Source organism: Paraglaciecola sp. (genome assembly GCF_039942875.1).
Lineage (GTDB): Bacteria > Pseudomonadota > Gammaproteobacteria > Enterobacterales > Alteromonadaceae > Paraglaciecola.
On sequence record NZ_JBDVBQ010000004.1, the window covers coordinates 1 to 57,671 of the forward strand.

The window sequence follows — 57,671 nt, forward strand, 5'->3', positions numbered from 1 at the left end:
AGTATTAGGGGGGGAAAGCATCGCCGAATTTGCATCTTTGGTTATCGATGAGATGGGCGTGAGTGGCATAGTTGCAGCCTTAATACTTGCGGCTTTGCTGGCATGAGCGAATACGTTATATTGTGGACATCTCATCGTAAAAAAGAATACGGCATAGCTTTAGCAAATGCATTTGGGGGTATTGCCCAATTACTGTATCTAACAGTGCCATTTACCTTCTTAGCGATTGCTTATTATCAAAGCTTTGTGGATCCCAACCATGCCGACTTCCCTCTGTTATTCTCGGTGCCGAATATACTTTTGTTGATTTTTCTTTTTCCTACTATGCACACTTTGGCATCTTTACTAGAAAAAGATCACACTATGGATGTTTTGGATACCACTATTATGGTTGCCTTAGTGGGGTTGTTACTTATTTTGTTGGTTGCTTATGGCGCGGTGCCAACTTAAACCTAGCTTTAGTTTGGTTATGCATACTGGTGTTTTCTAAGATAAAAAAAGCCCCTAATAACCAGAATTAGGGGCTTTGTATTTATCAAAACTAGTATTTTAAAAGTAAGGCTTGCTTACACAAACCGTGTTGTACTGAACGGTTAACCGTTGCTTACATCTTCAAAATCAGCATCGATTATATCGTCGTTAGCACTGTTGCTGGCAGGCGCGTCTTGCTGCTGACTTGTTTGCCCTTGTTGTTGAGTCTGTGCCTGCTGAGCTTGCATTATGCTAGCGTAAGCTTCTTGCAATGCTTTTTGGCGCATTTCAATGGCTGACTTATCATCACCGTTAACTGCCATTTTAAGCTGTTCAACTAAGGTTTTAAGCTCAGTTTGCTGTGCTTCAGGCAAACTTGTCATTGATGTTTGCACCGTATGTATCAGTTGATCGGCTTGATTACGTTGCTCAACTAACTCTCGTTTTCGCTTGTCTTCGCCCGCATGTTGTTCGGCATCTTTCACTAAGCGATTGATTTCATCCTCAGTTAAACCACCCGAAGCGGTAATCTCAATGCTTTGCTCTTTACCTGTGGCCTTGTCTTTGGCTGATACATTTAAAATTCCGTTTGCATCAATATCAAAGGTGACCTCAATTTGTACCGAACCTCCCGGCCCTGGGCTAATGTCACTTAGGTTAAATTGCCCCAGTGATTTATTATCCGCAGCCATTTCACGCTGACCTTGTAACACATGTACAGTTACCGCTGCTTGGTTGTCTTCAGCTGTAGAGAATACTTCAGATGCCCGTGTAGGTATGGTGGCGTTTTTCTCTATCAGCTTAGTCATTACGCCGCCTAGGGTTTCGATACCAAGTGATAATGGCGTTACATCTAACAACAATACATCGTCAACTTCACCAGATAACACACCAGATTGAATGGTTGCACCAAGTGCTACTGCTTCGTCTGGGTTAACATCTTTACGTGGCTCTTTACCAAAGAAGTCTTTAACGGCTTCTTGTACTTTTGGCATACGTGTTTGACCACCTACCAAAATCACCTCGCTTATTTCGCTGATACTCACACCTGCATCTTTTAATGCTTGCTCACACGGGGCAATGGTGCTTTTAACTAGGTCATCTACTAGCGACTCTAGTTTGGCTCGTGTTACCTTCACATTTAAGTGTTTAGGGCCACTTGCATCAGCTGTTATGTACGGCAAGTTCACTTCGGTTTGTAATGCGGATGACAACTCGATTTTTGCTTTTTCAGCCCCTTCTTTAATACGCTGTAACGCTAAAGAGTCTTGTTGTACATCAATGCCACTTTCCTTTTTGAACTCATCTGCTAAGTAGTTAATTAGGCGTAAGTCAAAGTCTTCACCACCTAAAAAGGTATCGCCGTTTGTGGCGAGTACTTCAAATTGTTTCTCACCATCTACATTCGACATTTCGATAATGGACACATCAAAGGTTCCTCCACCTAAATCGTATACTGCTACTTTTTGGTCGGCTTGACTGTTTTTGTCTACGCCGTAGGCCAGTGCTGCAGCTGTAGGCTCGTTAATAATACGTTTCACGTTAAGTCCTGCAATTTTACCTGCATCTTTAGTGGCTTGACGCTGTGAATCATTAAAGTAAGCCGGTACCGTAATGACTGCATCTGTGACGGTTTCACCTAGGTAGGCTTCAGCGTCTTTTTTTAGTTTACGTAAAATCTGAGCAGATACTTCTTGTGGTGACAAGGCTTTACCATTGACTTCAACCCATGCATCGCCGTTATCAGCTTTTACAATTTTATAGGGTGCTAACTTAATGTCTTTTTGTACTTCTTTGTCGTCGAATTTGCGACCAATTAAACGCTTAATGGCGAATAATGTATTCGTTGAGTTGGTCACCGCTTGTCTTTTAGCGGGTTGACCCGTTAATGTTTCGTTGTTTGCATAAGCAACAATTGATGGTGTGGTGCGGCTACCTTCGGCATTTTCAATAATTTTTGCCTTGCCTGCTTCCATCACTGCTAAACATGAATTGGTTGTTCCTAAATCAATACCTATAATCTTTGTCATAATAATCACCTAATATTTAGTTGGTTTAATCTAATGCTTATGGTGTTGACCAAGTAAGCAGTTTGACCACATAAACACCTTGATATTGACTAGCTAACTTTGCCGCTAACACTCAAGATGTTTGGTTAGTGGGGCTATAATACGCAGGCTCAAAAAATGCCGATGTCACAATTGTGACAGTTATTGAAAGTTTGTTATTTTGTTGTGGCTTGGGTATATACCCACAACAGGGTAGAATGACTTTACTTATTTACAGTACTGCTTAAATCTAATTTTTTATGCACCCAGACGTTTCTCATTTACCGCAAAAAGCCAGCCCAGTATTGGTGAAACAAGCAAACATGTTTGCGGGATTGCCGGCTACGTTAATAGAAGACTTTCAACAAGAGTTTCTATTGAACGAATGGCACAAAGGTGAATACTTTGATCCTAAATTACTTACCGAACGATTTTTTGTGGTGTTAGACGGCCAAGTAGAAATCAAACAATGTAATCCAGAGACAGGTCGAGAAACCACCTTAGATATGCTGTACGCCGGTGACTGTTTTGATTTGATTGTGCTGTTAGATGATCAGCCCCACGATGTCATAGTGTCGCCTTTGAGCACGGTTAAGTTACTGTCGGTTAAACTGGATACCATGCGTAATTGGTTGTGGACCTACCCAGAGTTCAATAAACAGTTTATGCCTTATCTTGCTCAAAAAATGCGCGAGAAAGAAGAGCAAGCCAGTAGTGTGATTTTGCACAATGTCACCACACGTTTAAGTCGTATCATTTTAAAACATATTAAGAAAATTAAGTTTTATACCGGCCGCAAAGAAGAAGAGCATCAGCACCATTTAGTCAACGGCTTAAACGACGACACTCTAGCCAGAATGTCTGGCACAGTGCGGCAAATAGTCAATAAACAGCTACAGCTTTGGAAGAAAGACGGCACCATAGATAAAAAACGTAATCAGCTGATAGTAAAAGATTTAGAAGCCTTAGAAAAAGAAGCTAAATACACAGATACCTTGCCGAATACGCGGTTACTTGAAGCGCCAAATAAAAAACGTTAAAGGTTTTATTCTTTAGGGGAGTATTGTTGAGCTGTCATCCGCCTTTAGTGTTTTAACGTAAATTAATGGGAAATAATTTAATGGATTATGATGGTGAGTTTAAAAAACTTAATGAGTTTAAACATAAACAAAATGAACAGAAAAAACGAGGCTTAAATAATTACAATATATTAACCGCAGTATTAAACGAACACGATGAAGTCCGTTTACATTCCAATATGTTGTTTTCTTTTCTTGACCCAAAAGGCGAACACTTTCAGGACACGCTATTTCTTGACAAGTTTATTGATGTAATCAAGGCTGAGTCGCTAGGGTTTGAAGTTAACATTCAGAATTGCTCAGTTTATAAAGAATATAGAAACATTGACCTTTATATCACTGACGGTGATAAGCATATTATTATTGAAAATAAAATTTATGCCTCAGATCAAGAGAATCAAGTAGTTCGATATTTAAAGATAATTCAAGAAGAAAATTCAAAAGCAAGTGTTATGGATATTTTGCTTGTTTATTTGAGTTTAGACAGAAGAAAACCAAGTCAATATAGCTTAAATGAATTCACTATTAATGGCGATTATGTAGAGTCGCTAAGTGGTAAGAAACAAGCTTTGTATAAATCAATAAGTTACCAAAAAGAAATTATTGATTGGTTAGATTCTTGCCAGCATGAAGTGCAAAACATTACCAACTTAAATGCGGCTTTAGGCGACTATAAAAATGTAATCGATAAATTAAACAATAATTATCAGGAAAAAGTAATGTCTTTATCAGAGTATATTCTTAAAGATAAATCCAGCTATGAGCTAGCGGTTGAGTTGAAAAATAATTTACCAAAAGCTCAAGAAAAAATCGCTAATGATTTTTTTGAAAGCTTAAGGAAAGCATTATTTGATGAGCTTAAACGCGTGCAAAAAGATGATTGGGTAATCGATGAAATTCCACACAATATAATTACAGGAAAAGGGGCGTCTTATCCGATTATCATTAATAAAAAAAGTTGGAAATCGACAAATAACACCAACCACTTTAGTGTTTACTTTGCAATTGAAGGAACTAGTTATTTTATTGGAATATCTTGTGACTCGCCAGAGCAGTTGGATATTCAAAACGATATAATTGAAAAATATAAACATTTACTCGAACCTGAAAGCTTGTCAAATGCAAACTCAAATAAATGGTGGGTATGTTATCGATTTGTTGATGTGTTAAGGAAAAAAGATCAGGATGCCTTTATTCATTACTTACATACTGAAGACAAAGCTGTTGAAACAATTAAATTTCAAATGATGAAAATGATCAACGACTTTGAGATCAACTCTGGATTTTTGAGTGCAGTAAATAGTCGAGACAAAAATTTATAACCTACTTCAAATGTCATTCATCTTTTGCATCAGCTAGCGTTTTTTTTTTTAAGCGCTGATATTCAATCTCATCTAATAAAAATGTAAATTCTTCTATATCGAGTAGGTCGGACTTGTTTAATATGTTACAGAGTTGAGTTAGCCAAGAGTGTTGTTTATTCTCGTTTCAAAAGAATCAAAGAGCCGAGAAGGTGATCACACTAGAATTTAGATAGCGCCAATTACTTGGAAATTTAATTTGGTAAAAAAAGTGCAGATACATTGAATTTAGTAGCTAAAATCAAACAAGCTGATAGTAAGCTGGCCTTGTGAATTAGTCTGTGTCCAATGGTACTTAAGAGTCATAATGTCGTGTTCAACTATATATGCGCATTGATGATGTCTCCACTTATTCATTGATACGATTTAAAGCGCTTATTAAGAAAAGCTTTACGTTTCATTTGAGGGGGGGGAAGTGATGATGTCAGTGTCAAGTATGCATGTTTTTTGTACTATGAGCGTAAATTTGGTATCATTTGAGACTATAGGTTGTATATCAATATGACCTAATCAAAACAGACTCAGCGCTTCTCTTGGGTGTTGAGTTGCTGTTTAACAAGGAGGGCGGTATGAGCATTAAAGTTAATCATTATGCGGCAAAAACGATAGAGCCTAGTTACTATTTGAACTTCGAAGCTTTAGTTATTGAGTTCTCTGTGGCTGTTATATTAGGCGTTATGGCTATCGGTGGTTATAACACCGGACTTTGGGTGGTGTGGGTGCCTTGTGGTGCAATCTCGGCCTGTTGTGTTGTTTTGGTTTTGTACTCACTTTACAATTATGTGTCTGACAAACTGACTCGTAAAACGGTTGATACTACCGATAATAAATAGTTCTGCTAAGTATGTTTATATAACTGTTCAATGTGGTAGCTTCGCTTATGTTGATTTAGCTTGGTTACTACGTTTTTTAAAACTATATCCTAAGTCGATTCTCGATTTTTTAAATCATTGACAAGATAAGCTAAAAACTGATGTATGGTATTTAAGCTCAATTCTGCATCTTTCATGTGCTGTTCTAAATGTTCAATCGCACTTTCTTGTTTCAGCAACTCCCGTCTGTCTAATTCTATTCTGAGTTGTTTAAGTGTATTTTCGGTATCTACAATCAAAGAGTGCAGGCGTTCGGTACTTAGTAAGTTGATATTTGCCATAGAATTAACTCATTACTGAAATTGGTTGGAAATAAGAATACACAAACTTGGTATGACGAAGAACACTCCTAAGATATACCCTAAAGCTATCATCTTGTTTTCTGAAGCACGGCGGCCCATCCATTCGGCGCATTGCACTGGGATATAGCGTAATAATGGCAGCCCATAAATTAGTATTACGCCTAAAATATTGTAAGTTAGATGAATAAAGGCTATTTGAAGAGCCGCTTCGCTATTACCCGTTACTGCGGTAGCTGCTAACACTGCCGTGATACATGTACCAACATTTGCCCCTAGGGTGAATGGATAAATCTGCTTTAAGCTAAATGATCCTGTCCCCGCTAAGGGCACCATCAACGAGGTGGTGGTGGACGAAGATTGCACTAATACAGTTACCAGTGTGCCAGAAAAAATTCCTGATATTGGACTGCGCCCAATGGCTGAGTGCATTATTTGCCGCGCTTTACCCACCATGAGTTTTTTGAGTAGTTTTCCAACCAAAGTGATGGATACAAAAATCAGTATGATGCCAATTACAATTAAAACAATTCCGCCCGTTTGGTCTCCCAATGATTGCAAAGCATATTTAACATTGCTGACAACTGGTGAGGTGGCAGCTTTCACAAAATTGAAGCTATGCATTGAAACTTCGCTGCCACCATAAAATAATTGAGCAAGCAAAGAGCCTAACTTTTCAAGTAATCCAAAGGAAATTTCTACCGGTAAAAATATCAGTACTGAAAGCAGATTGAAAAAGTCATGTACTGTGGCTGCAGAAAAGGCACGAGAAAATTCTTCTTTAGCTTTTACATGACCTAAAGACACTATGGTATTGGTAATAGAGGTGCCAATATTTGCCCCCATCACCATAGGAACCGCCACCGAAACTGGCAAGCCGCCAGCTACTAGGCCTACTATAATGGCGGTAACCGTCGAAGAAGACTGGATTAAAGCTGTCGCTACTGTACCTATTACCAAACCTGCAAAAGGGTTACTTGCAAAGGCAAATAGCTCTTCAGCATGGCTTCCAGCAGCCATTTTAAAACCGCCCCCAATAATGCTTACTGCACAAATAAGCAGATAAACAAGTAGGGCAACAAAAAGCCATTGAGATAAGTGGTTCGAAGTACGCTCTGGGTTGTGGGTTGAAAGGGTGCTAGTGAGTTCACTCATTCTTACTATCCAATAATATTGACTAGCTTAGTGTACGAATGAAATGCGTCAGTGTTATGACAGTGGTCAATTTGCGCAGTTAACTCTTGGTTAAATCAGGTTTTACTCTCAAAAAAACGGCGAAACGGGGAATGCCTTTTGCGGTGTATCCATAATATTTGAAGGTGACTGTTGTGCCTATTTGAGGTGGGTTTCGTCTTTGTAGGTCGCTAAAACCGGAGCCTATCTTAAATTGTAGACCGCTATCTAGCTCTACCAATATTGCTCCTAACATACCTAGATATTTACCTTTCCCTGGCAAATGGGCAACCACAGTAGCTTCGCTGTCTTGGTGTTTTTTTAACTTAAGCAAGTTTGCACTTCGACCATTCTGATAGGTAGCTCTTTGATGATGCAACATTAATCCTTCAGCACCTTGGGCTACCAACTCATCTAGCTTGGCCATTAATTGAGCTTTAGTGTTTAACTTGAAATGGGGAATAACGAACATATAGGGACTGGTACAGTCATCTACTATCGTTTCTAAATCATTAAGCCTACGGGTAAAATCTTCCTTATGTTGGGGTAAATCAAACAACATATATTTGATATGCTTCCAGTCATTTGTGGGAGTATCTCGTAATACAATTGAGGCAGTTTTTTCAAAACTATTACGTGCTAACCATAACTCACCATCTAATACTTGTTTACCGAAGCCTTTTACAAACCAGCTTGGTGCATGAATTCTATTGCCATTGCGGGTGATAAGTTCTGAGCCTGTCCAGCGGGCACGGATACCGTCTAGCTTCTCGCTTATCCAATATTCTTTAACCTTTATATCGTCTTGGTAAACTTGCGCAAGTTGTTGTGGCTGACTGGGTTTATATTGCTCTGTCTCCTTGGCCATACATAAATTAACAGTCGTAAATAAGAGGCTTGAGGTAAGTAGAGCATAAAGGTGTGTTGAAAAGCGCATATTCAGTACAGTCCGTGTTGGTGAATAAAATTAAGCCTAGCTTACAAATGTAAAATTGTTAGCTAAGGGGCAGTGAGTTATGATTATAAATGGCTGTTTATAATGTATTTGAGTGGAATAACTATGCTAAACACACACATTCGAAAACTGAAAGTTTTCATCATAGCGGTTTTGATTCTGTCGGGTTGTGCGACTATCGCTAACTTGGATTTGAATAAGCTTTATGGTGATGAAAACTCAGAAAACCGAGCTTCTGCAAATATAGAACAAGCCTCATCCCCTAGCTCTGCAAGTCAATTCTTCGAAGATGATGTTGCCCCTATTATCGAACAACGGTGCGTGGTTTGTCATGCTTGTTATGATGCTCCTTGCCAATTGAAAATGAGTTCTCCAGAAGGCATTGAGCGTGGTGCAAATAAAGAAAAGGTGTATCACGGTGATCGTCTTTTAGCCACCACACCTAATCGTTTGTTTATGGATGCTTTAAATCCTATAGCGTGGCGTGAGCGTGGCTTTTATCCGGTACTTAATGAGCGGCAACAAAACCCAGTAGCTAATACTCAAGCCTCTGTTTTAGCGAAGATGCTGCAATTAAAGCAACAACATCCACTACCTAAAGATAAGTTGCTTGATGACCGTTTTGACGTGTCCATAGATAGAAGTCAAGAGTGCCCAACTATACAAGAGTTTAGTGCTTACGCTGATAGTCAGCCTTTTGCAGGAATGCCCTATGCTCTTCCCGAGCTGACTAGTGACGAGCATAATACGTTAATGACTTGGATTGAGCAGGGGGCTTATATGCCTAATCGAGCGCCTATTTCAGCAGAGCAACAGCAAGCGGTAGATAATTTAGAAGGCTTCTTAAATGTTGACTCATTGAATATGCAATTAAGCGCTCGGTATATATACGAGCATCTGTTCACCACTCATTTATATTTTAAAGAATTAGTTGAACCTCACACTCAACCACAATTTTATAATTTAGTGCGTTCAAGAACGCCTATTGGTGAGCCTATTGATATTATTGCTAGTCGCCGTCCTTTTGATAAGCCTGATGTATCTCGTGTGTATTATCGATTACAGCCTGTTGTCTCAACCATAGTCACCAAAACCCATCAGCCCTATGCCATAGATACGTCTTTGTTAGATAAATGGCAATCATGGTTTGTGGATGCTGAGTATAACGTCATCTCTATGCCAAGTTATGAACCAGAAGTTGCCGCTAATCCCTTAACCGCATTTGCACAGTTACCCGTAAATGCTCGTTATCGTTTTATGTTAGAGCGTGCCCAAAATACCATTATGGGTTACATCAAAGGTCCTGTTTGCCGAGGACAGGTGGCCCTTAACGTGATCAACGATCATTTTTGGGTGTATTTTGTAAAACCTGAAGTGGCAACATCCCCAGAGCTGAATGCTTTTTATGAATCGCAACGTGATAACTTGCGTTTACCTGCTGAACAAGAAAGTACTGCTTTGGCAGTGAATTGGGTTGAGTATGCAAAACGTCAAGGTGACTATGTACGTGCTCGGCACAAGTTTATGAATTCGGCGGTAGAAGGTGGCCAACAGTTGTCTATAGATGATATTTGGAATGGTGATGGCAATAACGATAACGCTAGCCTTACCATATTTAGGCATTTCGATAATGCCAGTGTAATCAAGGGGCTGGTTGGCGCGCCACCAAAAACCGCTTGGGTAATAGATTATCCATTACTTGAGCGTATTCATTATTTGTTGGTAGCTGGTTTTGATGTGTATGGTAATTACGGTCATCAATTATTAACCCGTTTATATATGGACTTTTTACGGCTAGAAGGAGAGGCAAACTTTTTGGCATTTTTACCCCCCCAAAGTCGTAGTGAAGTACATAAGTCTTGGTATCAAAAAGCAGGGCCAGAGTTAACTTCTTTTATGCAAGGTAAAGTTAATAAGTTTGACCAACCAAGTGGCATAGAATTCACCACTAAAAATTATAAAGAAGAACTGTTTGATATGTTTGCTGAACACCTTAAATCAGTGCAACCCAACGAATACAAAATTAAAGACAGTAAGTTGAGCCATAACAACAAGGCGTTACTTGCAGAGCTAAATAAGTTGCAAGGGTTTAGTGCCTCAATCTTGCCTGAGCTGAGTATGATAATGGTTGAACTAGAAAACAGTGATACCCCAGAAATTTTCACGTTAGTACGCAACAGTGCTCATTACAATGTAAATAGCTTGTTTTTTGAGGAAGACAATCGTGATTTTCAAAATGATAACGTGACCTTAGTGCACGGCTTGTTAGGAAGTTATCCAGATGTATTTTGGCATGTAAAAGAAGCCGATATTGCAAAATTAGTAGCTAAGGCTCAGGAAATTAAAACACAGAAAGACTACGAGTCATTTTTAGATTTTTTTGCGGTACGCCGCTCTTCTGCAGATTTTTGGGCATTCAGTGATAGGTTAAATCAAACTTTCATGGCTCATAAACCAATCGAGGGGGGGCTGTTAGATTACAACCGCTTGGAAAATCGTTAGCTGCACTTTGTTTTTACGCGATGATAATACCAAGCTAACCATAGGATAACATTAACGCTTATTGCACTATAGATTGCAGGGGCAGGGTTATCTAATGAGCTAATTGAGCCTGCATAGGTACAAATTAATACATAGGGAGTGATACTCAGCAGCCATGCTCCTATGAATCTATTAAAGGGCATGTTAGTCATACCTGCCATACAAGCTGATATCTCTGGCAACATAGGAATGGCTCTTGAAAAAAGTATCATCACGTAGCCGTGCTTTGTAAAGTTTTGCCGTGCATCTAAACGCTGTTCACTTGTTGGTAAAATACGTTTTTCGATTTTTTCACCATGGTAAAGACTCACCATATATCCCATTAAGCCCACTAGCATCAAACCTATTAGGCTGGCTATGGCACCATAAGTATGACCTAAAAAATATCCACTTAGGGTAACGGTAGCAAGAGTAGGGATAGACAACAGCAGGTCAGACAAGAGGATAACAATGACAATCAACATGAGTGTTACCACCCCAGTGTTTTTTGCCATTAATAGCCAATTTTCAACTTTTTCAATAGTAATGAAACCTGTGAATTTCATCACTATAAAAATACTAATGAACACCAAAGTTAATGAAAAAATGAGTTTTAGTAGTGATTTCACTGTTGCTCTTTTTAATTGAGGTCTATCTGATTTGGATTTTCCATAGTAGTTAGTTTATCAAGTTTACCCAATTACTCGTTTAAAATCTTTAGATGAAATCAGGGATATTTGCCCATTGCATTTAAAATACACAATGTTTAGTATTTTTATATAGGTTAAGGGTGGCTGTATCTGATTTATTAGGTCATGCTATTGACGCTTAACGTTACAGGTAGTGATACGTTGATATTTAACTTAACTATCTAAAATATAATAATAAAAAACAACTTCTTCGACATTTCTTATCCAGAACTGAGGTTAGTTATTTTACTCCGTAAAATACGTCTAATGCTAACTAACTTCAGTTTTTGAATACGCTATCACTTCGACGGTTGCCATTAATCAGTTAAGGAAGGAATACATGTCGATACCTGTCATTCAGTTTAATCACGATCCAAATCCTGGCCAAGCCATTCACGATAGTTTGAGTGACTTAGGTTTTATGCAAATCAGTGATTTCGGTATTGATACTGAACTGCTTAAAAAAGTATATGACCAGAGTCGAGCTTTTTTTACAGGCGATGAAAATACTAAGCTGCGTTGCCAATACCGCTCAGCTACAGAAAACTTTGGGTATCAAGGGTTAAAGGAAGAAAACTTAGATCCAACTGCTCCTGCAGATTTAAAAGAAACCTTTACCATGCGCAATATTATTATGGGGGATATTGCTGACGATCGCTGGCCATCGGTGGAGTTTAAAGCTCTGATGCAGCAGTTTTATGCAAATGCCCTTTCTGCAGGCCATACCTTGCAGAAAACCATGGCTAAACATTTGAATCTTGATGAGGATTTTTTTAGTTCGACTCATAATGGCGAGAGTATTTCTCTGCGTTTACTTTACTATCCTGCGCAATCTGCAGATTCTGTGGTTGAGCAACAATTAGGTGCTGGGGCCCATACAGATTACGGGTTTTTAACCTTGTTATTTCAAGACAGTGTAGGCGGCTTACAGGTGTTAAATCACAAAGACCAATGGCAAGGGGTAGAGCCTAAAGAAAATACCGTAGTGGTCAATAGTGGTGACTTGCTTGAGCGCTGGAGCAATGGTCACTATCGCTCGACTTTACACCGGGTAGCACCTTGTACCCATGGCAAAGACAGGTTATCCATTGCAATGTTTTTTGATCCAGATAGCCCAACCTGGGTTGAGCCATTGCAGCAGTTTATATCTGACGAACAGCCCTGTAGGTTTACTGCAACAACAGCGGGTGAACACATACAAGAAAAAATCCAGGCCACCCATAAAAAGAGATTTGCAGAATGATGAGTCGTTTTAGGTATTTACTGCCTCACATTGGGCTCATTATTGCCGCTAGTGCGGCGTTTTCTATGTCCACCTTGTTTAGCTCAGTCAAGCCTGTGTTGTTAACGCAGTTTATGAGTGAAGTTGGCTTTAAAGCTGGCTTGTCAGGTTGGCTAGTGGCAGCGCCTTTCATTGGCATTTCTCTGGCTACTTTTGTTGTAGCAAAAGCATTAGAGCGATATTCATATAGGCGCATTATTAGCTGTGCAGGCTTGCTTTTAGTTGCTTGCCAAATACTAAATAGTTTGTTCTTTAGTTATGCCGTTTCTACTTTGTTGCTGCAACTCTTAAGCGGCATAAGTGTGGGGGTGTTGATGGGGGTAACTTCAAGCTTTATAGCCCGTTCAAACTCGGCTGGTACCCTGTTTGGTTTAGTTGACATGATAGGCGTACTGTTAATGTCTTTTATGGTTGCAGGCGCTAGCATGGCCACAGAAAAAAGCGGTGTTGCCGGTGGCTTTATGTTTAGCGTTATTTTAAGTGTGGTATTTTGGTTAGTCATGTTTGTTTATAAGCATGAAGCAGTAGATAGGAATGAAAGTCAAAGTGCACCAGACCCCAAGAGTACAGCCTTTAACATCAGTCTGAGGCCTGTGATTATCATTATTATGGGGGTGTTGTTTGTGAGTTTTAGCGGCCAAGGTTTTGCCTTTATGTTTACTATAGCGACTAACCTAGGTATGAGCTTTGAGCAGTCAGGCAACAGTATAGGAGGGATTCTATTTGTCTCGGCTTTTGCGTGTTTAATTGGCGGCATGAGTAGTGCACGCTTTGGCCCAGAAAAACCACTGTTTTGTGCTTTTGTTGTCTGTGCAATAGGTTGGACTGTGGCTATTAATAGTACCTCGCCAAATATGTTTTTAATGGGGTTATTTCCAGCTATTTGTGCCTTGCAATTTAGCTTCCCAGTGTTGTTGTCGTTAGCTGGAACACTCGATAATGAGGGTAAATGGGCGGCAGTAGCCACGCCTCTACTTACTAGTGGCTTTGCTTGGGCGGCGGTATTGTCTGGGCAAGTGGTTGAAGTATGGGGATTAAATGCCTTGGCTACTACGACTCAGCTTGGCATGGTTACATGTATCCTATTGCTAGGATTAAGTGTTTGGCTTTCAGCTTCTCACTGTGCAAAAGCCAGTACTGAAATTGATAGTTTATAATTATGGTTTGGAAGCACGCAAAATACCTTTTGAGTAGTTTCAAACTTTAGCTGGTATTGCTTCGCTGTTAGCATGCTTATTGGTGTACACAGGTGTGATGATGTCATGGCGACGCTGGGAAAGCAGCCAGAAAAAAGCCACGTTATAGTGGCTTTACGTTGTTTTTAAATAAGGTTTAACGGGATATTAACCATAATATCTAGTGTGCATTCGCTCACAAAATGTCACCAAGTTGCTATATCTTTTTGTTAAGTTCACCAAAGGTGAGGGCATGGTTGGTAATAGTATTTGTACCAACATAGCGTAGCTAGTGATATCGAGTAGGCTGAGTTTGTTATTAAAAAAGTACTCTTTGTCTCCTAGTAAATCACTCATAGCGTGTAATTGAGCTTCGGCTATTTGCAGTATTTCAGCTTCACTGTGACGGCCTATACCATGGCCATGCATAGCTTTTATCATGCCCTTTCTGGCAACTTTAGGGATTATCTTGTTAAGTGGAAACGGCATGCCACCAAAAAAGATGGGTTTGATTATTTCCCAGTTACTCTGGTACACCCATCTAAAATGTACAATACACCAATATAAGCGCTCCTCTAGGCTGGCACATGCTAAGTGTGATATCGCTTTTTGCTCGGTGCTTAAGTGGCTATTAACATCAACCTTATATGTGTCTTTTAGGTACTTTTCTATAAAAAAGCTATCAGTTACAGTTTTATTGCCATCTTCAATATATGGGAGTTTTCCTTTCGGTGCTTTTTGCAAATATTGGGTACCACTGAGTACTTCAAAAGGCTGCTTTGAAACAGTAAGCAAAAAGTTTACTTTTAATACAAAAGGGCTTGGTTCAGGCACATTTAAGCTAGGCCCAAAGCTATATAATTTAATCATTTTTCATCTCTTTACATGCTTAAAATTGAATGTTGCATTCAGTTAAAAAGTGCATTCACTACACTAAATATTGCTAAAGCGGCAAGTACTACAATTGGGATAAGGGTTACCATAAAGCCTAAGGTTCTAGATGACGGATTACTGATATAAGCTCGCCAATAGATAAATCTACCTAGTAAGTAAACACAGCCAATAGCCGCCACCCATTCGGGGTTTTGGTGTTGCCCAGCCACAAACAGAGCGGGTAAAAACGCAACTAGCATTTCGAGAGTATTCATTTGCACTCGGTACATTTTTTCGAACTCGACAGACCCGCTAATTGCTGGGGCAGCAAGGCCACTTTTTCTTCTCGCTTTGCCTGTTATGGCACCAAAAAATAAATACTGGCTCATAGCTAGCATCGCAATTAACTCTAAATAGGGCATAGTACTTCCTCGGTCATGCATGGACTGATTACATTGATTCAATAGGTACGGCGTAATACACGATGGAGTCATCAGATTGATAATTAAACTCAGGCCCATAGGTTTCAACATCTGGACCATAGGTGTGTTTCATATTTGAGCCTAATAACCAGCTGGAGTAGATGTAACTGATAGTTTGGTTAAAATGATCGGTATTCACCTGTCCTGTATGCTTGAACTCGGCGTATTGCTGCGCAGGCAAGGTAATACTCACCATGGAGTCAGGTATACTGCTCAATTGTGATACTTCAATACATGACATATAAAATAACTTCTGCTGAGACTCTGAGTTTTCTTCAATGGTGATGATGCCGTAGCAGGTGCCTTCAACTTTGTGCTTAATTTCAGGCAGCCTAGGCATGAAGCTTTCCCATAGAGCAGGTAGCTTTTCAGCAATATTGGTTTGTTCAGATTCTATACCTATGACTTCTATTTTTGTGCCCACTAAAACTTTAGCGCTAGATGTATAAATACGAGGCTCTAATAGCAAGTTTTGATGTAGGTTTTCTAAATAGCCTTGATCAAATTTTGCTTTTTTGATGATTAAGGCTTGGCTCGCCCTTTGTCGGTACTCGCTTGGGGTATACCCAAATAATTTCTGAAACGCTCGGGTATAAGATTCATGAGATTCAAACCCTGAGGCAATGGCCACATCGAGTATTGATAGATTTTTGTCGTACAAACTATCTATAGAATTAGCGATACGTCTTGAACGTACATATGACTTTAATGTTTCGTTGGTAAGGGCTTTGAATATTCGCTGAAAATGCCAATGGCTCATACGAGCGTGAGCAGATATTGCAGTCAAAGGAAGCGGTTTATCTAAGTTTTCTTCAATATAATCAATGGCTTTTTGAATAGCATTTAAGTATTTCATAGCTAGTCCTTAGTAAGAGTTGAGCTATTTTATACCCCAAAATTTGAGGATATTTGACCTTTTGTGCTAATAAATAAAAATTGAGGCATTTTATGATCATGCAACTACCTGGAATTAAGAGGTAAGCCATACGTATGTGTAGCAAATATGCAGTGTTGCTACAGAATAAGTACCTCTTTGATTTGAATATTGGTAACTTAAAATTATCAATATTGAGAGCGGTTTTTGTAAAATTACATGGGTATAAAAATTTTAATTTTCAAAATTATAGCTATATTTAGGTTCAGTAAATTTAAACTCAAGTTATTAAATTGAGGGGAGCTGAATATTTTAAAACATCTTGTTCGAACATTATTATTGTTTACCTTGTGTAGCTTTGTAACCGAGGTTTACTCTATTGATGAGGTGAAACTACTTAAACCTCTTTTAGGAATGGATAAAAGAGAGCGGCATAAAGATGAAGTTATATTTCGTGCTCTTGAGATAACGATCCCTGAATTTGGATCGTATTTATACCATGCCGTAGATGTAAATATGACGCCTGGTCGCGCCCTTTATTCTATTAGTGATGGTGAGCTAATTAATACTTATATAGCCGCGTCTAGCAAAACGTGGGACGAGCGGGCTATCGCAATAAAAATTCCTATTCGACGTGGGTTAATGAGTTATCGGCTACTGTTAATACACAAAGCAGACCTAGATAAATTCGCCAATATTAAAACACTTGAAGACTTAAATATCTTAACTGCTGGCTTGCAAAGAGACTGGGTGATAACTGAGATGTTTGAACAAGCAAACATGAATATGACCACTTCACATACGTTTGAAGGCGTATTTTCAATGCTAGAAAAGCGGCGTTTTGATTATACTCCTAGAGCCATTTACGAGGCTTATGACGAACTAAACACCCGTAGAAATAAACTTCCTAATTTGATGGTAGAACCCAACTTGGCTTTGTATATCCCATTGGTAACCCACGTTTATGTTTCTAAAAGTGCGCCAAGGATCGCGCAAAGAATCGAAGCGGGTTTAAGAAAAATGGAAAAAAATAAAGAATTAGACAAGTTACTAAATAAATACTACGAAGAAGATATCAAGCGTGCTGACTTAGCAAATAGAAGAATTATTTATTTTGATAAGTAAAGTTGTCGCCACCAGATGTACTTTACCGCCACCGTAAAAAGAAGCTTAAACAGCTGATGCAGTATTCGATATTTTCTATTACAATTCTCGGCCATATTTTTTAAGCATTACTTAGGTTTAGAGCAGCAGACATGGCAGCAATTGGTATAGATTACGGAACATCAAATTCTGAGGTGGTGTATTTTGATGGTGAGCAGCATCATTTTATAAAACTTGACCCTAGCTTAGAGTCAGCAAATAAAATCCGTTCGTCTGTGTTTATCTACTATCAAGATGAATTGCCGTTACCGCCTGCAGCTATTATTGAAGCTAAAGTGTCACGTATCAAACAAGCTATAACCGAACAGCTTGATAAAGCTAAAGATGGTTATTACGAAGCCAAAGACCCAAGAGAGCAGCGAGTGTACAGCGATAGAATTGATGAGCTGCGCGCTGAGCTACACAACCGCCCCGCATTACAACGCCGCGCCATACAATTGTTACTTAAAGATATGACGGTACAAGACTTGTCGTTACAGCAGTTGGTAGATACAGGGCAGTTTGCATTTGGTGAAGAGGGCTTTAAACGTTATTTAAAAACACCCGACAAAGGGCGTTTGATTTATTCACCTAAAAACTTTTTAGGGGCCAGTTTAGTAGAAGGTCAGCAGCAGGCATTTATTGGTATGATTGCTAAACAGTTAGAGTTTTTTAGGTTAAGTGCCGAGCAGCAATTAAATATGCCCGTTGATACCGCGGTGATTGGCCGCCCTGTTAAGTTTCATGGTACTCGAGGCGATGCTGGTAACAACCAAGCCATTGGCATTATGACCCAAGCTGCTCAAAAAGCCGGTTTTAGCAAAGTGAACTTCTTAGAAGAACCTATTGCTGCAGCGTATAAAATTGAACGCACCCTAAATAAACATACCAATGTGCTGGTGGTAGATATTGGCGGTGGTACTACAGATATTTGTTGTATTCGATTATCTCCAGAAAAGCTCGCCAACTTTGATCGCCAGCAAGATGTGCTATCTGTAACAGGTACCCGTTTGGGCGGCATGGAATGCGACAAAAATCTTATCGTTAAATCTATTTCGCCGAGTATGGGTCAAGGCTTGCTAATGACTAATGGTTTGCCTGTGCCGCCCACTTATTACTCTGATATGTGTGCTGTTGACGATATTCCAAAGTTGAATCGTTTTTTCTCTGAAGAGTACGGTTTAGAAATTGCGCAAACCAAACACATGGTGAAAGAGCCTGAGTTATTAGAGCGCTTACTCACAGTGCAAGAAGATAAACTATCAGCAAGATTAGTGAACTCTGCCCGCTTAGCTAAAGAGCTCTTATCCTCTAAGCAAGCGATTACCTTGCCTCTACATTACATTGAAGCTGATTACGGTGTCGATATTAATGTAGAAGAGTTACAACGCTCCATGCAGTCATGGTTACGTAGGGTGAAAAAGCTAGTAAAAGAATGTTTAGATAACAGTGCAGAACAGCCAGAAATGTTATTTATTACAGGTGGCATGAGTTTGTCACCTATAGTGCAAAAAGAGTTACTAGAGATGCTACCTAACCTACCATTAATGGAAGGTGACGCCTTTAACTCGGTGTGTGAAGGGTTAGCCATTCAGGCCGCTAAGTAGCTGTTAGCTTAACGCTGATAATGGCTTAGATGGTAGTGCTAAATTATACGGTGCATTCAAGTATTTTTATAAGCCGTTTCAAACGAACTTCCAATAATTGGTTGCATTTATTTCCTCGTTATTTTAACGAATTACTATCAGCCCTTTATCAGGGCTTTTTGAATCATGGAATTTATAATGAAGAGCCTGTCAGTATTTCTATTAATATGCGCGCCTGTATTATGTTCGGACGATGACTTCTTCCTAAAGGAAAGTGACGATCAAGTTGTTCTTAATGCTTTTGAAAAGGCTAAGAAGCATAGAGGCTTATTTTTAAATGCTTTGGAGACGAGGGAGGCTGAAGATTCGAAGTACAATTATTATGGTGTGTACCTCAAGTTTACTGAGGGAGAAACTGTTGAATACTTGTGATTTGTAAAAATATTAATAAGTGCAGTAGAAATTTTACTTGCTGAATTTCATCAATGGATACCTAAAATTCCCATATTTTAAAAGTCATATATCTAGGAGCGTTTTATCAAATATCTAACTGTAGTATTTGCTGTCACATTATTGGGTTGTGCGTCTAAAGCCGAAAAAGTTATTGAGACACAAGTTGTTACTGAGACAAAGCTGATAACTGTTGAAAAAGAATATACACCTCAATTGTGGTCTCATCACAAAGTCGTAAATGAGACGCCAGAGTTATGTGCTGTAAAAGGTGTTTCTATTTTAAACTCATTGGGATTTAAGTCAGTTGTTAAAAACGGTAATTATGTTTACGGTAATTTTAGCCATAACCGCGCTGCGATAAAGTGTGTAAAGGTTAGTAATCAAACTTTTGTATATGCTGCTGTAGCAGGAGCTGATGTTAAGACAGTTGAAAAGCTAAGAAACGAAATTGCTTGGCAGCTGTAATTGCCACCTAATAAATGACCGTGGTGCTAATCGTTACTCAATTCTTTTAGTTTTATAGCTTTAGACTTCTTTTTTAATCGGCGCTTTTTCTCAGCTTTGGTGGCATGCTTAGCTATCCATTTAGTCATTTGGCTCATTAAAACCGGAGGGAAGTTATGCCCCAAGCCGTCAATGATTTTAAGTTTGGATTTACGAATACGTGCGGCGGTTTCTTTTCCGCCAGCGACCGAAATAATGGGGTCGTCCGAACCATGTATAACCAGAGTCGAGGCTTTGATTTTCTTTAATAATTTATGTCTATCGCGGCTTGTAGTGATCGCGACCAATTGCCTTCTTACACCCGCTGGGTTATGAGCCCTATCAATGTTGAGCGTGGCATGGGTTCGTAATCTTGATTCATCTATAGGGTAGGCGCTACCACTTATTAGGCGGTTCATTTTTATGTTGTATCGAATGGCGGCCTCTCTGTTTGTTTTTATTGGTGGCCTAGCTAACCTCAACAATAAACTTAGTTTTGGGGTTGACGTTGCGGCTGAGGGAGAAGACATAATTGAGGTTAAGCTCAGGACTTTCTTTCTATGCTTTGCTGCTATGATCTGTGCGATCATTCCGCCCATTGAAGCCCCAACTAAATGGGCTTTTTTAATATTTAAGGCTGCCATTAATTGCAGCACATCATTTGCCATATCTTCTAGCTTGTAGGGAGCATGTGTCTTTAAACGCAAATGTTTGCTTATCCAGTTTCTGAATAAACTAGGTTGCCCTAGCTCGTCTAATTGACTCGATAAGCCCACGTCTCGGTTATCAAATCGAATCACTCTAAAACCTTTTTCGACTAGACCTTGGTATAACTCATCGGGCCAAACCGTCATTTGGGCCCCTAGGCCCATAATAAGAATAATGACAGGAGCGGATTTTTTACCTGTGTCTTGGTAGTTAATAGAAATACCTGAAGTAAGGCGAATAGACTGCATTATGATGGGGTTTTATATATGTAAACTGGTTAAGTAACCTTAATACGTGTGAGCTAGATTGGCATAGCATTATGAACAAATCATGACGGTTGCGAAGGCAGTTAATCTGTCGCTTTGATCTTAGTTAATATAAGAGTGACTAATGGTTTGTTCTAGTTTTGGGGCATCGGCAAGTTACCTAGAGTTATTTGTGTCTATTATTTTTACATTATTTGGTTTTTTTAAATTTATATTACTTAAGTATTTGATATTTATTAATTAATTATGTGGCCTGTATTTTGCTTTTAGCTGTATAGTGAACTTTAGGTTTTGTTGGGTTTAGAACACCAAATAACAAACAATAAAAAGAGCATGACTTCCCAACAAGTTAGAGCCAGCTAGTTACCCTAGCTGGCTTTTTTTATGCTTATTGCGGAGATCGCGGGCAAAAAAGCGAAGTAAATTCACAATATTCCTACTTGCGATATTTTTAATTTTGTAGCCTTTTGATTGTTTATCGGGGATCATTACCTGAGTTTAGTTATTACGGGGTTAGGACATTATTAACGTTAAAATTTTAAAAGCTTTAGTTTTATTTTTAATGGTTTTGCAAACACATGTAGAAGCAAAAACTATCACAGACAAGTTGATAGTAGCCTTAATTGAACAGAATACTCCTAAGGTTTTACATAACGAAAAAAATCAACCTTGGGATTTTGGCACCTATGATTTTCAGGTAAATAAAGCTGGGGTAGTTGGTTTTTCAAATGCCGCAGACGACATTAGGTTAACTTTGCCCATTGAAGTGGTAATGCAAGGTAAAGTGAATAAAGACTTTCTAGGTCAGAAGGTTGTCTTGAATTGCGACAGTACCTTTGAAACGGAGACCATATTTGACGTAACTCTTTTGCTTAATCCCCCAAACTCTGCAGCTAAAGTACGAATATTGGCACCTATTCCCGAGGCCTTCCTATTTTGTGATGGGTTGAAACTACCTATCCAACCTTTTTTACAACAACTTGTCGCTGAGAAAAAGGTCGAGTGGGAGCAAAAAATCACTGCTGAAATCCAGACACTATTAAAGAAAGCTGGTATTTGATTACTTAACTTATGCTAGTTGGCAATAGCTAAATCATAAATTAATCAAGACTTTAGAGGAGCATATTATGCAAACCAATTCATATCCAATAGGCGAACCAGGACAAAAATGGGGCGACCAGCAAAAGTGTCTCTGGTTAGCGAGTCAAACTAAAAAGCGTTCGTATCAAGACGATGTGGTGAGCCAATTAGATGGCTTGGCTTCACAGTTTGATATTGAGCAGCATGGGACGCTAGATTACGAAGTAGGGAAGTTCCCACTATACGCGTTAGGAAGCCTGACTTGGGACAAAAGTAAACCTAATGTCTTAGTTACCGGTGGTGTGCATGGGTATGAAACCAGCGGTGTACTCGGAGCGCTAAGGTTTGCAGCTAGCGAAGCGAAAAATTATCATCAATTTTTTAATCTTATGATAGTGCCTTGTGTTAGCCCTTGGGGATACGAAACCATTAATCGTTGGAACCCTGATGCGATTGACCCTAACCGCTCGTTTTATATTCATAGCCCTGCACAAGAGTCGGCCGCATTAATGAGGTTAGTTGCAGATCTAGATTTTGTGATGCACATAGACTTACACGAAACTACCGATACTGATAATTCTGAGTTTCGCCCAGCACTTGCGGCAAGAGATGCAGTAGACCATAAAGAATGGGCGATACCCGATGGATTCTACACTGTGGGTGATAGTGCCAACCCTTGTGCTGATTTTCAGCGTGCTGTGATTCAGGCGGTTGAGAAGGTTACCCATATTGCGCCAGCTGATGAAAGTGGTCGAATTATTGGTGAGCAAATTCAACAACAAGGTGTAATTAACTATGACCTGAAACCTTTAGGTTTATGTGCAAGTGTAACGAATGCAAAATATGTTACGACTACAGAGGTTTACCCTGATAGCCCTAAAGTAGATGCTGGAAATTGTATTTTGGCACAAGTAGCCGCAATAAAAGGTGCGCTGGATTTTGTTTTATCGACACCGAACTAAACCATTTTTTATCGACTAACGTATTACCACCATTAACTTTGGAGGAGTGGGCATGAAGAGTAAAATGTTATTGGTATTGTGTTGTTTTATTGGCTTGGTGGGATGTGCTAATTATGACTATCCTAGTAACGTCAAAATTGGAGACAGTATGCCTTCAGCCTCAGGTCAAAACCTAGAGGGTGAGCCTGTCAATATTCCTCAAGACTTTTTAGGTGAGCCTACTTTGCTGTTGCTGGGGTATAAACAAGATTCTCAGTTTGATATAGACCGTTGGCTAATTGGCTTGGACATGACGAATACCCAGGTAGCTGTTTATGAAATTCCGTCTATTCAGGGGATGTTTCCTCGCATGTTTAGCACTGTGATAGATAGTGGTATGCGTAAAGGTATTCCAAAGGCGTTATGGAAGGGAGTCGTTACGGTTTATGAAGATGGCGATAAGATACAGCGTTTTACTGGCAACCAAAATCCTAACAATGCCAGAGTCATCCTCTTAGATACGCAAGGTGATATTGTTTATTTTTATGATGCTGGGTTTGCGGTTTCAGCTTTAAACGCCCTACGTAGTCAATTAGTAGAATGATTTATGGTGTGGATTGCATAGTTGATGCTTGACTAAGATAATAATGCAATCACACTATTTTTATTTAATTTAAAATATATGCAAACAGAAATTAGTTACAGCTTCCCTTCTGCACCAGTGGCCAATCGTTTTTTAAATGAGCTTAAACATTGGTCTGTGGCTGATGTTAAAGCAAAATTGTTTAACAACTCCGACTCAGTAAAAGTAACCTATGAGTTCGATGGTAAGGGGTTTGATTATACCTGCTCTGAATTAGATGATTTAGCAAGCAAGTATGACGGGCAAGAAGTGTAACCTCTGCCTTACAATATCTCATAGTACCTAGATTACTCACCATGCTCCTTTGAAATATAGGTTTACATTTAAATAGTGAACCTGCTGTTCTTTGTTAAGGTCAAATCAGAACTTAACTTACTTTGAAGGGGCGAAACCATGAAACAAAAATTTCGAGCTATCAGTATACTCAAGCAAAATTGGGGTTTTTTAGCGTTGATGCTCTTGATGTTTGCATCTCGCAGCAGTTTAGCTGATTGGTATCACGTACCTACAGGTTCAATGTTACCAACTATCGTTGAAGGTGACCGGATTTTTGTTGATAAAATGGCGTATCGTTTAGAGGTGCCTTTCACCGATATTGAAGTCATGGAAATCGCTAAACCTCAGCGGGGTGATATTGTAGTTTTCAACTCTGTAAAGGCTGATAATCGTTTAGTGAAACGCCTGATTGGTGAGCCGGGTGATACCGTGGCAATGCAAAACAATGTGTTAATCATAAATGGAGATGCAGTGCAGTATGCACCTACCAAGCAACCTTTTTTGCAGACTGAATACTTAGATGACACTGCCCATTTTGTGCAGTTTACGCCTGTGGCTAATGCTAGAGATAACTTTGAAGCTGTGAAAGTGCCTGAAGGTCATTATTTGGTGTTAGGGGATAACCGTAATAACAGTGCAGATTCACGATATTATGGCTTTGTCCCCGCTATTGAAATACAAGGTAAGGCAACAAAAGTATTGATGTCTTTGGATGCTGAAAACTATTATATTCCTCGCACTGAACGCATTTTAGTACCTCTCACTTAATCGTAAATACTACCCACTCACACACCTTATCCATTGTTTTTTAAGATGTGTGAGTGGGCTTTGTTCATAACTAAGGGCGTAGCATAAGGTGTTAATTAGATTTCTATTGATAGAAAGTAGCCTGAATATTTTCTCATGTTAATAACTCTGTCTGAGTCGAGCAGTAAGTATTGTCCTTTTATGCCCAATAACGTGCCTTCAAAGCCTAGTTCTTTATCTAAATTAATAGACTTTACCTTTTCTGGGTATTGTTGCACTGGATAATGGATATCTATGGCTGGCGCATCAACTATATCGATTGCTTGAAAGCCGTACTCTTCAATAATTTCGTCAAGCTCAGCTTCAACTTCTGTTAGCAATGACTCTTTAAGTGTTTCAAGGTCAACTTGTTCTGGTTGGCTTTTTAGCATAGTGCGCCAATTGGTTTTATCGGCAATATGCTCTTTAAATGCCATTTCAACCATCCCACTGGTTAATCTATTTTGTACCCGCATTATTGCTATGGCTTGAGTGGCGCCTTGGTCTATCCAGCGGCTAGACACGCCATCAGTAACGTGGCGAGTAATCCCCACTTTTACTGTGCCAGTATTCGCTAGGTATACAAAGTGGTCAGATAAACAATTTTCTTCGCCCCATTTAGGATCGCGACAAGTTCCGGCATCGTAATGACACAACTCTGGTTTTATAATGCAAGTGTCGCACTGCGCTAGTTTCATTAAACAGCGATAGCAGTGGCCTTGGTTAAAGCTTTTTTTGGTCTTAACTCCACAATTTACACAGTGGATTTCTCCCTCGTAACTGACTTTTATTGATTGGCCAATAAGGGCGTTCATATCTAACGTGTCATCGCCTATAGGCAAAGCGTATTGTGCTAAATTGCCTGAGTCTGTGGTTACCCGCATTTTGCGAATATTACCCTGTAATTGGGTCATGAAGTTTTCCAATGATAATCGTTCTAAAATATCCCGCAAATTTACCATGTGAGAACTAACTTGGCGAAAAATATCAAACAGTATGATTATTTATATTGGTTATTCCTTGTTTTCTGTGCAAGATGTCCCAAGCTATATATTGAAGACAATCAAAATGTAATCAAAGCAAAGAGGAAAATCTATGAAAATAAATGTTTCAGGTCATCATTGCGATATCACAGAAGCGGTTAAAGAAAGCATCAATCAAAAACTTTCAAAAGTAGCCAGTCATTTTCCCACCCTGATCGCGTTAGATATCATTGTGACTAAAGAGCACGGCGAGTATAGCGCTGAGATTTCTACTAAGTATGAAGGCTCAAGTATAGCTGTAAAAGGTAAGGGAGACGTTATGTACCCTGCTATATCGCAGGCTAGTAAGAAATTAGATGCCGCCCTTAAACATCGAAAAGGTCAATTGAAAAGCGATCTACACGCTAAGCCTAGTTGTACTACACCAGAAATCGCTCACGAAATTATTCAAGAGATGGATTTAACCTAAATAACGCTTTTAATATCTGCGCTGAAGAGTCACTTCAGCGCTATCAATTCAATGCACATTCGTTGCACATTTTTTGCGGGTTTGTTGCACACTATCTTAATAAGAATATTGTAAACTACTCCTGAACTTAACAAAGATACAGGTGTTAATATGCATTCATTTAAATCTACATTTTCTAAATTATTTATCGCTTCAGTAGCACTTGCTTTGACTTTTAGCGCGGTTGCTCAAGAGCGAGGTAGCAGAGATATGCAACGAGGTGAGCGTCCAAGTTTTTCTTCTCTTGATTTGGACGGTGATGGTGTCGTGACATTTGCAGAGTTTGAGCAGAGCGATGTGCCAAACAATGAACACGCTACTATTTTTGGGCATATTGATGCCGATGGCAATGGTCAAATTACTGAAGAAGAATTTACTAGTCATAAGCCCCCAAGAAGAAACTAAACGTTAGCGAACCCCTCTTTCTGCTCAATTAAGCCATCAAAATAGATGGCTTTTTTTTATTTCTAGTTTTTTTAATATTAGGATAGCCCTACCTAATATTTTTTTTGAACACCAAATGACAACCAGCGCATTACTTCTAGAAAAACTGCAACTCCAGCTAGCTGATAAAGGGCTAATTAAAACAGAAACAGTACAAGCTTTGTGGAGTGGTTATGGTGAAATCGCTCGATATTTCAGCCCTAAAGCGGGTAATTCATTTATTGTGAAAAGCATTTGCCCACCTACACAGCTAGACCATCCTAGAGGTTGGAATACAACCACTAGTCACAACCGTAAGTTAATGTCTTATCGAGTAGAGTCTTGTTTTTATCAGCGTTATCAAGCTCAGTGCGACCAATCTTGTAGAGTTCCTAATTTAGTCACAACCATGGATGTTGAAGAAAATCAGGTAATGGTTTTAGAAGATTTAGATGCAGCTAAGTTTTCGGTTAGAAAATCTCAAGTGAGCCTTAAAGATGTGGCTAAAGGCGTAAAATGGTTAGCCCACTTTCACGCCCGATTTATGCAAACTAACGCCGAAGGATTGTGGCCAGTTGGCAGTTATTGGCACTTAGCCACCCGCAATGATGAGTTTGACAAAATGCAAATGGGAGAGCTAAAAGATAAAGCGCAAAAAATAGATAGTGTGTTAAACCAATCAAGCTTCCAGACATTAGTGCATGGAGACGCCAAACTAGCGAATTTTTGCTTTCCTGATGATGAGTCTGTTGAAAATGTAGCTGCCGTTGATTTTCAATATGTTGGACGTGGGGTAGGAGTCAAAGACTTAGCTTACTTTTTAGGAGGGTGTTTAAACTCCGCTGCTATGTTTGACTATGAAAGTGAAATCTTAACATTGTATTTTTCAGAGCTAAAAAAAGCCTGTGTGCGCTATCAAATTGCTGTTGATGGCAATGAAGTAGAAGCTCAGTGGCGTAATTTGTACTCATTAGCTTGGGCTGATTTTCATCGGTTTTTACTGGGGTGGGCAGCAGAACACTTAAAAATTAATGCCTATATGCAACACCAGACAAAAACAGCGCTTTTAATGATTAATTAATGCTTTTACATTCAATGCTGAGTCACTGAATTGAAGGCGGCTTGAAGCTTTAAAAGTTTTTCTGGTGCTATGTTTTTACCAACAGCCAAATACCCTGTAGTGCTCAACTCTGGTAAGTCTTTAACTAGATATACAGTATCTTTAGGCTTATTAAACCGCGCCAACATATCATCAATAAATTGTTGGCTATCAATAATTAGATCAATGTTATTGTTGAGCAGTAAATTCCATGAACAATCAATATCTGCACAAATCATAAAGTTTTTACCTTCTTCAAAGCCTTGGCTTAGCATCCAGTCATGTGCGAAGTCATTGCGTTGTACCGCAATAACATATTTAGATATTTTTTCTATAGAGGATAAATCTATTGATTTATTACTGCTTAAAGCAACAAAACCAAATTTATATTCAACTACTGGAATTAACCAATGAAATAAATTGGCTCGCTCAGGAGTTTTAGCTATTGAGTAAATTAGGGTGTCTGGTTCTTTAAGCGCTTTATTGTAGGCTCTTGCCCAAGGGTAGATGTCGTAGTTCGCAGTTAATCCCGTCTTTTGAATAAAAGCTTTAACTTTGTCTGTAGCGGGTCCGCCAACATGGTTTTTCTCCCATAATTGATGAGGAGGAGAAAGCTCAGTAACTATATTTAAATCTACAGCAACGGCAGCTGTCGCTTTATAGAAGAATGTTAAGCATAATGCGAGTAAAGTAATCTTGCTTAGCATGAGCAGAACTAAAACCTTTGGGTCGATAATATTTAAACGTATTCTAGGCATTCTACTCATAAACCCTGCACAATTACATTTTGAGTTTGAAAAATTACCTCATTAATAAAAAAAAGAGAATCATATTTTGCAAAAGGTAAAAACCTCTACCCTAATGAGCTGGTTGTTTGGCCAACTTAAACCTTACCGCTCAAAAGTCGCCATTGCCATAGTCGCCCTTATTATCGCTGCTGCCTGTTGGTTACTGCTAGGACAAGGGGTAAAAGCTGTGGTGGATGATGGGTTTATAGCGAATAGCGCAGATAACATCACCCGATATATGTTGGTGGTATTGGGCATTGCTTTAGTGGGAAGTGTGGCAGCGTATTTTCGTTTTTATTGGATGATATGGTTAGGAGAAAGAGTAAGTGCAGACATTAGAAAAGAGGTATATAGCCATTTATTGACTTTAGCTCCGGATTTTTTTGCTACCACTCGAACTGGTGAGGTGATATCTAGATTTACTGCGGATACCACATTATTGCAATCAGTGGTTGGGATGGGTTTATCTATGGGGTTACGTAGCACTATTACCTTTATTGGCGCTTTGTGTTTAATGCTGTTTTCTAGCCCAATGTTGACCCTATATGTCCTGTTATCTGTACCTTTAGTGTTGCTTCCCATTCGTGTATTAGGGGCAAAAGTACGTTTATATTCTAAAACTAGTCAAGACAGAGTGGCAGATGTAGGCGCTTATGTTGATGAAACACTACACGAAATTCATACAGTGCAGGCTTACTCACACGAGGCAATTGATACTGGCTTGTTTCAAGACCGTGTGGAAAATGTGATGCAAGCCGCACACTCTAGAATTAAATATAGAGCCTTATTGGTGGCGTGCATCATGGCTATTAGTGTCTCTGCCATTGTGGTTGTGGCTTGGATTGGAGCACAAAGCGTTTTGGAAGGAGTGTTAACTGCCGGTGAGCTTACTGCCTTTATGTTTTATGCTGTGATGGCAGGGGGAGCGGTAGCCACTATCAGCGAAGTTATCGGTGAGATTCAAAAAGCGGCTGGGGCAAGTGAGCGTTTAATGGAGCTTTTACATACCCAAACATCAATTGCTTCACCAGCTCAAGCTGAAGCTCTAACCAGCAAAGCTAGCGGCGATATTAAATTGAATAATGTAGGGTTTTCATATCCCCAAAGCCCTGAAAATACCGTGCTTACTAGTATCAATCTTCACATCAAATCTGGTGAGCGTATTGCTTTAGTTGGCCCAAGTGGGGCTGGAAAATCAACTATGTTCCAATTGTTACTGCGCTTTTACGATGTTAACTCTGGAGATATTACATTAGACGGTAAAAATATTGCTGAGCTAGAGGTGTCTAGCCTTCGCCAGCAGTATGCTTTGGTGCCTCAGGAGTCTGTCATTTTTGCTAGCACTGTGGCTGATAACATCAGCTATGGAAGGCCTAGCGCATCACAATCTGAGATTCAAGAAGCGGCAAAAGCAGCTAGAGCTCATAACTTTATAGAAGAGTTGCCAAATGGTTATCAAACTAACCTTGGGGAGCGGGGTGTTCGTTTGTCAGGTGGTCAAAAACAAAGAGTCGCTATTGCAAGAGCGATTTTAGCAGACCGACCTATATTGCTATTAGATGAAGCCACTAGCTCTTTAGATGCTGGCAACGAACAACAGGTTAAAATAGCCCTTGATGTATTAATGGAAAATAGAACATCTGTGGTTATTGCCCATAGATTAGCAACTGTAATCAATTCAGATCGAATTATTGTGATGGACAAGGGTCAAATAGTAGCAATAGGTACCCACGTAGACTTAATGGAAAGTAATGATTTATACCGTGAGTTTGCACAGTTACAGTTAATGAGTTGATACTAAGCTTTGGATTATGAGAGGAGTACTGAAATCTATATGAGAACTTGGCAATGAAAATAGCTCAAGTGGGTGAGTCAATCCTTAAAACCCCTGCTCGTAGTGTGGCTCAGGACGAATTTTCCACTGATAACTTTAATCATTTTTGCGATGCATTATTAGCGACTATGTTAAGTGCTGAAGGGATTGGTATAGCTGCTCCTCAAGTGTTTGACCCAAGAGCTATTATGATTATTGCTTCGCGGTCTAACCCTAGGTATCCAGATGCTCCAGATATGCAGCCTATGTTTTTAATTAACCCGCAAATCATAGCCAGTAGTGAACAGCTAGTGTGGGAGTGGGAAGGGTGTTTATCTGTTCCTGGATTGCGGGGACGCATTGAACGCCCCAATTGGGTTGAGGTTAATTATGATGACAGGCAAGGTAAAACACAGCATATTAAGTTTGAAGGTTTTATCGCTCGTATTTTTTTGCACGAATTTGATCATTTAATTGGTAAAACTTGGCTTGATCACATCAGCAATACCGATAATATTATGGCTAACGATCTATGGATTGAAACATTCACTTAAGAAGTTTTGATATCAAATTTCATTCAGTCGGTTAGCATTAGGTTTACTATTATTTAGGAATTTTTAGATTGGTTTCTTTTTCATCATATAAAATTATTTTGTCTGCGGTTAGTTTAAGTTTGGTGAGTTTTTTTGGCTCAGCTCAAGAGGTCACGCCTGAACAGGAAACATTCCCTCAATGTATCGATAGACTGCAGCAGCGAGCTGTAGCTGCTGGCGTATCAGCAGCGACAGCTAATAATGTATTGGCAAAGATTGAGTTAATACCAAAGCTGTTAGAATACGATCGTAATCAGCCTGAGTTTGTTCAGACATTCACTGGATATTTTTCTAAACGGGTAACTAATTGGCGTATAGACAAGGGGCGTGAAAAGTTTGCTGAGCATCGAGCGTTTCTAGCTAAGTTAACTCAAGAGTATGGCGTTCCCGCCCATTATTTATTGGCGTTTTGGGGGCTAGAAACAAATTTTGGCAATTACAAAGGTAAAATTCCTACATTACGAGCTCTCACCACTTTAGCTTGTGATCAAAGACGCAGTCGTTACTTTTCCAGTGAGCTTGTGCAAGCCTTGTTGTTGTTAGAGCGAGAAAACCTGCAGCCTGAGCAGATGATTGGCTCTTGGGCTGGTGCAATGGGGCACACCCAATTTATGCCTACCGCTTATCTTAAATATGCTAGAGATGGTGACGGAGACGGCAAAATTGACTTATGGAATAGTGAACAAGATGCCTTAGCATCAGCTGCAAACTTTTTAAAAAATTTAGGGTGGCAAGCTGGGTATAGATGGGGTAGGGAAGTCCAGTTACCTGAATCTTTTGACTATCAATTAGCAGGCAAATCCCACCCTAAGTCACTTTCTTTTTGGAATAAGCAACAGGTAACGCAAGTGTCGGGGCAAAGCCTTGGCAATAGTGATATTAAGTCTGCATTGCTGATCCCCGCTGGATACACTGGCTCAGCATTTTTGGTTTATTCAAATTTTGATGTGATCTTACGCTGGAATAACTCTGAGTATTACGGCATAGCAGTAGGGCATTTGGCTGACCGGATCGCAGGCAAAGATGATTTATCCAAACCTTTACCTGACTTACCTAAATACACAATTTTAGAAATGCAGGCTTTCCAAGAAAAACTCAACCAACTGGGTTTTGAGGTAGGAGAAGCCGACGGTATTTTAGGACCTGCTACACGTAAAGGTGTTCGAGATTTTCAAATGTCTGTAGGACTGATTGCCGATGGTTACCCCTCTAAAAATACTGTTGAGGCCGCTATGAATAAGCCAACAACGGTTAATCAGGTAGATGTAACGTCTTAATCTGTATTTAATTTGCAGCCAGAATAGTATGAATTAAAAGATGGATAACAGTGATAGTCTGTTGTCCATTTTAAACGTTAACCTAGTCAACTTTCTGTCGGTTTAAAATTTGATCACCATCATAAAATAACTCCCCAAATATTTACAAAATAAGTAATAATGTAAGAATCTAGCTTTTCATTTACTAAAGGATTTCTTATGTATAAAACTATTATTTGTGCAATCGAAGCGACTTCTGAAGGCAAACAAGTTCTGGCTAAAGCCGTTGAAATGGCAAAATTTTATGAAAGTAAGTTGTTTGTGATGCATGTTTTACCATACAAGGTGTTACCTAAAGATTATCAAAAGGAATTAAAAGATAAAATTTATCCGAAAATCGAAGAGTTATGCGCTGATTTCAATATCCGCAAAAAGCAGCGTTTAGTTAAGGTTGGTAAGCCTTACGAGCTTATTTGTAATGAAGCTATTAAAAAGAAAGCGGATTTAATCATGTTAGGTACCCATTCTAAAAAAGGTATCCAAGCATTAATCGGCTCTACTGCCAATGGCGTTGCCAATTACGCCCATTGTGATGTGACCTTAGTGAGAATCGCTAAAAAAACTAAGTAAGAATAAGCTTATCACTCCTAATTTTGATGAGTTAGGAGTGATTGGCATCGCTAAAGTTTTGATATCGTTGCGAACTTCAAAATCGATTGACCGTATTTTTTGCTTAGTAACGGTAGTTTTGATTGACTTAATGCCTACCCACAGTCACTATCTTTGTCTCGTGTTTACGAGTTCAATCTTGTAAATAATGCTAACGAATTGAGAGCCTAATTTACGTGTTTACCTTAGTACCCAATAAACAACATCAACCTAGCATTTCGCTATGGCGAGTTCGATTTGTCAAATTCGAATTTGACTGTTTTTGTGGTCTGAGTTTTTATCGTAAAAATTTTAGTTTTTAGCCGTTAAAACCCCAATCGCCACAGAGTTTCAGGTCTGTGGCATCGAAATTTCCAAATATAAAGTTTCATTCCGCAGCCTAACTCACTGGCCTAAATTAAAACTATGCAAAGGAGTTAGTGAAAATGCAATTAGTGGCTGTATACATTGCCGTATTATTAATCTGGTCTACTACCCCATTAGGGATTGTCTGGAGTTCAGAGTCTGTTAGTCCAAGTTTGGCTTTGTTGTTACGCATGAGTATTGCTTTGGTGATAGGTGCGGTGGTTATTAAGCTAACTAGTATTGAGTTTCCATGGCATAAAAAAGCACTACATTTTTATGGGGTATCTGCTGTGGGTGTAGCCGGTGGCATGTTTTTTACTTACCTAGCCGCCCGCAGTATGCCTTCTGGTATTTTATCCCTACTATTCGGGCTAGCGCCATTGTTGTCAGGGTTATTTGCTCAAAAAATATTAGGTGAGAAATCTTTCAGTTTATCTAGAAAGTTAGCCTTGATTTTAGCTTTTAGCGGTTTACTGATAGTTTGCTACGACAAGCTTTTTGAAGTTCAAGCCGCGGTACCCATAAGACTAATCGATTTTATGTTTGTGTTGTGTGCAGTGAGCTTGTTTTCTTTAAGTGGCGTATTGATTAAAAACGTTGAATTAAACTTGCACCCGGTAGCAAGTACAGTGGGCACTTTAACCGTGAGTATGCCAATTTTTATTCTGTCTTGGTTAATATTTGACGGTGATTTTATCATGCCTAGCTTGGGCTCTCGGTCAGGTTGGAGCATTATCTATTTAGGTGTATTTGGCTCACTGTTTGGATTTGTAGGCTATTTTTATATCTTAAAGAGATTGTCAGCTAGTACAGTATCTTTAGTAACCTTAATCACACCTGTTTTGGCTATGTTTTTGGGTAGCCAGTTAAATGGTGAGGTCATAACTGATAATTTGATGATTGGGGCAACTCTGATTATCTTGGGGCTATTTTTATACTTTTTTGGTAATAAAGCAGTCTGGATATTAGCTTTAAGTCCACGTAAATAAACAATTACCCAGTCCTTCTTAGTGCAAGTTGCTTGGCTGGGTGAAGAATGTGGGATCTATTCGGAAATATAATTAGTATTCTGTTATAATCCCGCCGATTTTTTGACCAGCTATAATTAGTAATACTTAGCCTATTTTGTAGAGAGCACCATGCCAACCATTCAGCCAGCCTTACGATCAAAACCTGTCGCCCGTATGAAAGCGGAGCGAGGTTTATTTTCATTCCCTAAATATTGGGCTGAATGTTTTGAACCTGCGCCATTTTTACCTATGTCTAGAAGAGAAATGGATCAGCTAGGTTGGGATAGTTGCGATATTATTATTGTGACTGGTGATGCATATATCGACCACCCTAGTTTTGGTATGGCTGTGATTGGTCGTACTTTAGAAGCCCAAGGCTTTCGTGTGGGCATAATTTCGCAGCCGAATTGGCATAGTAAAGACGATTTTATGCAACTTGGAGAGCCAAATCTATTCTTTGGTGTGACTGCCGGTAACATGGACTCTATGATCAATCGGTATACAGCCGATCGTAAATTACGCCACGATGATGCTTACACACCTAATAACGAAGGTGGCAAACGCCCAGATCGGGCCGTGACTGTGTATACTCAACGCTGTAAAGAAGCTTACAAAAAACCAGTGGTCATTGGCGGCATTGAAGCTAGTTTGAGACGTATAGCTCACTATGATTATTGGTCTGACAAAGTTCGCCGCAGTGTGTTGTTTGACTCCAAAGCCGACATGCTCATGTTTGGTAATGCAGAACGCCCTTTATTAGAAATGGCCCACCGTTTTGCCGCTGGTGAAACAATCGAGCAAATGCAGGATATTCGTGGGACTGCGGTACTTCGAAAAGAGCCATTGCCGGGCTGGCAAGGGGTAGACTCAACTCATCTAGATACCATTGGGAAAATAGACCCAGTGATCAGTCCATATGAAATCATTGAAGACAAATGCGCAGTATCTTCTGAAGCGGACAAACAAGCCGCTATCGCTGAACAAAAAGCCCAGCCTATAGTGGTGCAGCCTTTTACTTCAAAAACAAAACGGGTCAAACCTTGGGATAAAACCTATGTGTTATTACCCCCCTATGATGTGGTGCGTGCTGAGAAAACCCATTACGCTCATACGTCTCGAATTTTACATAAAGAAACTAATCCAGGTTGTGCCCGTGCTTTAGTGCAGCGCCATGGCGACAGAATAGTGTGGATTAACCCGCCCGCTTATCCATTAGAAACCGAAGAAATGGACGCTGTATTTGATTTGCCTTATGCCCGCGTGCCGCACCCAAGTTACGGTAAAGCTAAAATACCTGCTTACGATATGATTAAAACATCGGTCAATATCATGCGTGGTTGTTTTGGTGGCTGTACTTTTTGTTCGATTACAGAACATGAGGGTAGGGTCATTCAAAGTCGCTCTGAAGAGTCTATTATTCGTGAAATTGAAGAAATTCGCGACAAAGTCCCGGGTTTTACTGGTGTTATCTCCGATCTTGGTGGCCCCACTGCGAATATGTATAAATTGCGTTGTAAGAGTCCTAAGGCTGAACAGGCATGTAGACGTTTATCATGTGTCTGGCCAGAAATATGCGGCCACTTGGATACAGACCAAACTCCTACTGTAGAGCTATACCGTAAAGCCCGTGATGTAGAAGGGGTAAAAAAAGTACTAATAGCGTCAGGTGTGCGTTACGATCTGGCTATTGAAGACCCTAATTATGTTAGAGAGTTAGTGACTCACCATGTGGGAGGTTATTTAAAAATAGCCCCAGAGCACACAGAAAAAGCCCCGCTGGATAAAATGATGAAACCGGGCATGGGTACTTACGATAGGTTTAAAGAGCTGTTTGATAAATACACCAAAGAAGCTGGTAAAGACCAGTATTTAATTCCTTACTTTATCTCGGCTCATCCGGGGACTGAAGATGAAGATATGTTGAATCTTGCTTTGTGGCTTAAAGAGCGTAACTTTAAGTTAGATCAAGTGCAAAATTTCTATCCATCACCTATGGCTAATGCCACCACTATGTATCACACCAATAAAAACCCGATCCATAAGGTTAATCACAAAAGTGAAGTGGTTGAAGTGCCAAAAGGTGAAATACACCGCCGTTTACATCGTGCGTTTTTGAGGTATCACGACTCAGCCAATTGGCCTATGTTACGTAAAGCTTTAAAAGAAATGGGTAAAGCTCATTTAATAGGAAATGGCCCTAAATGTTTGGTACCAGCAGAGAGCCGTCATGAACTTCGCGGCAAAGATCAAAAACAGTATGCAAAACGTTCAGTTAATAAAGCCTATGCTAAGGGCAAGTCTAGTAATGCAGCCAGGGCTCAAAAAGGCTTAACTCGTTTTAGTGACAACCAACCTCATAATGAAGCAGCAAAAGGTGAGCAGGGGAATCACTCAAAGCCCAACGGTAAAAGGCGTAAGTCACGTTAATTAGGCTTTGTTGTTATCTTTGCCTTCAATTGATTGGAATTAAGCTGGTATGGCAACTAGAAACTATGCTCTTTAAGCTAGTTGTATGGGATCTTGCCAGCTTTAAATTAGAATAGTTCAAGCGCAATTTATAACGTTTTTAAAGAGAAAAACGTTCTCTTAAAAAGTGGGCTATGCCATCTTCATGGTTATGGCCTATTACGCCATGTGCAGAATCTTTAATTTCTGACTTGGCATTTTCAGGGGCATAACATTCGTCGGCTTCGGCAAACATACTTAAATCATTATCTCCGTCACCAAAACAAATGACTTTACTAGCCCCTAGCTTATTTTTTAAATTTGTTACGGCACTACCTTTGTTGGCTCGTTTATGGTGAACATCCATCCACCAAAAGTTACCGCCTTGAATTGCAGGTCCAGAATAAGCTATCAGATTGCTGTGGCTATTGAAAAAGTGCCACATTTTTTTTATGCCTGCAGCGTCTCCAATCATACTAATGTTGGTGACTTGACTGCCTGTAGGAAGTGTTTCTAACGGCAATAGTGTAGCCATGCTGCCTGCAAAGTACTTTTCGATAAGATCTTTTTCGATTTCATGTTGTATTTTTGCATGAAAAATAAAATGCTTATGATGCTTATCAATGACATTTACAAAGGGGGTAATCCCGTGAGAAAGCGCTACTTCAATAACAGTTGAAATTTCGTCGCTGTCGAGTAAGTTTTCCAGGGTGACTTCTTTGGAGTTAGGGTCCCAGACTGTGACGCCGTTATTGAAAATGTGGGGTAGGGTAAAGTTGTGTCCCTCAACAATGCGTTGTGCAGACAACATAGTACGGCCAGTAGCTACTGTGTAAGCTATGTCTTTTTCCCCTAACAACATTAAGGTTTCTTTAGTAAATATTGATATTTCAGAGGCATCGTTTAATAAGGTGCCATCTAGGTCGAAAAAAATTAACTGCATATTTATATCTGTCGCTTAATAATTAAAGGAAGTGATAGCTAAATCTATTTTTTATAATGTAATAAGTTTACTATGTATACACATATATTTGTCACCTTAGGTGAGCACTTAATTTTAGAGAGAATATATTTTAAATAACTGTAGATTGATTGATCTAACTTTTTTCGATTTCAGTATGACTTAATGTAACAACAAGCTTGCTAAAACCCAAACTCGCCTAACTGGCGAGTTTTTGCATTTTAGGGGGTTAGTAAAAAAGAATCATTTTTATTTTCGACTACCGGAGTATCAAATATGAGTAAACTTAATCGTCGCGATTTTATGAAGTTATCGGGTTCTGCCCTTATTGGTGTGACGCTAGGTGGGGTGGCATTGCATGCTAATGCTCAAGAGCGTGTTACCCTGGATAATCCTACGGCTGCTGCTTTAAAATATGTGCATACCTCAGAGATTGAAGGCAAGAACTGTGCAAATTGTCAGTATTTACAAGGAGAAGCTGGCAGTGAATGGCGACCATGTACGTTTTTTCCTAATAAGCTAGTAAGTTCAAAAGGTTGGTGTGCAGGTTGGCTTAAAAAGCAAGGTTAGAACAATTTGCAGCTCTTTATAGATGCTAGTGTTGACCCAAAATCAAAGGTAGGCCATGGCGCCTACCTACTATTATCAAGGCCGAATAGTGATTTATCTAACGCGAGAAACGCCATAAAAACCAAACGCTTTGAACAAACAAGTTCTACTAAGTTGGAGTTACAAACTTTACTTTTCGCTCTAAACGAAATTAATACCTCAAGTTCTCATTCTACTATTTACTTAACTGTTTTTACTGACTCTCAAAATATTGTTAATTTGCCAAAGCGACGAGACTCGATAGAGCAAAAGAACTACACAAACCGAGCTCAAAATCACTTGAAGCATCACCTGTTATATAAAGAGTTTTATCGGTTAACGTCTATTATCAATTGTGATTTTGTGAAAGTTAAGGGGCATAAAGCTGCTAAATATAAAGATGATATTGATAGGGTATTTAGTTTGGTGGATATCGCTTCTAGAAGAGCCCTTCGAAAAGAGTTTTAGTATTATAGCCCCCTAATTTTATATCTTGATGATTAACCAATGGAATCATCAGTTGTTTACTTTAAAATTTAATTTATCTCCTAACAGATCAAGCCAACCTTCAAGTTTAACGCTTACTATTTAAGCTTATTTGTATGCCTTATGTTTTCAAATGTGCAAACAATGTGTAAGAGCGACTGAAATCAGAACTTTAGCTATTTTGCTTAGTCCCATCAGCATAAAATATTGTAATACGTAACATAAGTTGTTTGGAGAAGTAATGAAGTGGACTAAAGCGAGTTGGACCGATGCTCTACGATTGGTAGCCGGTATTGGTTTATCAGTGTTTATTTTGTCGTCATGTTCAAGTGGCAGTGACAGTAAGACAGGTTATATTAAGTTTTATAACGCATCACCTAATGCGCCAGAAATTTTCTTAACTGTAGACGAAAACCTTGACGATGATGACGATGACGAAATCGAAGTCACTTACGGCGCAATTGAATATACAGAGGTTAGCGGTAATAACTCGCTCGATGCTGGTAATTATTATATAGAACTAGCTTGGCAAGATGAAGAAAGTAGTGACCGTTCTGATTTAGAAATCATCTATGAAGATAGCGTTAAAATCACCAACGAAGATATCAAGTTTATTTCTCTAAGTGGTGATATTACGGCTCCAGACGTGCTCATATTTGATATTGAAGTGATTGACGATGATGATGACGATGATGAAGATTTATTTAATGTTCGACTGCTAAATTTACATGATGATTACCAGTCAGTTGACTTGTATGCGTCTTTAGATAATGAAACTTTCAATGAAGCAGAATTTTTAGGTAATGTTAATTACCATGAATTGACTGACAACATGAAGTTAGATCAAGACCAGTACATTTTTTACATTACTTTGCCAGGTGAAACAGACGTTTTATATACATCGGTTGATCAGGACTATTCAGTGGTCAGCCAGTACGTGATTGTTATACGTGACAACACAGGTGTGGGCTCTGCTGACTTTACAATCGATAGCATAGGTACAAACGGCATTACAGAGCTTGCAGATGTGGATTCAGAAGCTGAGTTTGGGTTTTATAACGCAATCTCTACCGATGACTACCTACCAGAGTATCAGGGGCAAATCGATATTGAAGTCACTTTAGATGACGATGGAGATGTAGTTATTGAAGATTTGGAGAAAGGTGAATTTAGTGCTTCTACTATCACTGCAAATGGTGATTATTCCTTTGATGTAGTGAATTCAGCAGATGGCGAAATTTATATTAGTGATGCGTTATTAAGTCTTCAAGAAAATGCTGACAGCACCATATTTTTATACGGTCGAAAAGACGCAATTGATGATGATGAAGATGGTGTTACTGATGAGAACGAAGATGGCATAGTTGATGATTATGAAATTGTTATTAAATCACTGGCACTCACTAAAAATAGTAGCTCAAGTATTTATAGTCACGGTATCCAAGTCGTTAACTTAGCGGATTCAGACGATTTCAGTAGAGTTACATTTTATTTTGTCTTGAGTGACGAAGTCATCGATACCGCTGATAATTTACTCTCGGTATTACAAGAAAACTCTGGGTCATTAACACTGCTAAACAATACCTATGATATTTTCGCTGTAGCGACAATTGATGGAACAGAAACTGTACTAGATAGCATGAACTTGATTCTCGATGAAGACAGTCAAGAGCTGTATTTGATATTTGAACAAGATATAGATGCGTCTTCTGGATTTAGCATGAAATTGATTAATCAGGTAGTAAATTAAGAATAACCTAAGCAGTTTATACAAAGGCTGAGGATGCGTTTATCCACTCTTCCTCAGCAACTTCTTTTTTATCTTTTAATGTTACAACGTTCGTTAACGTTGAGTGAGTATCTGCCTAGATATTCGCTATTTTTGCACCTTGAATTTAGGCGCAAAGAGTTAAATAGCAGTCAGCAGGATGTCTAATGAAAAAAGCAATAATCGCCACTGTTTTCCCCTTATGTGGCTTGTATATGTCAGTTGCTTACAGCGCACAATATGAATTGGTTGAATTACCTGTCGCCGATCTTGGCGTTAACTCCTTTCCCGCGGCTATTAATGACGCTGGGGAAGCTGCCGTCAATCTAGATACACAATATAGTCCAGTAATCGATACCACTTTAATAGATTTTGAGTCTGCGGCCATTATTTTGGGTTTGGAAAACTTAGATGGTGTCCGAGGTGGGGACTTTAGCGATGACGACTACACTTTTCTTTATACGTACATAACTGCTAATGCTGAGAGTCAAACATTTCAACAAATTGCTAGCTTAAATAGTTACATTGCAACTGAAAACGGCAGTGAGCTGCTTAGAGGCTTTGACACTATAGATCCAAACACAGATGACTACAGAAATAGCGTAAAAACCCAAGTTCGTTCAATTAATGATTTTGGCTATACAGTGGGTAGTAGTCACGATGGCTTTTATACTGAAGACTACGTTAATGAAGACGTTGATGATATCACCTATGTAGTCAATGATTTTTATATAAGAGGCTTTGCACAAGTTGATGATCAAACCACAGAATTACCTCCACCAGATACAACCGCTGGTGGAATAAGTGAAGCTTACGATATCAACAACAGCTACCAAGTGGTTGGATATGGCACCACAGTGTTCATTGATGATACCTATTCAACAGCAGAAGAAGATTGCTCAGATTCAACTGCCCGAGGTGATATTCCTGAGGTGTCATGCCTGAGGGCATTAAGTATTAGCTTAAGTAGTGGGGTGAGTTCTGCAGCTCAGCAAAGAGGGATTATTTGGCAATTAGATGAAGATGGTGACTTAACAGATACCTACACCTTAGGAATGTTAATTGATGAGCCTGAAGATTCTAGTACCTCTGTCTATACCAGTACTGCAGTAGCCATTAATGATTATGGTATAGCAGTGGGAGAGTCTCCTGATTATTATCAAGATACAACATCATTAACTGTAGCTGCTGCTATTTATGAAGGGGATGAAGTAACAACGATTAATTATGATGAAGATGTTTACACTAGTACCGCTTACGATATTAATAATGACAACCTAGTGGTAGGTAACATCACTAAAGACGTTAATGGTACAACCCGTACTAAGTTTTTTGTCCATGATCTCGATAACGATATTACAATTTACCCAGACGACTTTTTTGAAGGCTCTTCGAGTATTGCCACATCTATAAATGACGATGGCTTTGTTGTTGGTTATGGTGAGTCTGAGGCTACTTTAACGACCCGAAGAACAGAAGGCTTTATATATGATTACAAAAATGATATTTTTCAGGGGCTTAACTCACTTTTAGAGTGCAATTCAGATTACGATATTGTCCAAGCTAATGGTATAAACGAAGATAGTGAAATTGTCGCTACTGCATTAGTTTTAAAACCTGAAACCAATATTCAAGGTGAAATTATATTAGATGAATATGGCGCTCAAACTCTGGTGGATACGGTTGTCGCAGTAAAACTTGTGCCTATTTCTGGAGGCTCTATTGATAACTGTGATGCTTACGAAGAAGAGACGGTTCGCCAAGGCGCTAGTTTTCCACTTTATCTTTCTGGACTATTACTTGGTTTAGTCTTCTTTAGGCGTAAATATACTTGCTAAGTATTTGCCTATAGAAGAGTATTATTTTTAATTCTCATTAAACACTGTGTCAGCAGGACTTATGAAGGTTTTTAAATAGTGCACCCACTTATTACTCAGGCCCATATCGACACGTTTCAACAAGATGGTGTGGTTTTAATTAAAGGACTCTTTGAAGCTGAGTTGGATCTTATTCGCTCTGGCATTGAATTGAATATGCAGACGCCAGGCCCCTATGCTGCAGAAAATCTTAGCAAAGGGGATACTGGTCGCTTTTTTGATGATTATTGTAATTGGCCCCGCATACCACAATTTGAAAAAGTAATTCGATACTCTGCCGCAGCTGAAGTCGCTGCTGATTTGATGAAGTCGCAGCAAGTTCAGATTTTCCACGACCATGTATTAGTCAAAGAGCCCGGTACCACTAAAGCTACACCTTGGCATCAAGATGGTCCTTACTATTTTGTTGATGGCTGCCAAAATGTAAGTTTTTGGTCTCCGATGGATCCTGTTAGAAGTAATAGCTTGCGATGTGTTGCTGGTAGTCACCTTTGGGATAAGCAGGTTTTACCTACTAGATGGCTTACTGATACTAGTTTTTATCCTGACGATAAAAATTATATGCCAGTTCCTGATCCTGATAGGCAGAATATGGATATTAAAGAATGGGAGATGGAGCCAGGTGACGCTGTAGCATTTAACTACGGTATATTACATGGAGCTAGAGGTAATACCACCGAACATCGCCGACGTGCTTTTTCTCTAAGGTTTGTGGGTGATGATGCTAGATATATTCAGCGCCCTGGTCCCACTTCGCCTCCATTTCCAGAGCATAATATGTTAACCGGTCAATGCCTTCGAGAAGATTGGTTCCCCATAGTTTTTCAACGTTAAATTCTCCTAAAAATCCACAGTTTTCCTAGGTCAAATTTATTGCACACATATGGAAAGATATAGAATATAATTTCTATCAATAATACCTATATGACCAAATTATGAAAAAGGTATTAAAAATCAGGTAAACTACCGCGACATTTGTCCCTGCTAATTATGATGTTATTAGCATTTTGTAGCTAGAGAGAAGAGAGAGAGTAAGACGCATGAGCCTATATTTAGAATACGTTGAAGAGATAGAAAGCCGTAAAAAAGACCTAGGGCTAGCGCCTAAACCCATTGATAGTGCTGATTTGTTAGCTGAAATTATTGAACAGATTAAAGATACTTCAAATGCATATAGAGAAGATTCTCTCAACTTTTTCATTTATAACACCTTGCCAGGCACAACTAGTGCTGCTGGTGAAAAAGCTAAATTTTTAAAAGAAATTATTTTGGGTAACGAGACTGTTGCAGAAATTTCAACAGAATTTGCTTTTGAATTGTTATCTCATATGAAAGGTGGCCCTTCAATTGAAGTGTTACTTGATCTTGCATTAGGTGACGACGCTGGATTAGCTACTCAAGCATCAGATGTATTAAAAACCCAAGTGTTTTTATATGATGCAGATACCGCCCGTCTTGAAGCAGCTTATAAAGCAGGAAATAGCGTTGCTAAAGGCTTGTTAGAAAGTTACGCCCAAGCTGAGTTCTTTACTAAGTTACCAGATATTGCTGAAAAAATTGATGTGGTAACTTATATTGCTGGCGAAGGTGATATCTCAACGGATTTATTATCGCCAGGTCATCAATCTCACTCTCGTGCTGACCGTGAACTACATGGTCAATGTATGTGCACGCCAGAAGCTCAAGCAGAAATAAAAGCATTACAAGCTCAACACACTGACATGCAAGTTATGCTGATTGCTGAAAAAGGCACTATGGGTGTCGGTTCATCTCGTATGTCTGGTGTGAATAACGTTGCACTTTTGACAGGTAAAGAAGCAAGTCCATATGTACCTTTTATAAATATCGCCCCCATTGTTGCGGGTACCAATGGTATCGCGCCAATCTTCCTAACAACGGTTGATGTAACAGGTGGTATTGGTCTTGACCTTAAAAACTGGGTTAAGAAAGTAGATGCAAGCGGTAATACTGTTGTTGATAAAAATGGCGATGCGGTACTAGAAGAAGCCTACTCAGTGGCTACAGGTACGGTATTAACTATCGATACTAAAGCGAAGAAGTTATATAACGGCGACGAAGAGCTTGCTGATATATCATCAGCCTTTACTCCACAAAAAGTAGAGTTCATGAAAGCGGGTGGTTCTTATGCTGTAACCTTCGGTAAGAAACTGCAAACTTTTGCTGCTGAAGCTTTAGGTGTTGAACCTGTAAGTGTATATGCCGCTTCAAAAGAAATTTCACATGAAGATCAAGGGTTAACTGCAGTTGAGAAAATATTCAACCGTAATGCAGTTGGCGTGTTATCTGACTCACCATTGCACGCAGGCTCAAACGTTCGTGTTAAAGTCAATATTGTTGGCTCGCAAGATACCACTGGCCCTATGACATGTCAGGAATTAGAAGCAATGGCTGCTTCTACTATTTCGCCACTGGTTGATGGTGCATTCCAATCAGGTTGTCACACCGCATCTGTTTGGGATAGTAAAGCAAAAGCGAATACACCTAAATTAATGAGTTTTATGAACGCGTTTGGTCTAATCACAGCACGTGATCCAAAAGGTGTTTACCCTGCAATGACTGATGTTATTCATAAAGTATTGAATGACATTACGGTCGATGACCGCGCTATCATTATCGGTGGTGACTCGCATACTCGTATGTCTAAAGGTGTGGCCTTTGGTGCTGACTCTGGAACGGTTGCTATTGCATTGGCAACGGGTGAGTCTGCAATGCCAATCCCTGAGTCAGTGAAAGTGACCTTTAAAGGTCATATGAAAAAATACATGGATTTCCGTGATGTTGTTCACGCAACACAAGCGCAAATGCTTAAGCAATTTGGCGGAGAAAACGTATTCCAAGGCCGTGTAATCGAAGTACACATCGGTACTTTATTAGCTGACCAAGCTTTTACTTTCACTGATTGGACTGCAGAGATGAAAGCAAAAGCTTCAATCTGTATTTCTCAAGATGAAACTTTGATCGGTTCACTAGAATTAGCGAAAAGCCGAATTCAAATCATGATCGACAAAGGCATGGAAAACCCTGCTAATACCCTTCATGGTTTAATTGCTTTAGCTGATAAACGTATTGACGAAGTTAAGTCTGGTACTACACCTGCGCTTACTCCAGATGACAATGCTAAATACTATGCTGAAGTGGTTGTTGATTTAGATCAAATTGCTGAGCCAATGATTGCAGACCCTGATGTTAACAACGAAGATGTATCTAAGCGTTATACCCATGATGTTATTCGTCCTGTTTCATACTACAGTGATAAGCCTGTCGACTTAGGTTTTGTGGGTTCTTGTATGGTTCATAAAGGTGATATGCAAATTATCGCGCAAATGTTCCGTAACATGGAAGCGCAAGGCACTAAGATTGAATTTAAAGCGCCATTGGTTGTTGCGCCACCAACTTACAACATAGTTGATGAGCTTAAAGCTGAGGGTGACTGGGCAATTCTTGAGAAGTATTCAGGTTTTGAATTTGATGATACAAACCCTAAATCTTCTGCACGTACTAAGTATGAAAATATCATGTACTTAGAGCGTCCTGGTTGTAACTTATGTATGGGTAACCAAGAAAAAGCAGAACCGGGTGATACTGTAATCGCAACGTCTACTCGCTTGTTCCAAGGCCGTGTTGTTGCTGATACATCAGATAAGAAAGGTGAGTCTCTACTTGGTTCAACGCCTCTAGTTGTACTTTCTACTATGCTAGGACGTTTCCCTTCAATTGAAGAGTATAAGAGCGCTGTTGACGGTATCCACCTAACTGACTTTACTCCACCAGTTGAAGCGTTAACCTCGCCTTATTCTGTTCCAATTAAAATGGTATAGACCCCTTACTCAATAAAGTAAGTTAATATTTAAGCTTAGGGTTACCTGTTTACAGGTGGCCCTTTTTTATTGGCTCAATCGTTGAAAGTAAACGCTAATCAAAAATCAATTGATTGAAATGCTAAGAATTTGAACCTTTTCACCTTTTCCTATTCTCACTATAAAGTGTCTGTACCAAAAGTAGGGAATACATAATGGAAAAATCTATTAAAGTAGCGTTAATGCTGGCTTTTACTGTTTGTTTTACTGCAGCTTGTACAAATAACAATATCAGGCAGGTAATGGGTAGTGCTGTGGCTAATGGTGCGGATACCCAAGTAAAATATACGGCTTTTGAATGTACAACGTTACAACAGCGTTGTGTCCAAGGTGAATATCAAGAATGGCAAACTAGTGATAAAGAGTTGGGCTGTTCCTGTAAAAAGTTGTAGTCTACACCCTAATTTTGTAACGGATGTGATTGCTAATGCGCTTTGTTTTTAATATTTTAATGTTGATGTCTTGTTTTACTTTATTTGCTTGCTCTCATGTAAGTGCAGAATCCGTTACTTTTGGGAATGTTCAAATTAAAGTAAAAGGCAATGCTTACAAATTAGAATATGCAGATAGCTTTGAGCGACGAGCCCAAGGATTAATGAATAGACAGACATTGTGTGACACATGCGGCATGTTATTCAAGTTTGATAGCGCGAAAGTTGCGGGCTTTTGGATGAAGGACACCCTTATTCCATTAGATATTGCCTTTGTGCGTGCTGATGGAACTATTACCGATATAAAAAGCATGCAAGCCTTGGACTTAAAGTCTACTAACTCCTCAGAGCCAGTACTTTATGCTTGGGAGATGAACAAAGGCTGGTTTACTGCTAACAATATTAACGTTGGAGACAATGTAGCTATTTGTTCAGTCTACTAATGTTGTAGGTCAGTGATTGTTTGCTTCATATTGTTTGAAAGTTTTACTCAGCTTTTTCTTTCAATTCATTATAACGTAATGGCTTTTCAATAGGAGTTGTTAAATCATTTCCCTATCACTGGTTTTTTTAAAAGGTTCTGAGGATGTACTTTCAATTAAACGCTGAAAATTTAGTGAGCTTTTTAGCCTCACTACCAGAAATGCAAAGCCACTTTTCTTCTTTTCAAAATCTAGGTGTCACTGAGATTACCGATGGTAATATGAATTATGCCTTTGTTGTAAGTAATTTAGATAACCCAGAAGAGTCTGTATTTTGTAAACAATCTCCTCCCCATATAAAAGTTCTGGGTGAAGAATGGCCTTTAACTCGTCAACGAATGACAGCAGAAATAGAAGCTCTATCATTTCAGGCTAAAGTATCCCCAAGCACCGCCCCAAAAATTTATTATCAATCTGAAGTACTTTCGATATTAATATTGGAAAATCTACAGGGGTACAATATTTTTCGAGATGAATTGATAAAAGGTCATTACTTTGCAAATTTTGCAGAGCATATGGCAAGTTATCTAGCGGCAACCTTGTTTTTCTCTAGTGATTTTGGGCAGTCAGTAGCACAGAAAAAAGCCTTAATCGCTAAAAGTGAAAACTCTGATATGTGTATGATTTCTGAAGATTTTATTTTTACATATCCCTTTGAACATCACGCAATGAATGATTATAACCCGGCATTATCTCAGGGAAGTATTGATATGATTCAAAGAGATTCAGAAGTACGTGCCCAAGTAGCGCAGATGAAGTATTTGTTTACTACATCGAAACAAGCATTACTCCATGGCGATCTACATACGGGCTCTATCATGCTTAATCAAGAGCGTACTTACGTTATTGATGCTGAGTTTGCATTTGCAGGCCCCATTGGCTTTGATGTAGGTGCTTTGGTTGCCAATTTGTATTTGAGTTATTTCTCTCATGTAGGGCAGGGTACTGCCGAATCTGAAAAATATAGTGAATGGTTGTTACAACAGGTTGAGGCGCTTTGGGATGGGTTTGAAACTAAATTTACTCAGTATTGGTGTGAGTACGATGAGTTTGCAGACAAGCCATTTATGGGTAAAGATCTTACAGGTGATAGTCACGGGAAGTTTAGAACCTTATTTTTACAAGAGGTTTTTAGGGATACCCTAGGGTTTGCTGCTTGTAAAATAATCCGTCGCATTTTAGGCATAGCTAAAGTAGCTGACTTTATGCAGTTTGAAGACGAAACCTTTAGGGCAAAGCTAGAAACTCAAGCTCTTACGTTTGCTAAAATGTTATTGTTAAATCGAGGTAGTATTAAAAGTTTTATAGACGTAAATAAGGCCATTCATCACTAATTGAAGGCCTTAGTAAACGACCTTTTATAAAATAACTATTTCGTCATCTTTTAAGTGGCCCACAACTTCACTGTTTTCAGCATCAACAAATGCCTTATCAAGAAGGTGAGAGCGATAACTTACCCCCTCACGATAATTTGGGTGGGTAAAAATATAGCTTTGTTTTGAGTTAAGCGCTTCGACTACTCGTTTCGCTAGCATTTGCGCCGGAATTCCTGACTCCACTAATGCTGCTGCTTGATTCATGCCGCCTTTAGATTTTACCTTAGTTGCGCCTTGCTCTTTAACGTTTTGATACTCAGGCTGAAGGTTACGAAGAGACTCGTGGATACGAGTTTTAACAAATGCAGGGCATAAAGCTGATACCGAAATATTGTCTTTTTTGAGCTCTGCTGCCCAGCTCTCAGACATAGAAACAACCGCTGCTTTTGAAGCCGCATATGCCCCTGAGTATGCTACACCATTCATACCAGCCATAGATGCAACATTGATTATCCAGCCTCCTTGACCATGCTCTTTAATTTTAGGGCCCACGGCTTGGGTTCCATTCACAACCCCCATTACATTGACGTCTAATACCCATTTCCAAGTGTCGATTTTAGTTTCATTTATTGAACCTGGGATACCGCCTACACCAGCGTTATTTATTAACATATGAATATCGCCAAATCGCGCCTCTGTAGAAGCAACTAGGTCTAACCACTGTTGATTTTGGGTGACATCTAATGGGCAAGCTAACACGTTAATATCAAGGGCTTTGAGGTGCTGCTCTGCTACAGTTAGTTGTTTTTGGTCAATGTCTCCGATGACGATGTTCATACCAAGTTGGCCAAATTCTGAAGCAAGAGCGAGACCTATGCCCCCTGCGCCGCCAGAGATTACAGCAGTTTTACCTGAAAATTGTTTCGACATTAACCTGTTCCTTTGCAAGTGATTGACGTGAAATTCTTCGTCATCTATTTGTGGATCACTGTAAATGGATAAGGTTAGTCATCACACTTTATTTGCTTAATTGATCTGGCTTCATGGTGTGAATGGGTAATACTGCTGGGAACATCACTAGGCTTTCTCTTAATATTAAGAAGCTAGCGTTTTAATTGTGACGTTCCAGTATTAGAAATAGGCAGAATATAGCTTTATGCTATGGTTGTGACTCCGTTCTCTGTGCCAACTAGTATTGTGTCAGCGCCGCGATGAGCAAACAAACCATTGGTAACTACACCCACAATCGCGTTAAGTTTTTCTTCTAGCTCAACAGGGTTGAGTATAGTGAGATTATGTATATCTAAAATAACGTTGCCATTGTCGGTAACCACGCCTTGTCTGTATTCAGGATCTCCTCCTAATTTGACGATTTCTCGAGCCACATAAGAACGAGCCATAGGTATGACTTCTATAGGAAGTGGAAACTTTCCTAAAATAGGAACTTGTTTAGTGTCATCAATGATACAAATAAATTGCTTCGCAACTGCTGCTACGACTTTTTCTTGGGTGAGGGCTGCGCCACCACCTTTTATCATATGTTTATGTTCGGTAATTTCGTCTGCGCCATCTACATAGACATCAAGTTTATCTACTGAGTTGAGCTCAAATATATCGATGCCTAGTGCTTTTAAACGTAATGTAGAGGCTTCAGAGCTAGAAACTGCACCTATGATATCGTGTTTAATGTCTGCTAAAGCATCGATAAAATAGTTAACGGTTGAACCTGTTCCTACGCCGACGATTGACTCTGGCTTGACATATTTAATCGCCGCTTGTGCAGCGGCTTGTTTCTTTTGATCTTGTGTCATGACTTACTTAGCTTAAAGCGAATATTAACAATATTCTAACCTAGCTAGGCAACGAACCCCTAACGCAATTTTAGGTCTTGAAGAATTGTGTGGGTGTCGCTATACCATGCAAGGGAATATCCCAATGGTTCGTTTCCAAAGAGCTTGCTTGTTGACAGGTGTGGGCTAAACCAATTAATTGTGTGTTTAACTTGTCTCTTTTTATTGTGGCTAAAGAGCGGTCGTAGTATCCACCCCCCATACCTAGCCGATTTCCTGCTGCGTCAAATGCGACTAAAGGAGTCATGATTAAATCAATATCAGCAAGAGGGCATATATTACGGCTAGTAATAACAGGCTCTTTAATACCGTACTGGTTGGCTACCATTACACTATTAGGATGGTACTCAACAAACGCTAGGTGACCTTTAGAAAAAGGGTGTAATACCGGTAATAACACTCTTTTTTGGTGTTGCCAGCAATATTCAATTATACATCGAGGATCAATTTCACCGTCGTTTGCTAGGTAACAAGCTATGGTGTTGGTTTGTTGCAGGTGAAGTTGTTGTAGGCATGTGTCTAGCACTTGCTCAGAGGCTTGATGCTGCTGTGCTGTGGATAGTTGCTGACGTTTTTGGCGAAACTGAAGTCGCAGATTAAGGCTGGGCATCTCGGCGGTATCCAATAAGTTTAGGTTGCGTTTTATTTGCTTAAACGCAACCTTCTTAGTTTAGCTAGGCTGACAGCTTATAGTTTGTAAGTATCTAAATACAGTTTGGTTAGACGTTCGTTATCTACCTTAGTAGCCACATTCACTAGCTCCGCGTTTAACCAATCTGGACTGGCAGTGGTATTAGGAAGTGCGATAGAGGTTTGGCCTCTGTTTAATGGGTCTGTTGATACTCTGCCATGGCCAGTTTGCAACTCAAATAAGCTTGGGTCGACAAGGTGTGCAATAGGCATTGCATCGTGGAAAAAGCATACATCTTCTTCACGGTTTTGTGAGTAAAACTCTACATAAAATTGTGCGGCATCGTGAACAAAACCACCTAGTTTTTGGTTGTTCTGTTGTAACTGCTTTAAGAAGTCAGGGCTGAATGGGCATGAATTGGTTACATCAAGCCCAAACATGTTTAATTCCCAAGATGCGCCAAATACAATTTCTGCAGCGTGGGCATCATTCCAAATGTTGGCTTCGGCAACAGGCGTCACATTACCTCTTACAAATGCAGCTCCCCCCATAATAGACACGGCTTTAACTAATTTTGGTAGCTCTGGCTCTAAACGCAAAGCTAAGGCTAGGTTACCAAGGGGGCCAATAGCTACAATGGTAATTTCACCAGGATATTTACGGGCCATATCTACGATAAACTGCGCAGAACTGCGAGGGTCTAGCTCACCTTTTGCTGCCGGAAAGTTAATATTTCCAAAGCCATCGTCTCCATGAACAAAATGCGCGTAACTTGACTCTGGGCCGACCCAAGGCATGCCTACTCCTTTACAAACAGGAATATCTTTTCCTGCTAAGTCACAAAGAGTTATCGCATTTTTTGCTGCCATTTCAACAGGAACATTCCCATAAACAGTGGTTAGCCCCAGAACATCAATTTCAGGATGTTGAAAGGCAAAAAAGATTGCCATGGCATCATCGATACCAGGATCGGTATCAAGAATAATTTTGTGACTCATAAGAATAATTCTCCGTTGAAAATCTTTGGGGTAATAGTGTAAGTATTATTGTTTAGCAAGAAAGCGATCAACGTCTTTCTCGTTAGGGATAGATTGCGCCGCGCCTGCTTTCATAACTGCTAAGGCTGAAGCTGCACAGGCTCTAGATAGTGCGGTTTTGGTATCTGCATGTTCACTGTAGGCAGATAAAAAGTATCCAATAAACGTATCGCCAGCAGCTGTGGTGTCTATCGCATCTACTAAAAAGGCAGGTACATCAATACTCTTGTCTTTTTTGAGCATCCTAACCCCAGCTTTGCCTAGGGTGATAAGTATTTCGGCATGAGCCCAGTTATTACGAAAATAGGCTTCGATATCATCTAGGTTGCTTTGACCTGAAATTTCTTCTGCTTCAACCTCATTGACGATTAATAAATCGATACATTCATGGGGTAATTGCTTAACTGATTCGGTCATAGGAGCAGGGTTAAACGCAACTTTTAATCCTTTTTCTTTTGCCTGTAGCAAGACTTCATCGATGCAGCTGGTTTCATTTTGTGTTAACACCCAATCGCTAGATTTCACATCATCAAGTGCATGCATTACGTCTTTTGACGTTAACTCTTGATTTGCGCCACCAAACAATACAATGGCATTTTCAGCAGAAGGAGTGACTTGAATAATGGCGTGGCCTGATGCTGTTTCAGTGCAAGATATATGCTTACAGTTAATACCATCGCGTATCATGCTTTGCTTAAACGCGACATCTGATTCGTTAATTTTTCCAACGTGGCGAACATCTGCCCCCGCTCTTGCTAAGGCAATAGATTGATTGGCACCTTTACCACCCAATAAACATTGGTATTCGTTTGAAGCTAAAGTTTCCCCAGGCTGAACGAAGTGATCTACTCGATAAACATGATCAATGTTGATAGAACCAAAGTTAATGATGGCCATAAAATTGCCTTATTTGTTATGTAATATTAGTGAGCAATGGCCATATTCTAACTGAATATTTTTAGACTAGAAATAAAGGCAACGCGTATAGTGGCAAAATCTTAGTTGAAACCTGACCATATGGTCAAGTGTAAATTATAGCTAGTTGCAGTAGAAATCCACTTTAGGCAAAAAGATGACGTAATTTATGGAGTAAACTGGGTTTTTCTACATAGGGTTCGGTGTTTGTTAAAAACAAACGGACAGAAACGGTAGCGCCGTGCCCCCATGGCCACCACGCAGCCATAATGCGGGTTTGGTTATTTAGGTTTGCTGCTAATAGTTTTTGCTTTTTTGCCAATTTCGCAAAGGGACCTGCATAATGTTTAACTTTTGCTGGTGCTTTTTTAATGCTTTTTGCGTCCCAAGAGTCTGGGAATACCTGTTGTAGCGAAATTAAAACTTGCTCTTCTTTATCTACAGAGAACTCTGCAAGCATGACATTTTGAAAACTATCATATTTCCACTTTACGATAGGAGAAAGGGCGTCTATTGCATTTTTTCCGTGTACTCTCAATTGCTCTTCTTGATTCATCTTACTGCCTTCAAAATCCATTATGTTGACGAATGGGTGCCTCCCAAAATGCCGCTGTCTAGTGTTCGCCCGTGAACCGAAAGTTCAGGGCGGAAGTATCATCATTACCTCAGGCTTCTTGGTACTAGCCAAGCTTGCACAATAGTAGTGGAATCAACTTCCTAGGTAAAAAGCATCGGCCAGGGACATTACTAAACTGGCTAACATTCCAGGAGGCTTAGAAAAATTATTGAAATGTTGTTCTGACTAAACTCCAACATCAGCGCTATTATAATCTTTAAGTATAAGAATATACTAGGGGCATATGAGCTTTCTTATACTTTTTAAAACCTAAAGTTTGGGTTGAGCAACGTGATTATGTGTGATTTATACCTTTCCCCAACTGGGTTTAATTTAGCGACAGTGTTAGCATAGAGGCTTGTTTATGGGGTGCTTTACTTGTGCTCCTCACCATCGAATTACTGAGAATTTATCTTGAACACTTCAACTAACCTTTTTGATACCCTTTCTGCGCTATTAGAGCGTAACGATATTTTAACCAGTGCTGCCGAAGTACAAGGAATGGTATGTGGCATGTTAGGAGGTGGTATGCCTCTAGAGTGCTTAGATTGGATGGAACCTTTGGCTGATTTTATTCACCAGGGAGACTCTTTTTCTGCTGAGGTGCAAAGCGCTTTTAAAAAACTTTATGACGATACCTGTCAACAGTTGATAGAAAGTGATTTTGCATTGAGTCTATGCTTACCTGAAGACTCTGCCCCAATCAATGAGCGTGGCCAAGCTCTGCTTAGTTGGGTGCAGGGGTTTATGTTAGGTTTTGGTTTACATCAGGCAGACCTAACTGGTTGTTCCGATGATGTGAAAGAAGGCCTAGAAGATTTCGCTGAAATCGCCCGTATGGATGAAGAGATGAGCGAAGATGAAGAATCTGAACAAGCTTTGTTTGAAGTGATGGAATATGTGCGAGTGACAGCTATGTTATGTTTTAACGAGCTGGGTAAGTCTCCAGAACAGCAGCAAGGTGAACCAAAAACAGTACATTAGTTTGTGAGCAAGCCATAAGTTCTTTTAGTACAGAGTGATGTTATCAATATATGAATACGACTGATTTTAGTGCATCCCAACAACGCCTTATGAAGGCTATGTCACCGAATAGTATTGCCATAGTGCCAGCCGCTAGTTTGGTCACTCGTAGCAGAGACACTGAGTTTCCCTTTAGGCAAGACAGCTATTTTCAATATTTAATTGGGTTTCCAGAACCTGATGCTTATTTAGTTTTGTCTAACCATTGTGAATATAAAGGTGGGCTGTCAGTACTATTTTGTTTAGATAAAGACCCCTTGCAAGAAATTTGGCACGGCCGACGTTTTGGTCCTAAACAAGCTAAAGAGCAATTTGCAATCGATATGGCCTTTGCATTAGATGAGTTAGATGACAAATTACTCGCTTTAGTTGATGGCCATGAGCATTTGTATTTTGCCCAAGGTCATAACCCCGGGGCTGATGAGTTAGTGTTTGATGTGATGCAAGCGCTCCGTGATGCGCCAAAACAAAGTAAACAAGCACCTACGAGTGTGATAGATATTCGTCTTATTCTAGATGAAATGCGCTTAATAAAATCTGATGCCGAGCTTGAAGTCATGCGCCACGCGGCAGCGATTGCGTGCCAAGCTCATATTCGAGCCATGAAGTTTTCTGAAGCGGGTAAAAACGAATTTCACTTAGAAGCCGAAATCCATCATGAGTTTGCTATGCAAGGTGCTAGACACCCTGCCTATGGCACTATAGTGGGAAGTGGTGACAATGCCTGTATATTACATTACACCGAAAACAACCAAACATTAGCTAATGGTGATCTGGTGTTGATTGATGCCGGCTGTGAGTTACAAGGTTATGCTGCTGATATTACACGAACTTTTCCTGTTTCTGGTAAGTTTTCTGAAGCACAACAACAGCTATATGAATTGGTGTTAAAAGCACAGTTACAAGCATTTAGTGTCTTTAAAGCAAACAATACTATTAAGCAAGCCAGTGATTTAGCCATAGAAGTGATTACTCAAGGTCTGATAGAGCTAGGTATTTTGCAAGGTGAGCTTGCTGATAATATTGAGCTGCTTACTTATCGAGAATTTTATATGCATGGCTTGAGTCACTGGTTAGGGTTAGATGTTCATGATGTTGGGCATTATAAAGTCAATAACGAAGACAGGGCTTTAAAAGCTGGCATGGTTTTAACCGTAGAGCCGGGTATTTATATCGCGCCAGATGCAAAGGTAGACAGCAAATGGCAAGGTATTGGTATTCGCATTGAGGACAATTTATTAATAACCGAAAGTGGTTATGAAAACTTGACCCAAGCCGCCCCTAAAACCATTGCCGACATAGAAAGCATAATGAGTCGTGGTAATTAACATATTTAAGGTCAATTAAACCCATGTTACATTTTGATATTGCCATAGTAGGCGGAGGAATTGTGGGGTTAACTCAGGCCCTTGCACTTGAAACGTCTGGCTTATCTATCGCTGTGATAGATGCTCACCCAAGTGATGGTGCTCCTGGTGGCGAGCCTCAATTACGAGTCAGTGCATTGACCTTGGCATCTCAGAATATTTTAGAGTCATTGGGAGCATGGCAACATTTAGGTAAAGGCAGACTGACTTCTTATCAGCAAATGTCGGTATGGGATAAAGATAGTTTTGGCAAAATAAGCTTTGATGCTGCTCAAGTTCAGCAACCACAACTCGGTTACATAATTGAAAACCAAGGTATCAGACATGCTTTGTGGCAACAAGCAGAGCAAAGTCAAAGTATTGAGGTCTTAGCGCCCACTAAAATCAATCAGTTAGTGTTTGGTAAACAAGAGTGTTTTATTAGCTTGGATGATGACACCCAGCTTAGCGCCAGTTTAGTTATTGGTGCTGACGGGGCTAATTCATTAGTTAAAAAGCTAGCAAATTTCTCCGATACCTTTTGGGACTATGATCAGCACGCTATTATCGCAACAGTAAAAACGACCTTACCTCACGGACATGTCGCCAGACAAGTCTTTACACCTACCGGTCCATTAGCCTTTTTACCTTTGTGGGATCAACATCATTGTTCTATTGTCTGGTCGCAGGACGAAGCTCGGGCCGCTGAATTAATGGCTATGTCTGATGATGAGTTTAATAAAGCCTTATGTGTTAACTTTGATATGCGCTTAGGTTTGTGCGAAGTGGTGAGTGACAAGCAGTCTTACCCACTTAAAATGCGTTATACCAGACAATGGGTTAAAGACAGAGTCGCCATAATTGGTGATGCCGCCCATACTATTCATCCTTTAGCCGGGCAGGGAGCGAACTTAGGTATACTAGACGCCGCGGCTTTAGCTGAGCATATAAACAATTTGGTTGATAAAAATAAAGACTTTTCGCTAGCTAAAAACTTAAGGCCTTTTGAACGTTGGCGCAAAACTGAAGCCCTTAAAATGGTGGCCTCAATGGAAGGTTTCAAACGTTTGTTTGCTGGAAGTCAGCCGATTAAAAAGGTGTTTCGAGGTGCGGGTTTGAGTTTGGCTGAACAGGCTCCATTTGCAAAAAATAGTATCATTCTACATGCGATGGGCTTAAGTGGTGAATTACCTGCGTTAGCAAAACAGGTGGCGCATAATCCCGAATGATTATATGCCATATGAAATGAGTTTAGGTCTGTAGTTCAGACCAAATAAGGAATAAAAATGTATAAAAAAATATCATGTATAACTTTGTTAATCCTACTGACTAGTTGTAGCAGCATGACGTCTGAATCTACAAATAAAGATAAAGACGAAAGTGATAAACATCTAGGGGTAAATGGCATGAAGGAGTTTGAAACTGACCCTGCTGTTGTACTTCGTGAAACAAACAAGGTTAAGTGCCAAGAAGCCCGTATGGATATGGTTGATGCTGAAGCGAAAGGGGATGTGGGTGAAGTGCGTTTAGTCAAAGCTCGATTACAAAAGTATTGTGTGCCTGACGAATAAGCACCTATGACTCCAGGTATCAACTGCGTTAAAAAAGCCAAAGTGGTTTTTAAAGTTCATGAGTATCAACATGATGCTTCTAGCCAGTCATATGGGTTAGAAGCTGCTGAAAAGCTAAATATTCCCTCTAAACGAGTGTTTAAAACTTTAGTTGTTAAACTGGATGGGGCAACGTTAGTTGTGGCGGTTGTGCCAGTGGACTCTATGTTAAGTATGAAGAGCCTCGCCAAAGCCTGTGCTGGCAAAAAAGCTGAAATGGCAGATAAGTTAGAAGTGCAACGTAGCACTGGTTATGTGTTAGGCGGTGTAAGTCCTTTAGGCCAGAAGAAAGCGCTGAAAACAGTCATAGATGAGTCCGCTAGCCAATTTTCTACCATTTATGTGAGTGCAGGGCGCAGAGGCTTAGAGATTGAGCTTAGTGCTGCAGATTTACAATCTTTAACTC

The 57,671-nt window shown here is 39.6% G+C and carries 56 protein-coding genes and 1 other RNA gene (1 of these 57 running past the window's edge); 38 read left to right on the plus strand and 19 right to left on the minus strand.

What is annotated here, in order from left to right; all coding sequences use genetic code 11:
- The first annotated feature begins 102 nt into the window (after positions 1–102).
- Entirely contained in the window at positions 103–450 is a 348-nt protein-coding gene (locus tag ABJE44_RS00515; protein ID WP_348113138.1) for a hypothetical protein, read from the plus strand.
- Positions 451–593: 143 nt separating this feature from the next.
- Here the strand turns inward: ABJE44_RS00515 and dnaK are convergent, their stop codons facing one another.
- Positions 594–2,501: a molecular chaperone DnaK gene (dnaK, locus tag ABJE44_RS00520; protein WP_348113137.1), complete on the minus strand. Its 1,908-nt coding sequence runs from the start codon at positions 2,499–2,501 to the stop codon at positions 594–596.
- Between the two features lie 278 nt (positions 2,502–2,779).
- Between dnaK and ABJE44_RS00525 the strand changes: the two genes are divergently transcribed.
- From ABJE44_RS00525 to ABJE44_RS00535, 3 genes are all read left to right on the plus strand, one after another.
- The gene (locus ABJE44_RS00525; protein WP_348113136.1) at positions 2,780–3,559 is read left to right on the plus strand and encodes a Crp/Fnr family transcriptional regulator; all 780 of its coding nucleotides are present in this window, start codon (positions 2,780–2,782) and stop codon (positions 3,557–3,559) included.
- Positions 3,560–3,639: 80 nt separating this feature from the next.
- Complete coding sequence (locus ABJE44_RS00530; RefSeq protein WP_348113135.1) at positions 3,640–4,920, plus strand: PD-(D/E)XK nuclease family protein; 1,281 nt, start codon at positions 3,640–3,642, stop codon at positions 4,918–4,920.
- 608 nt (positions 4,921–5,528) lie between these two features.
- Positions 5,529–5,792: a hypothetical protein gene (locus ABJE44_RS00535; protein ID WP_348113134.1), complete on the plus strand. Its 264-nt coding sequence runs from the start codon at positions 5,529–5,531 to the stop codon at positions 5,790–5,792.
- Positions 5,793–5,881: 89 nt separating this feature from the next.
- Here ABJE44_RS00535 and ABJE44_RS00540 read toward each other — a convergent pair whose 3' ends face one another.
- The 3 genes from ABJE44_RS00540 to ABJE44_RS00550 form a co-directional block, all read right to left on the minus strand.
- Positions 5,882–6,112 carry a hypothetical protein gene (locus ABJE44_RS00540; protein ID WP_348113133.1) on the minus strand — a complete coding sequence of 77 codons (231 nt, stop codon included), beginning with the start codon at positions 6,110–6,112 and terminating at the stop codon, positions 5,882–5,884.
- 12 nt (positions 6,113–6,124) lie between these two features.
- Complete coding sequence (locus ABJE44_RS00545) at positions 6,125–7,285, minus strand: Na/Pi symporter (protein WP_348113132.1); 1,161 nt, start codon at positions 7,283–7,285, stop codon at positions 6,125–6,127.
- A gap of 79 nt (positions 7,286–7,364) precedes the next feature.
- On the minus strand, positions 7,365–8,240 hold the full coding sequence (locus ABJE44_RS00550) for a DNA ligase (RefSeq protein ID WP_348113131.1): 876 nt from the start codon (positions 8,238–8,240) through the stop codon (positions 7,365–7,367).
- A 123-nt stretch (positions 8,241–8,363) separates the two neighbouring features.
- On the opposite strand from ABJE44_RS00550, the gene ABJE44_RS00555 reads away from it, so the two are divergent.
- Entirely contained in the window at positions 8,364–10,760 is a 2,397-nt protein-coding gene (locus ABJE44_RS00555; RefSeq protein ID WP_348113130.1) for a fatty acid cis/trans isomerase, read from the plus strand.
- Here the strand turns inward: ABJE44_RS00555 and ABJE44_RS00560 are convergent.
- Positions 10,757–11,407 carry a VTT domain-containing protein gene (locus ABJE44_RS00560; RefSeq protein WP_348113128.1) on the minus strand — a complete coding sequence of 217 codons (651 nt, stop codon included), beginning with the start codon at positions 11,405–11,407 and terminating at the stop codon, positions 10,757–10,759. The genes ABJE44_RS00555 and ABJE44_RS00560 overlap by 4 nt on opposite strands.
- A 400-nt stretch (positions 11,408–11,807) precedes the next feature.
- Here ABJE44_RS00560 and ABJE44_RS00565 point away from each other — a divergent pair, with 400 nt between their 5' ends.
- The gene (locus ABJE44_RS00565; protein ID WP_348113127.1) at positions 11,808–12,710 is read left to right on the plus strand and encodes a 2OG-Fe(II) oxygenase family protein; all 903 of its coding nucleotides are present in this window, start codon (positions 11,808–11,810) and stop codon (positions 12,708–12,710) included.
- Complete coding sequence (locus ABJE44_RS00570; protein WP_348113125.1) at positions 12,707–13,906, plus strand: MFS transporter; 1,200 nt, start codon at positions 12,707–12,709, stop codon at positions 13,904–13,906. Before ABJE44_RS00565 ends, ABJE44_RS00570 begins: the two co-directional genes overlap by 4 nt.
- A gap of 186 nt (positions 13,907–14,092) precedes the next feature.
- On the opposite strand, the gene ABJE44_RS00575 is transcribed toward ABJE44_RS00570, so the two are convergent.
- The 3 genes from ABJE44_RS00575 to ABJE44_RS00585 are packed head-to-tail and all read right to left on the minus strand — an operon-like array spanning position 14,093 to position 16,135.
- Positions 14,093–14,794, minus strand: a complete 702-nt coding sequence (locus ABJE44_RS00575) for a glutathione S-transferase family protein (protein WP_348113124.1) — start codon at positions 14,792–14,794, stop codon at positions 14,093–14,095.
- A 38-nt stretch (positions 14,795–14,832) separates the two neighbouring features.
- Positions 14,833–15,219: an MAPEG family protein gene (locus tag ABJE44_RS00580; RefSeq protein ID WP_348113122.1), complete on the minus strand. Its 387-nt coding sequence runs from the start codon at positions 15,217–15,219 to the stop codon at positions 14,833–14,835.
- A gap of 28 nt (positions 15,220–15,247) precedes the next feature.
- A complete protein-coding gene (locus tag ABJE44_RS00585; protein ID WP_348113121.1) occupies positions 15,248–16,135 on the minus strand; it encodes an AraC family transcriptional regulator in 888 nt (295 codons plus the stop codon).
- A gap of 357 nt (positions 16,136–16,492) precedes the next feature.
- Here ABJE44_RS00585 and ABJE44_RS00590 point away from each other — a divergent pair, with 357 nt between their 5' ends.
- From ABJE44_RS00590 to ABJE44_RS00600, 3 genes are all read left to right on the plus strand, one after another.
- A complete protein-coding gene (locus ABJE44_RS00590) occupies positions 16,493–17,278 on the plus strand; it encodes a hypothetical protein (RefSeq protein ID WP_348113120.1) in 786 nt (261 codons plus the stop codon).
- Between the two features lie 131 nt (positions 17,279–17,409).
- Entirely contained in the window at positions 17,410–18,903 is a 1,494-nt protein-coding gene (locus ABJE44_RS00595; RefSeq protein WP_348113119.1) for an Hsp70 family protein, read from the plus strand.
- A gap of 552 nt (positions 18,904–19,455) precedes the next feature.
- Positions 19,456–19,800 carry a hypothetical protein gene (locus ABJE44_RS00600; RefSeq protein WP_348113118.1) on the plus strand — a complete coding sequence of 115 codons (345 nt, stop codon included), beginning with the start codon at positions 19,456–19,458 and terminating at the stop codon, positions 19,798–19,800.
- A gap of 26 nt (positions 19,801–19,826) precedes the next feature.
- On the opposite strand, the gene ABJE44_RS00605 is transcribed toward ABJE44_RS00600, so the two are convergent.
- Positions 19,827–20,774: an alpha/beta hydrolase gene (locus ABJE44_RS00605; protein WP_348113117.1), complete on the minus strand. Its 948-nt coding sequence runs from the start codon at positions 20,772–20,774 to the stop codon at positions 19,827–19,829.
- A 580-nt stretch (positions 20,775–21,354) separates the two neighbouring features.
- Here ABJE44_RS00605 and ABJE44_RS00610 point away from each other — a divergent pair.
- The 5 genes from ABJE44_RS00610 (at position 21,355) to lepB (ending at position 24,500) form a co-directional block, all read left to right on the plus strand.
- On the plus strand, positions 21,355–21,852 hold the full coding sequence (locus ABJE44_RS00610) for a hypothetical protein (protein WP_348113116.1): 498 nt from the start codon (positions 21,355–21,357) through the stop codon (positions 21,850–21,852).
- A gap of 67 nt (positions 21,853–21,919) precedes the next feature.
- Positions 21,920–22,834: a M14 family metallocarboxypeptidase gene (locus ABJE44_RS00615; RefSeq protein WP_348113115.1), complete on the plus strand. Its 915-nt coding sequence runs from the start codon at positions 21,920–21,922 to the stop codon at positions 22,832–22,834.
- Positions 22,835–22,886: 52 nt separating this feature from the next.
- Positions 22,887–23,417, plus strand: coding sequence for a hypothetical protein (locus tag ABJE44_RS00620; protein ID WP_348113114.1), 531 nt, complete (start codon positions 22,887–22,889; stop codon positions 23,415–23,417).
- Positions 23,418–23,495: 78 nt separating this feature from the next.
- Positions 23,496–23,711, plus strand: coding sequence for a hypothetical protein (locus ABJE44_RS00625; protein ID WP_348113113.1), 216 nt, complete (start codon positions 23,496–23,498; stop codon positions 23,709–23,711).
- Between the two features lie 138 nt (positions 23,712–23,849).
- Complete coding sequence (gene lepB, locus ABJE44_RS00630; protein WP_348113112.1) at positions 23,850–24,500, plus strand: signal peptidase I; 651 nt, start codon at positions 23,850–23,852, stop codon at positions 24,498–24,500.
- A 95-nt stretch (positions 24,501–24,595) separates the two neighbouring features.
- Here lepB and ABJE44_RS00635 read toward each other — a convergent pair whose 3' ends face one another.
- Positions 24,596–25,432 (minus strand): DUF2797 domain-containing protein, encoded by an 837-nt coding sequence (locus ABJE44_RS00635; RefSeq protein WP_348113111.1) that lies wholly within the window; start codon positions 25,430–25,432, stop codon positions 24,596–24,598.
- Positions 25,433–25,613: 181 nt separating this feature from the next.
- Between ABJE44_RS00635 and raiA the strand changes: the two genes are divergently transcribed.
- From raiA to ABJE44_RS00650, 3 genes are all read left to right on the plus strand, one after another.
- Positions 25,614–25,970, plus strand: a complete 357-nt coding sequence (gene raiA, locus ABJE44_RS00640) for a ribosome-associated translation inhibitor RaiA (RefSeq protein ID WP_289029292.1) — start codon at positions 25,614–25,616, stop codon at positions 25,968–25,970.
- A gap of 150 nt (positions 25,971–26,120) precedes the next feature.
- The gene (locus tag ABJE44_RS00645; RefSeq protein WP_348113110.1) at positions 26,121–26,414 is read left to right on the plus strand and encodes an EF-hand domain-containing protein; all 294 of its coding nucleotides are present in this window, start codon (positions 26,121–26,123) and stop codon (positions 26,412–26,414) included.
- 115 nt (positions 26,415–26,529) lie between these two features.
- Positions 26,530–27,513, plus strand: coding sequence for an oxidoreductase family protein (locus ABJE44_RS00650; RefSeq protein ID WP_348113109.1), 984 nt, complete (start codon positions 26,530–26,532; stop codon positions 27,511–27,513).
- A gap of 11 nt (positions 27,514–27,524) precedes the next feature.
- Here ABJE44_RS00650 and ABJE44_RS00655 read toward each other — a convergent pair whose 3' ends face one another.
- Complete coding sequence (locus tag ABJE44_RS00655; RefSeq protein WP_348113108.1) at positions 27,525–28,298, minus strand: transporter substrate-binding domain-containing protein; 774 nt, start codon at positions 28,296–28,298, stop codon at positions 27,525–27,527.
- Positions 28,299–28,365: 67 nt separating this feature from the next.
- Here ABJE44_RS00655 and ABJE44_RS00660 point away from each other — a divergent pair, with 67 nt between their 5' ends.
- The 6 genes from ABJE44_RS00660 (at position 28,366) to ABJE44_RS00685 (ending at position 36,432) form a co-directional block, all read left to right on the plus strand.
- Positions 28,366–30,114, plus strand: coding sequence for an ABC transporter transmembrane domain-containing protein (locus tag ABJE44_RS00660; RefSeq protein WP_348113107.1), 1,749 nt, complete (start codon positions 28,366–28,368; stop codon positions 30,112–30,114).
- Positions 30,115–30,167: 53 nt separating this feature from the next.
- Positions 30,168–30,686 carry a peptide deformylase gene (def, locus tag ABJE44_RS00665; RefSeq protein WP_348113106.1) on the plus strand — a complete coding sequence of 173 codons (519 nt, stop codon included), beginning with the start codon at positions 30,168–30,170 and terminating at the stop codon, positions 30,684–30,686.
- A gap of 68 nt (positions 30,687–30,754) precedes the next feature.
- Positions 30,755–32,002 carry a lytic murein transglycosylase gene (locus ABJE44_RS00670; protein ID WP_348113105.1) on the plus strand — a complete coding sequence of 416 codons (1,248 nt, stop codon included), beginning with the start codon at positions 30,755–30,757 and terminating at the stop codon, positions 32,000–32,002.
- Positions 32,003–32,200: 198 nt separating this feature from the next.
- The gene (locus ABJE44_RS00675) at positions 32,201–32,611 is read left to right on the plus strand and encodes a universal stress protein (RefSeq protein ID WP_348113104.1); all 411 of its coding nucleotides are present in this window, start codon (positions 32,201–32,203) and stop codon (positions 32,609–32,611) included.
- Between the two features lie 464 nt (positions 32,612–33,075).
- Positions 33,076–33,984 carry a DMT family transporter gene (locus tag ABJE44_RS00680; RefSeq protein ID WP_348113326.1) on the plus strand — a complete coding sequence of 303 codons (909 nt, stop codon included), beginning with the start codon at positions 33,076–33,078 and terminating at the stop codon, positions 33,982–33,984.
- A gap of 150 nt (positions 33,985–34,134) precedes the next feature.
- Positions 34,135–36,432, plus strand: coding sequence for a YgiQ family radical SAM protein (locus tag ABJE44_RS00685; protein WP_348113103.1), 2,298 nt, complete (start codon positions 34,135–34,137; stop codon positions 36,430–36,432).
- A gap of 139 nt (positions 36,433–36,571) precedes the next feature.
- Here the strand turns inward: ABJE44_RS00685 and ABJE44_RS00690 are convergent, their stop codons facing one another.
- Positions 36,572–37,393: a Cof-type HAD-IIB family hydrolase gene (locus ABJE44_RS00690; protein WP_348113102.1), complete on the minus strand. Its 822-nt coding sequence runs from the start codon at positions 37,391–37,393 to the stop codon at positions 36,572–36,574.
- A gap of 294 nt (positions 37,394–37,687) precedes the next feature.
- On the opposite strand from ABJE44_RS00690, the gene ABJE44_RS00695 reads away from it, so the two are divergent.
- The 9 genes from ABJE44_RS00695 to mtnK all read left to right on the plus strand — a co-directional run bounded on the left by ABJE44_RS00695 (position 37,688) and on the right by mtnK (position 48,255).
- Entirely contained in the window at positions 37,688–37,981 is a 294-nt protein-coding gene (locus ABJE44_RS00695) for a high-potential iron-sulfur protein (protein ID WP_348113101.1), read from the plus strand.
- 6 nt (positions 37,982–37,987) lie between these two features.
- On the plus strand, positions 37,988–38,467 hold the full coding sequence (locus tag ABJE44_RS00700; RefSeq protein ID WP_348113100.1) for an RNase H family protein: 480 nt from the start codon (positions 37,988–37,990) through the stop codon (positions 38,465–38,467).
- 259 nt (positions 38,468–38,726) lie between these two features.
- The gene (locus tag ABJE44_RS00705) at positions 38,727–40,235 is read left to right on the plus strand and encodes a hypothetical protein (RefSeq protein ID WP_348113099.1); all 1,509 of its coding nucleotides are present in this window, start codon (positions 38,727–38,729) and stop codon (positions 40,233–40,235) included.
- A gap of 185 nt (positions 40,236–40,420) precedes the next feature.
- Positions 40,421–42,091 (plus strand): DUF3466 family protein, encoded by a 1,671-nt coding sequence (locus ABJE44_RS00710; protein WP_348113098.1) that lies wholly within the window; start codon positions 40,421–40,423, stop codon positions 42,089–42,091.
- Positions 42,092–42,169: 78 nt separating this feature from the next.
- Positions 42,170–42,964, plus strand: a complete 795-nt coding sequence (locus ABJE44_RS00715; protein ID WP_348113097.1) for a phytanoyl-CoA dioxygenase family protein — start codon at positions 42,170–42,172, stop codon at positions 42,962–42,964.
- Positions 42,965–43,170: 206 nt separating this feature from the next.
- Positions 43,171–45,969: a bifunctional aconitate hydratase 2/2-methylisocitrate dehydratase gene (locus ABJE44_RS00720; RefSeq protein ID WP_348113096.1), complete on the plus strand. Its 2,799-nt coding sequence runs from the start codon at positions 43,171–43,173 to the stop codon at positions 45,967–45,969.
- 194 nt (positions 45,970–46,163) lie between these two features.
- A complete protein-coding gene (locus ABJE44_RS00725; protein WP_348113095.1) occupies positions 46,164–46,400 on the plus strand; it encodes a hypothetical protein in 237 nt (78 codons plus the stop codon).
- Positions 46,401–46,435: 35 nt separating this feature from the next.
- The gene (locus ABJE44_RS00730) at positions 46,436–46,882 is read left to right on the plus strand and encodes a DUF192 domain-containing protein (RefSeq protein ID WP_348113094.1); all 447 of its coding nucleotides are present in this window, start codon (positions 46,436–46,438) and stop codon (positions 46,880–46,882) included.
- A 143-nt stretch (positions 46,883–47,025) separates the two neighbouring features.
- Complete coding sequence (mtnK, locus tag ABJE44_RS00735; protein WP_348113093.1) at positions 47,026–48,255, plus strand: S-methyl-5-thioribose kinase; 1,230 nt, start codon at positions 47,026–47,028, stop codon at positions 48,253–48,255.
- Between the two features lie 24 nt (positions 48,256–48,279).
- Here the strand turns inward: mtnK and ABJE44_RS00740 are convergent, their stop codons facing one another.
- The 7 genes from ABJE44_RS00740 to ssrS all read right to left on the minus strand — a co-directional run bounded on the left by ABJE44_RS00740 (position 48,280) and on the right by ssrS (position 53,444).
- Positions 48,280–49,167 (minus strand): SDR family NAD(P)-dependent oxidoreductase, encoded by an 888-nt coding sequence (locus tag ABJE44_RS00740; protein ID WP_348113092.1) that lies wholly within the window; start codon positions 49,165–49,167, stop codon positions 48,280–48,282.
- Positions 49,168–49,391: 224 nt separating this feature from the next.
- A complete protein-coding gene (gene rpiA / locus ABJE44_RS00745) occupies positions 49,392–50,048 on the minus strand; it encodes a ribose-5-phosphate isomerase RpiA (protein WP_348113090.1) in 657 nt (218 codons plus the stop codon).
- 70 nt (positions 50,049–50,118) lie between these two features.
- Positions 50,119–50,697 carry a 5-formyltetrahydrofolate cyclo-ligase gene (locus ABJE44_RS00750; protein WP_348113088.1) on the minus strand — a complete coding sequence of 193 codons (579 nt, stop codon included), beginning with the start codon at positions 50,695–50,697 and terminating at the stop codon, positions 50,119–50,121.
- A gap of 77 nt (positions 50,698–50,774) precedes the next feature.
- Positions 50,775–51,716 carry a nucleoside hydrolase gene (locus tag ABJE44_RS00755; protein WP_348113086.1) on the minus strand — a complete coding sequence of 314 codons (942 nt, stop codon included), beginning with the start codon at positions 51,714–51,716 and terminating at the stop codon, positions 50,775–50,777.
- A 45-nt stretch (positions 51,717–51,761) separates the two neighbouring features.
- Positions 51,762–52,652, minus strand: coding sequence for a ribokinase (locus tag ABJE44_RS00760; RefSeq protein ID WP_348113084.1), 891 nt, complete (start codon positions 52,650–52,652; stop codon positions 51,762–51,764).
- Positions 52,653–52,815: 163 nt separating this feature from the next.
- Positions 52,816–53,226, minus strand: coding sequence for a hypothetical protein (locus tag ABJE44_RS00765; protein WP_348113082.1), 411 nt, complete (start codon positions 53,224–53,226; stop codon positions 52,816–52,818).
- A gap of 36 nt (positions 53,227–53,262) precedes the next feature.
- Positions 53,263–53,444: non-coding RNA, 6S RNA (ssrS, locus tag ABJE44_RS00770), on the minus strand.
- Positions 53,445–53,700: 256 nt separating this feature from the next.
- Here ssrS and ABJE44_RS00775 point away from each other — a divergent pair.
- The 5 genes in view from ABJE44_RS00775 to ybaK are tightly spaced (at most 57 nt apart) and all read left to right on the plus strand, a layout consistent with a single transcriptional unit that may run on beyond the window.
- Positions 53,701–54,270, plus strand: coding sequence for a UPF0149 family protein (locus ABJE44_RS00775; RefSeq protein WP_133470188.1), 570 nt, complete (start codon positions 53,701–53,703; stop codon positions 54,268–54,270).
- Positions 54,271–54,320: 50 nt separating this feature from the next.
- Positions 54,321–55,637 carry a Xaa-Pro aminopeptidase gene (gene pepP / locus ABJE44_RS00780; RefSeq protein WP_348113080.1) on the plus strand — a complete coding sequence of 439 codons (1,317 nt, stop codon included), beginning with the start codon at positions 54,321–54,323 and terminating at the stop codon, positions 55,635–55,637.
- 23 nt (positions 55,638–55,660) lie between these two features.
- Positions 55,661–56,884, plus strand: coding sequence for an FAD-dependent oxidoreductase (locus tag ABJE44_RS00785; protein ID WP_348113078.1), 1,224 nt, complete (start codon positions 55,661–55,663; stop codon positions 56,882–56,884).
- Between the two features lie 57 nt (positions 56,885–56,941).
- The gene (locus tag ABJE44_RS00790; RefSeq protein ID WP_348113076.1) at positions 56,942–57,226 is read left to right on the plus strand and encodes a hypothetical protein; all 285 of its coding nucleotides are present in this window, start codon (positions 56,942–56,944) and stop codon (positions 57,224–57,226) included.
- Positions 57,227–57,232: 6 nt separating this feature from the next.
- On the plus strand, positions 57,233–57,671 hold the 5' portion of the coding sequence (ybaK, locus tag ABJE44_RS00795; RefSeq protein WP_348113074.1) for a Cys-tRNA(Pro) deacylase. The gene runs 32 nt beyond the window's last position; 439 of the gene's 471 nt are visible here — the first part of the coding sequence; the start codon lies at positions 57,233–57,235; its stop codon lies beyond the right edge, outside the window.

What these genes read in the sequence shown, in the direction of transcription:
- ABJE44_RS00515 (WP_348113138.1), top strand. Translation starts at nt 103, where the DNA reads ATGAGCGAATACGTTATATTGTGGACATCTCATCGTAAAAAAGAATAC.
- dnaK (WP_348113137.1), bottom strand. Translation starts at nt 2,501, where the DNA reads ATGACAAAGATTATAGGTATTGATTTAGGAACAACCAATTCATGTTTA.
- ABJE44_RS00525 (WP_348113136.1), top strand. Translation starts at nt 2,780, where the DNA reads ATGCACCCAGACGTTTCTCATTTACCGCAAAAAGCCAGCCCAGTATTG.
- ABJE44_RS00530 (WP_348113135.1), top strand. Translation starts at nt 3,640, where the DNA reads ATGGATTATGATGGTGAGTTTAAAAAACTTAATGAGTTTAAACATAAA.
- ABJE44_RS00535 (WP_348113134.1), top strand. Translation starts at nt 5,529, where the DNA reads ATGAGCATTAAAGTTAATCATTATGCGGCAAAAACGATAGAGCCTAGT.
- ABJE44_RS00540 (WP_348113133.1), bottom strand. Translation starts at nt 6,112, where the DNA reads ATGGCAAATATCAACTTACTAAGTACCGAACGCCTGCACTCTTTGATT.
- ABJE44_RS00545 (WP_348113132.1), bottom strand. Translation starts at nt 7,285, where the DNA reads ATGAGTGAACTCACTAGCACCCTTTCAACCCACAACCCAGAGCGTACT.
- ABJE44_RS00550 (WP_348113131.1), bottom strand. Translation starts at nt 8,240, where the DNA reads ATGCGCTTTTCAACACACCTTTATGCTCTACTTACCTCAAGCCTCTTA.
- ABJE44_RS00555 (WP_348113130.1), top strand. Translation starts at nt 8,364, where the DNA reads ATGCTAAACACACACATTCGAAAACTGAAAGTTTTCATCATAGCGGTT.
- ABJE44_RS00565 (WP_348113127.1), top strand. Translation starts at nt 11,808, where the DNA reads ATGTCGATACCTGTCATTCAGTTTAATCACGATCCAAATCCTGGCCAA.
- ABJE44_RS00570 (WP_348113125.1), top strand. Translation starts at nt 12,707, where the DNA reads ATGATGAGTCGTTTTAGGTATTTACTGCCTCACATTGGGCTCATTATT.
- ABJE44_RS00575 (WP_348113124.1), bottom strand. Translation starts at nt 14,794, where the DNA reads ATGATTAAATTATATAGCTTTGGGCCTAGCTTAAATGTGCCTGAACCA.
- ABJE44_RS00580 (WP_348113122.1), bottom strand. Translation starts at nt 15,219, where the DNA reads ATGCCCTATTTAGAGTTAATTGCGATGCTAGCTATGAGCCAGTATTTA.
- ABJE44_RS00585 (WP_348113121.1), bottom strand. Translation starts at nt 16,135, where the DNA reads ATGAAATACTTAAATGCTATTCAAAAAGCCATTGATTATATTGAAGAA.
- ABJE44_RS00595 (WP_348113119.1), top strand. Translation starts at nt 17,410, where the DNA reads ATGGCAGCAATTGGTATAGATTACGGAACATCAAATTCTGAGGTGGTG.
- ABJE44_RS00605 (WP_348113117.1), bottom strand. Translation starts at nt 20,774, where the DNA reads ATGCAGTCTATTCGCCTTACTTCAGGTATTTCTATTAACTACCAAGAC.
- ABJE44_RS00610 (WP_348113116.1), top strand. Translation starts at nt 21,355, where the DNA reads ATGGTTTTGCAAACACATGTAGAAGCAAAAACTATCACAGACAAGTTG.
- ABJE44_RS00615 (WP_348113115.1), top strand. Translation starts at nt 21,920, where the DNA reads ATGCAAACCAATTCATATCCAATAGGCGAACCAGGACAAAAATGGGGC.
- ABJE44_RS00620 (WP_348113114.1), top strand. Translation starts at nt 22,887, where the DNA reads ATGAAGAGTAAAATGTTATTGGTATTGTGTTGTTTTATTGGCTTGGTG.
- ABJE44_RS00625 (WP_348113113.1), top strand. Translation starts at nt 23,496, where the DNA reads ATGCAAACAGAAATTAGTTACAGCTTCCCTTCTGCACCAGTGGCCAAT.
- lepB (WP_348113112.1), top strand. Translation starts at nt 23,850, where the DNA reads ATGAAACAAAAATTTCGAGCTATCAGTATACTCAAGCAAAATTGGGGT.
- ABJE44_RS00635 (WP_348113111.1), bottom strand. Translation starts at nt 25,432, where the DNA reads ATGACCCAATTACAGGGTAATATTCGCAAAATGCGGGTAACCACAGAC.
- raiA (WP_289029292.1), top strand. Translation starts at nt 25,614, where the DNA reads ATGAAAATAAATGTTTCAGGTCATCATTGCGATATCACAGAAGCGGTT.
- ABJE44_RS00645 (WP_348113110.1), top strand. Translation starts at nt 26,121, where the DNA reads ATGCATTCATTTAAATCTACATTTTCTAAATTATTTATCGCTTCAGTA.
- ABJE44_RS00650 (WP_348113109.1), top strand. Translation starts at nt 26,530, where the DNA reads ATGACAACCAGCGCATTACTTCTAGAAAAACTGCAACTCCAGCTAGCT.
- ABJE44_RS00655 (WP_348113108.1), bottom strand. Translation starts at nt 28,298, where the DNA reads ATGAGTAGAATGCCTAGAATACGTTTAAATATTATCGACCCAAAGGTT.
- def (WP_348113106.1), top strand. Translation starts at nt 30,168, where the DNA reads ATGAAAATAGCTCAAGTGGGTGAGTCAATCCTTAAAACCCCTGCTCGT.
- ABJE44_RS00675 (WP_348113104.1), top strand. Translation starts at nt 32,201, where the DNA reads ATGTATAAAACTATTATTTGTGCAATCGAAGCGACTTCTGAAGGCAAA.
- ABJE44_RS00680 (WP_348113326.1), top strand. Translation starts at nt 33,076, where the DNA reads ATGCAATTAGTGGCTGTATACATTGCCGTATTATTAATCTGGTCTACT.
- ABJE44_RS00685 (WP_348113103.1), top strand. Translation starts at nt 34,135, where the DNA reads ATGCCAACCATTCAGCCAGCCTTACGATCAAAACCTGTCGCCCGTATG.
- ABJE44_RS00690 (WP_348113102.1), bottom strand. Translation starts at nt 37,393, where the DNA reads ATGCAGTTAATTTTTTTCGACCTAGATGGCACCTTATTAAACGATGCC.
- ABJE44_RS00695 (WP_348113101.1), top strand. Translation starts at nt 37,688, where the DNA reads ATGAGTAAACTTAATCGTCGCGATTTTATGAAGTTATCGGGTTCTGCC.
- ABJE44_RS00705 (WP_348113099.1), top strand. Translation starts at nt 38,727, where the DNA reads ATGAAGTGGACTAAAGCGAGTTGGACCGATGCTCTACGATTGGTAGCC.
- ABJE44_RS00710 (WP_348113098.1), top strand. Translation starts at nt 40,421, where the DNA reads ATGAAAAAAGCAATAATCGCCACTGTTTTCCCCTTATGTGGCTTGTAT.
- ABJE44_RS00720 (WP_348113096.1), top strand. Translation starts at nt 43,171, where the DNA reads ATGAGCCTATATTTAGAATACGTTGAAGAGATAGAAAGCCGTAAAAAA.
- ABJE44_RS00725 (WP_348113095.1), top strand. Translation starts at nt 46,164, where the DNA reads ATGGAAAAATCTATTAAAGTAGCGTTAATGCTGGCTTTTACTGTTTGT.
- ABJE44_RS00730 (WP_348113094.1), top strand. Translation starts at nt 46,436, where the DNA reads ATGCGCTTTGTTTTTAATATTTTAATGTTGATGTCTTGTTTTACTTTA.
- mtnK (WP_348113093.1), top strand. Translation starts at nt 47,026, where the DNA reads ATGTACTTTCAATTAAACGCTGAAAATTTAGTGAGCTTTTTAGCCTCA.
- ABJE44_RS00740 (WP_348113092.1), bottom strand. Translation starts at nt 49,167, where the DNA reads ATGTCGAAACAATTTTCAGGTAAAACTGCTGTAATCTCTGGCGGCGCA.
- rpiA (WP_348113090.1), bottom strand. Translation starts at nt 50,048, where the DNA reads ATGACACAAGATCAAAAGAAACAAGCCGCTGCACAAGCGGCGATTAAA.
- ABJE44_RS00750 (WP_348113088.1), bottom strand. Translation starts at nt 50,697, where the DNA reads ATGCCCAGCCTTAATCTGCGACTTCAGTTTCGCCAAAAACGTCAGCAA.
- ABJE44_RS00755 (WP_348113086.1), bottom strand. Translation starts at nt 51,716, where the DNA reads ATGAGTCACAAAATTATTCTTGATACCGATCCTGGTATCGATGATGCC.
- ABJE44_RS00760 (WP_348113084.1), bottom strand. Translation starts at nt 52,652, where the DNA reads ATGGCCATCATTAACTTTGGTTCTATCAACATTGATCATGTTTATCGA.
- ABJE44_RS00765 (WP_348113082.1), bottom strand. Translation starts at nt 53,226, where the DNA reads ATGAATCAAGAAGAGCAATTGAGAGTACACGGAAAAAATGCAATAGAC.
- pepP (WP_348113080.1), top strand. Translation starts at nt 54,321, where the DNA reads ATGAATACGACTGATTTTAGTGCATCCCAACAACGCCTTATGAAGGCT.
- ABJE44_RS00785 (WP_348113078.1), top strand. Translation starts at nt 55,661, where the DNA reads ATGTTACATTTTGATATTGCCATAGTAGGCGGAGGAATTGTGGGGTTA.
- ABJE44_RS00790 (WP_348113076.1), top strand. Translation starts at nt 56,942, where the DNA reads ATGTATAAAAAAATATCATGTATAACTTTGTTAATCCTACTGACTAGT.